General features: G+C 58.8%; 55 protein-coding genes, 1 tRNA gene and 1 other annotated feature (2 of these 57 only partly in view). Of the genes, 18 read left to right on the plus strand and 38 right to left on the minus strand.

The annotated features are described in order from the left end of the window. Positions 1-77 carry the end of a bifunctional 2',3'-cyclic-nucleotide 2'-phosphodiesterase/3'-nucleotidase gene (locus AC5SEO_RS14060; RefSeq protein WP_174068188.1) on the plus strand. It extends 1,912 nt beyond the left edge of the window, so 77 of the gene's 1,989 nt are visible here — the last part of the coding sequence; the start codon falls outside the window, past its left edge; it ends in the stop codon at positions 75-77. Positions 78-122: 45 nt separating this feature from the next. Here the strand turns inward: AC5SEO_RS14060 and AC5SEO_RS14065 are convergent, their stop codons facing one another. Both AC5SEO_RS14065 and AC5SEO_RS14070 read right to left on the minus strand, forming a co-directional pair. Further along, positions 123-674 (minus strand): DUF2087 domain-containing protein, encoded by a 552-nt coding sequence (locus AC5SEO_RS14065; protein WP_003512547.1) that lies wholly within the window; start codon positions 672-674, stop codon positions 123-125. 200 nt (positions 675-874) lie between these two features. Beyond that, positions 875-1,843 carry a LysR family transcriptional regulator gene (locus tag AC5SEO_RS14070; RefSeq protein WP_013635904.1) on the minus strand — a complete coding sequence of 323 codons (969 nt, stop codon included), beginning with the start codon at positions 1,841-1,843 and terminating at the stop codon, positions 875-877. A gap of 149 nt (positions 1,844-1,992) precedes the next feature. Between AC5SEO_RS14070 and AC5SEO_RS14075 the strand changes: the two genes are divergently transcribed. Beyond that, positions 1,993-2,610, plus strand: a complete 618-nt coding sequence (locus tag AC5SEO_RS14075; protein WP_013635903.1) for an FMN-dependent NADH-azoreductase — start codon at positions 1,993-1,995, stop codon at positions 2,608-2,610. Between the two features lie 42 nt (positions 2,611-2,652). Here AC5SEO_RS14075 and AC5SEO_RS14080 read toward each other — a convergent pair whose 3' ends face one another. From AC5SEO_RS14080 to ilvA, 3 genes are all read right to left on the minus strand, one after another. Next, complete coding sequence (locus AC5SEO_RS14080; protein ID WP_035251754.1) at positions 2,653-3,918, minus strand: GGDEF domain-containing protein; 1,266 nt, start codon at positions 3,916-3,918, stop codon at positions 2,653-2,655. 117 nt (positions 3,919-4,035) lie between these two features. Then, positions 4,036-4,344 (minus strand): HlyU family transcriptional regulator, encoded by a 309-nt coding sequence (locus AC5SEO_RS14085; RefSeq protein WP_174068186.1) that lies wholly within the window; start codon positions 4,342-4,344, stop codon positions 4,036-4,038. A gap of 76 nt (positions 4,345-4,420) precedes the next feature. Beyond that, positions 4,421-5,695 carry a threonine ammonia-lyase gene (ilvA, locus tag AC5SEO_RS14090; RefSeq protein ID WP_029658759.1) on the minus strand — a complete coding sequence of 425 codons (1,275 nt, stop codon included), beginning with the start codon at positions 5,693-5,695 and terminating at the stop codon, positions 4,421-4,423. Between the two features lie 79 nt (positions 5,696-5,774). On the opposite strand from ilvA, the gene AC5SEO_RS14095 reads away from it, so the two are divergent. Both AC5SEO_RS14095 and AC5SEO_RS14100 read left to right on the plus strand, forming a co-directional pair. Next, positions 5,775-7,232: a TrkH family potassium uptake protein gene (locus AC5SEO_RS14095; protein ID WP_003512541.1), complete on the plus strand. Its 1,458-nt coding sequence runs from the start codon at positions 5,775-5,777 to the stop codon at positions 7,230-7,232. 107 nt (positions 7,233-7,339) lie between these two features. Continuing rightward, on the plus strand, positions 7,340-7,594 hold the full coding sequence (locus AC5SEO_RS14100) for a heavy-metal-associated domain-containing protein (protein ID WP_003496638.1): 255 nt from the start codon (positions 7,340-7,342) through the stop codon (positions 7,592-7,594). A gap of 281 nt (positions 7,595-7,875) precedes the next feature. On the opposite strand, the gene AC5SEO_RS14105 is transcribed toward AC5SEO_RS14100, so the two are convergent. From AC5SEO_RS14105 to AC5SEO_RS14180, 16 genes are all read right to left on the minus strand, one after another. Beyond that, positions 7,876-9,369, minus strand: a complete 1,494-nt coding sequence (locus tag AC5SEO_RS14105; RefSeq protein WP_174068185.1) for an ABC transporter substrate-binding protein — start codon at positions 9,367-9,369, stop codon at positions 7,876-7,878. Positions 9,370-9,608: 239 nt separating this feature from the next. After that, positions 9,609-10,619 carry an ABC transporter ATP-binding protein gene (locus AC5SEO_RS14110; RefSeq protein ID WP_174068184.1) on the minus strand — a complete coding sequence of 337 codons (1,011 nt, stop codon included), beginning with the start codon at positions 10,617-10,619 and terminating at the stop codon, positions 9,609-9,611. A 12-nt stretch (positions 10,620-10,631) separates the two neighbouring features. Then, positions 10,632-11,696, minus strand: coding sequence for an ABC transporter ATP-binding protein (locus AC5SEO_RS14115; protein WP_113291468.1), 1,065 nt, complete (start codon positions 11,694-11,696; stop codon positions 10,632-10,634). Between the two features lie 141 nt (positions 11,697-11,837). Continuing rightward, positions 11,838-12,743, minus strand: coding sequence for an ABC transporter permease (locus tag AC5SEO_RS14120; RefSeq protein ID WP_174068183.1), 906 nt, complete (start codon positions 12,741-12,743; stop codon positions 11,838-11,840). Beyond that, a complete protein-coding gene (locus AC5SEO_RS14125) occupies positions 12,733-13,677 on the minus strand; it encodes an ABC transporter permease (protein WP_065661119.1) in 945 nt (314 codons plus the stop codon). Before AC5SEO_RS14125 ends, AC5SEO_RS14120 begins: the two co-directional genes overlap by 11 nt. A 72-nt stretch (positions 13,678-13,749) precedes the next feature. Next, complete coding sequence (cueR, locus tag AC5SEO_RS14130) at positions 13,750-14,238, minus strand: Cu(I)-responsive transcriptional regulator (RefSeq protein ID WP_013635893.1); 489 nt, start codon at positions 14,236-14,238, stop codon at positions 13,750-13,752. A gap of 11 nt (positions 14,239-14,249) precedes the next feature. After that, positions 14,250-15,272 (minus strand): 2Fe-2S iron-sulfur cluster-binding protein, encoded by a 1,023-nt coding sequence (locus tag AC5SEO_RS14135; protein WP_174068182.1) that lies wholly within the window; start codon positions 15,270-15,272, stop codon positions 14,250-14,252. Positions 15,273-15,284: 12 nt separating this feature from the next. Continuing rightward, the gene (locus AC5SEO_RS14140) at positions 15,285-17,789 is read right to left on the minus strand and encodes a heavy metal translocating P-type ATPase (RefSeq protein ID WP_174068344.1); all 2,505 of its coding nucleotides are present in this window, start codon (positions 17,787-17,789) and stop codon (positions 15,285-15,287) included. 247 nt (positions 17,790-18,036) lie between these two features. Then, a tRNA-Leu gene (locus AC5SEO_RS14145) sits at positions 18,037-18,122 on the minus strand. Between the two features lie 141 nt (positions 18,123-18,263). Next, positions 18,264-18,992, minus strand: coding sequence for a hypothetical protein (locus tag AC5SEO_RS14150; protein WP_013635890.1), 729 nt, complete (start codon positions 18,990-18,992; stop codon positions 18,264-18,266). A gap of 116 nt (positions 18,993-19,108) precedes the next feature. Further along, a complete protein-coding gene (locus AC5SEO_RS14155; RefSeq protein WP_003512531.1) occupies positions 19,109-19,642 on the minus strand; it encodes a MerR family transcriptional regulator in 534 nt (177 codons plus the stop codon). A 275-nt stretch (positions 19,643-19,917) separates the two neighbouring features. Beyond that, complete coding sequence (locus AC5SEO_RS14160) at positions 19,918-20,256, minus strand: integration host factor subunit alpha (protein WP_003512530.1); 339 nt, start codon at positions 20,254-20,256, stop codon at positions 19,918-19,920. A 243-nt stretch (positions 20,257-20,499) separates the two neighbouring features. After that, the gene (locus AC5SEO_RS14165) at positions 20,500-21,471 is read right to left on the minus strand and encodes a beta-ketoacyl-ACP synthase III (protein ID WP_003512529.1); all 972 of its coding nucleotides are present in this window, start codon (positions 21,469-21,471) and stop codon (positions 20,500-20,502) included. Positions 21,472-21,475: 4 nt separating this feature from the next. Beyond that, positions 21,476-22,537: a phosphate acyltransferase PlsX gene (plsX, locus tag AC5SEO_RS14170; RefSeq protein WP_174068181.1), complete on the minus strand. Its 1,062-nt coding sequence runs from the start codon at positions 22,535-22,537 to the stop codon at positions 21,476-21,478. 99 nt (positions 22,538-22,636) lie between these two features. Continuing rightward, the gene (locus AC5SEO_RS14175) at positions 22,637-23,200 is read right to left on the minus strand and encodes a YceD family protein (protein WP_025593091.1); all 564 of its coding nucleotides are present in this window, start codon (positions 23,198-23,200) and stop codon (positions 22,637-22,639) included. Between the two features lie 8 nt (positions 23,201-23,208). Beyond that, on the minus strand, positions 23,209-23,748 hold the full coding sequence (locus AC5SEO_RS14180) for a ubiquinol-cytochrome C chaperone family protein (protein ID WP_112154955.1): 540 nt from the start codon (positions 23,746-23,748) through the stop codon (positions 23,209-23,211). Between the two features lie 270 nt (positions 23,749-24,018). Here AC5SEO_RS14180 and AC5SEO_RS14185 point away from each other — a divergent pair, with 270 nt between their 5' ends. Continuing rightward, positions 24,019-24,549 (plus strand): outer membrane protein assembly factor BamE, encoded by a 531-nt coding sequence (locus AC5SEO_RS14185; protein WP_003512524.1) that lies wholly within the window; start codon positions 24,019-24,021, stop codon positions 24,547-24,549. A gap of 74 nt (positions 24,550-24,623) precedes the next feature. Here the strand turns inward: AC5SEO_RS14185 and AC5SEO_RS14190 are convergent, their stop codons facing one another. The 12 genes from AC5SEO_RS14190 to AC5SEO_RS14245 form a co-directional block, all read right to left on the minus strand. After that, a complete protein-coding gene (locus tag AC5SEO_RS14190; RefSeq protein ID WP_013635889.1) occupies positions 24,624-26,762 on the minus strand; it encodes a sodium-translocating pyrophosphatase in 2,139 nt (712 codons plus the stop codon). Between the two features lie 219 nt (positions 26,763-26,981). Further along, the gene (locus tag AC5SEO_RS14195; RefSeq protein WP_174068180.1) at positions 26,982-28,205 is read right to left on the minus strand and encodes an MFS transporter; all 1,224 of its coding nucleotides are present in this window, start codon (positions 28,203-28,205) and stop codon (positions 26,982-26,984) included. Between the two features lie 21 nt (positions 28,206-28,226). Next, positions 28,227-28,724, minus strand: a complete 498-nt coding sequence (gene nusB / locus AC5SEO_RS14200) for a transcription antitermination factor NusB (protein ID WP_013635887.1) — start codon at positions 28,722-28,724, stop codon at positions 28,227-28,229. A gap of 4 nt (positions 28,725-28,728) precedes the next feature. Then, a complete protein-coding gene (gene ribH / locus AC5SEO_RS14205) occupies positions 28,729-29,175 on the minus strand; it encodes a 6,7-dimethyl-8-ribityllumazine synthase (RefSeq protein WP_025593086.1) in 447 nt (148 codons plus the stop codon). Between the two features lie 164 nt (positions 29,176-29,339). Then, complete coding sequence (locus AC5SEO_RS14210; RefSeq protein WP_065658050.1) at positions 29,340-29,972, minus strand: LysE family translocator; 633 nt, start codon at positions 29,970-29,972, stop codon at positions 29,340-29,342. A gap of 262 nt (positions 29,973-30,234) precedes the next feature. Continuing rightward, positions 30,235-30,846 carry a riboflavin synthase gene (locus tag AC5SEO_RS14215; RefSeq protein ID WP_003512512.1) on the minus strand — a complete coding sequence of 204 codons (612 nt, stop codon included), beginning with the start codon at positions 30,844-30,846 and terminating at the stop codon, positions 30,235-30,237. Further along, positions 30,846-32,075: a bifunctional diaminohydroxyphosphoribosylaminopyrimidine deaminase/5-amino-6-(5-phosphoribosylamino)uracil reductase RibD gene (gene ribD, locus AC5SEO_RS14220; RefSeq protein ID WP_003512510.1), complete on the minus strand. Its 1,230-nt coding sequence runs from the start codon at positions 32,073-32,075 to the stop codon at positions 30,846-30,848. Before ribD ends, AC5SEO_RS14215 begins: the two co-directional genes overlap by 1 nt. A gap of 2 nt (positions 32,076-32,077) precedes the next feature. After that, positions 32,078-32,557 (minus strand): transcriptional regulator NrdR, encoded by a 480-nt coding sequence (gene nrdR / locus AC5SEO_RS14225; RefSeq protein WP_003512508.1) that lies wholly within the window; start codon positions 32,555-32,557, stop codon positions 32,078-32,080. A 12-nt stretch (positions 32,558-32,569) separates the two neighbouring features. Beyond that, on the minus strand, positions 32,570-33,859 hold the full coding sequence (gene glyA / locus AC5SEO_RS14230) for a serine hydroxymethyltransferase (RefSeq protein ID WP_174068179.1): 1,290 nt from the start codon (positions 33,857-33,859) through the stop codon (positions 32,570-32,572). 212 nt (positions 33,860-34,071) lie between these two features. Then, positions 34,072-35,403, minus strand: a complete 1,332-nt coding sequence (locus AC5SEO_RS14235) for a L,D-transpeptidase family protein (protein WP_003512501.1) — start codon at positions 35,401-35,403, stop codon at positions 34,072-34,074. A 375-nt stretch (positions 35,404-35,778) separates the two neighbouring features. Continuing rightward, positions 35,779-36,288, minus strand: a complete 510-nt coding sequence (gene ldtR / locus AC5SEO_RS14240) for a transcriptional regulator LdtR (protein ID WP_025593036.1) — start codon at positions 36,286-36,288, stop codon at positions 35,779-35,781. Between the two features lie 234 nt (positions 36,289-36,522). Continuing rightward, entirely contained in the window at positions 36,523-36,960 is a 438-nt protein-coding gene (locus AC5SEO_RS14245) for a DUF6163 family protein (RefSeq protein WP_003512497.1), read from the minus strand. 181 nt (positions 36,961-37,141) lie between these two features. On the opposite strand from AC5SEO_RS14245, the gene hemB reads away from it, so the two are divergent. The 4 genes from hemB to AC5SEO_RS14265 all read left to right on the plus strand — a co-directional run bounded on the left by hemB (position 37,142) and on the right by AC5SEO_RS14265 (position 39,970). After that, a complete protein-coding gene (gene hemB, locus AC5SEO_RS14250) occupies positions 37,142-38,155 on the plus strand; it encodes a porphobilinogen synthase (RefSeq protein ID WP_003512495.1) in 1,014 nt (337 codons plus the stop codon). Between the two features lie 115 nt (positions 38,156-38,270). Beyond that, positions 38,271-38,729: an RDD family protein gene (locus AC5SEO_RS14255; protein ID WP_003512493.1), complete on the plus strand. Its 459-nt coding sequence runs from the start codon at positions 38,271-38,273 to the stop codon at positions 38,727-38,729. Between the two features lie 176 nt (positions 38,730-38,905). Then, positions 38,906-39,667 (plus strand): arginyltransferase, encoded by a 762-nt coding sequence (locus tag AC5SEO_RS14260; RefSeq protein ID WP_025593035.1) that lies wholly within the window; start codon positions 38,906-38,908, stop codon positions 39,665-39,667. Between the two features lie 57 nt (positions 39,668-39,724). Further along, entirely contained in the window at positions 39,725-39,970 is a 246-nt protein-coding gene (locus AC5SEO_RS14265; protein ID WP_003512489.1) for an AbrB/MazE/SpoVT family DNA-binding domain-containing protein, read from the plus strand. A gap of 53 nt (positions 39,971-40,023) precedes the next feature. On the opposite strand, the gene parC is transcribed toward AC5SEO_RS14265, so the two are convergent. Next, entirely contained in the window at positions 40,024-42,276 is a 2,253-nt protein-coding gene (gene parC, locus AC5SEO_RS14270) for a DNA topoisomerase IV subunit A (RefSeq protein WP_013635880.1), read from the minus strand. A 230-nt stretch (positions 42,277-42,506) separates the two neighbouring features. Here parC and AC5SEO_RS14275 point away from each other — a divergent pair, with 230 nt between their 5' ends. After that, on the plus strand, positions 42,507-43,697 hold the full coding sequence (locus tag AC5SEO_RS14275; RefSeq protein ID WP_003512485.1) for an aq_1923 C-terminal domain: 1,191 nt from the start codon (positions 42,507-42,509) through the stop codon (positions 43,695-43,697). A gap of 43 nt (positions 43,698-43,740) precedes the next feature. On the opposite strand, the gene AC5SEO_RS14280 is transcribed toward AC5SEO_RS14275, so the two are convergent. The 3 genes from AC5SEO_RS14280 to aspS all read right to left on the minus strand — a co-directional run bounded on the left by AC5SEO_RS14280 (position 43,741) and on the right by aspS (position 48,927). Further along, a complete protein-coding gene (locus tag AC5SEO_RS14280) occupies positions 43,741-45,222 on the minus strand; it encodes a SulP family inorganic anion transporter (RefSeq protein ID WP_065688204.1) in 1,482 nt (493 codons plus the stop codon). 74 nt (positions 45,223-45,296) lie between these two features. Continuing rightward, positions 45,297-45,352, minus strand: a sequence feature (sul1 is cis-regulatory element that is thought to sense ions involved in sulfur or methionine metabolism; They are found in Alphaproteobacteria). A 76-nt stretch (positions 45,353-45,428) separates the two neighbouring features. Beyond that, positions 45,429-46,883 carry a cell envelope integrity protein CreD gene (gene creD / locus AC5SEO_RS14285; RefSeq protein WP_065688203.1) on the minus strand — a complete coding sequence of 485 codons (1,455 nt, stop codon included), beginning with the start codon at positions 46,881-46,883 and terminating at the stop codon, positions 45,429-45,431. A gap of 256 nt (positions 46,884-47,139) precedes the next feature. Next, on the minus strand, positions 47,140-48,927 hold the full coding sequence (gene aspS, locus AC5SEO_RS14290) for an aspartate--tRNA ligase (RefSeq protein ID WP_003512477.1): 1,788 nt from the start codon (positions 48,925-48,927) through the stop codon (positions 47,140-47,142). A gap of 180 nt (positions 48,928-49,107) precedes the next feature. On the opposite strand from aspS, the gene AC5SEO_RS14295 reads away from it, so the two are divergent. The 8 genes from AC5SEO_RS14295 (at position 49,108) to AC5SEO_RS14330 (ending at position 56,911) form a co-directional block, all read left to right on the plus strand. Then, positions 49,108-50,379: an MFS transporter gene (locus AC5SEO_RS14295; RefSeq protein ID WP_003512472.1), complete on the plus strand. Its 1,272-nt coding sequence runs from the start codon at positions 49,108-49,110 to the stop codon at positions 50,377-50,379. An 82-nt stretch (positions 50,380-50,461) separates the two neighbouring features. Then, positions 50,462-51,622, plus strand: a complete 1,161-nt coding sequence (gene rnd / locus AC5SEO_RS14300) for a ribonuclease D (protein WP_003512471.1) — start codon at positions 50,462-50,464, stop codon at positions 51,620-51,622. Positions 51,623-51,759: 137 nt separating this feature from the next. Further along, the gene (locus AC5SEO_RS14305; protein ID WP_065688202.1) at positions 51,760-52,374 is read left to right on the plus strand and encodes a hypothetical protein; all 615 of its coding nucleotides are present in this window, start codon (positions 51,760-51,762) and stop codon (positions 52,372-52,374) included. Between the two features lie 185 nt (positions 52,375-52,559). Beyond that, entirely contained in the window at positions 52,560-53,588 is a 1,029-nt protein-coding gene (locus AC5SEO_RS14310) for an adenylate/guanylate cyclase domain-containing protein (RefSeq protein WP_003512469.1), read from the plus strand. Positions 53,589-53,737: 149 nt separating this feature from the next. Continuing rightward, complete coding sequence (locus AC5SEO_RS14315) at positions 53,738-55,093, plus strand: esterase-like activity of phytase family protein (protein ID WP_174068178.1); 1,356 nt, start codon at positions 53,738-53,740, stop codon at positions 55,091-55,093. Positions 55,094-55,252: 159 nt separating this feature from the next. Further along, positions 55,253-55,600: a YunG family protein gene (locus AC5SEO_RS14320; RefSeq protein WP_065688200.1), complete on the plus strand. Its 348-nt coding sequence runs from the start codon at positions 55,253-55,255 to the stop codon at positions 55,598-55,600. Positions 55,601-55,776: 176 nt separating this feature from the next. Then, entirely contained in the window at positions 55,777-56,091 is a 315-nt protein-coding gene (locus AC5SEO_RS14325) for a hypothetical protein (protein WP_003512466.1), read from the plus strand. A 187-nt stretch (positions 56,092-56,278) separates the two neighbouring features. After that, on the plus strand, positions 56,279-56,911 hold the full coding sequence (locus AC5SEO_RS14330; RefSeq protein WP_174068177.1) for a DapH/DapD/GlmU-related protein: 633 nt from the start codon (positions 56,279-56,281) through the stop codon (positions 56,909-56,911). A 47-nt stretch (positions 56,912-56,958) separates the two neighbouring features. Here the strand turns inward: AC5SEO_RS14330 and ppx are convergent, their stop codons facing one another. Next, on the minus strand, positions 56,959-57,234 hold the 3' end of the coding sequence (gene ppx, locus AC5SEO_RS14335; protein ID WP_174068176.1) for an exopolyphosphatase. The gene runs 1,248 nt beyond the window's last position; the window shows 276 of its 1,524 coding nt (coding positions 1,249-1,524); the start codon falls outside the window, past its right edge; its stop codon occupies positions 56,959-56,961.

Here is a 57,234-nt window from a genome sequence, read left to right on the forward strand (position 1 = left end):
CTGACATCAAGGGCGCAAAAATCGAGGATGCCGGCGACGGCGCCGAAGGTTTCGCAAAGTTCCGCCTCGTTCTCTAGAGCTTGCAGCCCTCCCGGCGTTTCATCGGCCGGGAGGGCATTTACTCAATTGCGGTCACTCACGATACGCAACAGCAGTGGCAGTTCCGGCGGTGGCTTCTGCTCGATGCGTTGATAGTCGCTGCCATCGCGGTTACGGCGGATGAGCCGGAGACCCGCCATGTCACGCCGCAGCATCGCGGCATCTCCAAACAGATGCAGACCATCGAGAAAGCTGCTGAATTCGCGCTCTGAGAAACTGCGACCGGCTGGTATTCTTGCCCAAAGATACCAGAGGCACAGTTCCTGCTGGGAGCGGCGGGCCGGCCACTGCACCAATCTACCGGCAGCATCGAAAGTCCGCGCGGTCTTCAGCACCCTGCCCTCATTGACAGGCATTGTCTCCGGTCCTCTCTGCGGTGGCGGCGAGCCACTTGCTACGGGTGGCGTGCGCGCGGCGCGCAGATGCTGAAAGTTGCGAAACCCGGCAGCCCGGCTTAGGAGATTGAGCATCTCCACATGGCTTGGCTGGCGGTCCAGCCTGCCGATTTGTTCGCGTAGCGATTTGGCAAATGTGGAGAGGTCGGCGATATCAATGGAAAAGATCGAACGTGGCATGACTTACCCTCGAGTGCCATTCCGAAGAGGTGTCGCTGATCGCCGGCTTCCGACTAGGCACGGGATAAGTGCTGTCAATCTTTCAAAATGCAGGTTTAGCTTCCCTTGCGGGACGGCGATGCCTCGGTGAACTGCTGACCGTGTTTCCTGTATAAGGCAGGCCATTCACCTTCGTCAATTGGTCACTCAGTCAACCCATATCACTCGGCGGCGACAGAAATAGTCCGCTGTTTGCCTCCGGCAATTATCCTGTTGAAATCCTTCTGGTTCGGGCATGCCGACAGACGCTGCTGAAAGGCCGTGGCAAGCCACTGGCCAGCGGGACCGGCGGGTGAATCCACCCGGCGCAGCGCAAAGATCGGATATTCGCCCTGCTCATAAGCTTCGAGATCAAGTGCCTTCAGGCTGCCATTGGTCAGGTCGTTGCGCACGATCGATGCGGGCAGACCGCCCCAGCCGAGACCGCCCTTGATGAGCTGGTATTTCGTGGCGATGTCGCTGACCCGCCATGTCTTGTAGGACAGCACGTTGAAATCGCGCCCCTTGGTCAGCCCCGACGCATCGGTGACGACGAGCTGGACCTCCTCGCGGACATCGCCCAGAACCAGCGGCCTCTCGATCTGTGCCAGTGGATGATCGGCGGCGACGACCGGCAGCATGAAGGAATGGCCGACCTTTTCGACGACGAGTTCGTCATCCTGGCGCAACAGCGCCCCGCCGATGCCAATGCCAGCCTTGCGGGAGAGCACCATATCCATAACCATGCCCAACTCACCCACATTGAGGCTGAGGGTAACGGTGGGGAATTCCTTGCGAAAATCGCGAAGCACCGCAACGACGGCTTCCGCCGGCACCATGGTGCTGATGGCGACAGAAAGCTCGGCCTCCAGCCCCTGCTTCAAACCCTTAGCACGCGCACGCATTTCCTGCAGACCGGCCACGATGCGCCTTGCATCTTCCAGCATGGCGCGACCCTCGTCCGTCAATCGAGGCTGGCGTACGCCATTGCGCTCGAACAGGCTGACTTCAAGCTGCGCCTCGAGATTGGCGATGGTGTAGCTGACAACAGACTGGGCGCGATTGAGCGCCCGTGACGCGGCAGAGAAACTTCCGGTTTCGGCAACCGTCAAAAACACCTGCAATTGGTCGAGCGTCGGGTTCGCGTCCATGTTCCATCCATTTCATCGATAGGTCGCTTCCACATTATCACAGTTTTCTTGATGGCATCAATTGGTCATATAGGGGGCAAAGGAAGGGCATCGTGCTCTCCCGCCCTCCCAAGGCGCCCGTCAATTCATCGCTTATGCAAGGAAAGACCATGTCCAACATTCTGCTCATCACCTCCAGCCCGCGTGGCGACGAATCGGTTTCCAACAAGTTTTCCGGCGAACTCGCAAACAAGCTGAAGGCCAAGTCGGCTTCCAATACCCTTGTCCACCGCGATCTCGCTGCCGACCCCATTCCGCATCTCGACACCGTCAAGACCGCTGCGATCCGCAAGGCTCCCGACCAGCGCACGGCTGAAGAAGCGGTTGCAGCCGATTTTTCCGACAAGCTGGTTGCAGAGCTTATGGCCGCCGACACTGTCGTCATCGGCACCGGCCTCATCAACTTCAATATCTATTCCGGCCTGAAGTCGTGGATCGACAACGTCGCCCGCGCTGGCCAGACCTTCAAGTACACCGAAACCGGCCCGGTTGGTCTTGCCACCGGCAAGAAGGTCTACATCGTGCTGGCCGCCGCCGGCGTTTATTCCGAAGGCCCGGCTGTGTCGATGAACCACGCCGTTCCTTACCTCAAGACCGTTCTTGGCTTCATGGGCATGACGGATGTTGAAGTGATCTATGTCGAAGGTCTGGCATTTGGCCCGGAAGCCGTTGAAAAGGCCGTTGCGGCAGCCGAAGCAAAGGTTGCCGAACTGGCGCAGGCCGCCTGAGGCGCCAATTGACACGTGGTGATGCCGGCTCGATTGCCGGTATCAGCCGACCCACATTCCGTAACGGCCGTGCACCTGATCGCGGCCGTTATTTTTTGCCGCATAGAGCCGCGCATCGGCTTCCGATAGCAGCGCGCGGAAAAGCTGCCCGTCCTCGAAAGCCGTGGCGACGCCGATGCTGACAGTCAGCGGCGAACCGTCTGGCCGTTGCAGATCCTTCAATATCGCCGTCCGCAGACCTGCTGAAAAGGCAAGTGCCCCCTCATGGGTCATCGTAGGCAACAGGGCCACGAACTCCTCGCCGCCGAACCGGTAGAGATGGCCGTGCGGTTGCACGATGCGTTTCAGAACGGCGGCGAATTCCCGCAACATCTCATCGCCCTGCAAATGCCCAAAGGTATCGTTGACGGTCTTGAAGTGATCGATATCGACGATCAGCACGCTGACGGGACGTTTCTTTTCCAGACATTCCACGACGACGGACGGCGCATCGAGTTCCATGCGGGCGCGGTCAGACACACCGGTCAGCATGTCGCGGCCGGAACGGGACAAAAGCTCCTCGTAGCGTTCCCTGAAGGTGAGGTCGTTGAAGACATCGGCAACGCTGCGGCGCGTCAGGAAGCGGCCTTTCGCCGCCGTCAGCTTCAGATAAATGGCAAAGAGCAGAGCATAGATGGCAACGGCCACCATCTTCGCTTTCCAGCCATCGTAAAAGACATCGACCGGCGCGTTCAGCATATATCGCAACGCCGCGTAAAAGCCTGCCTGATCCAGGCTCAAAATCACCACGCCACAGATTGCAAAGCGCAGGACAATATGGCGCTGCAAATAGCGTCCCAGCTTTTCATAAAACAGAATGATGGCGATGGCGTCGATATAAAGCAGGCTGGTTCCCCAGACCATCAGCACGCCCATCTCATCCAGAAATCCGGTATCTACCGACTGTCCGGGGACAATTGCCACCGTCGGATGGAAGCGGATGATCTGCACCATGATGATGGTGAGTATATTGCCGAGAAACAGGCCGTAGATCGGCTGGCGGACGACTGCCGCATCCTCGCGCATATAGAGCATGAGGATCATCATCAGTTTGCCGGCAAAAAGGATCGAGGAGCCGGGTGATACCACGCCAAAGGGCAGCTCGACGTAAAAGACCGCCGCCAGGTAGGTTTCCAGGAAATGCATGACGCCAAGCGCGGTGAGAAAAACACCGATGCCGAGAATATGCCGGTAATGAAGGAATGCCGTCATTACCGAAAAATAGACGATGGCTTCCGCCACGAAGAGGGCCAGATTTGCCCATTGCATCGGCATACGCCCTATCGATCCACATCGCGCCGGTTCATCGGCGCGACTTCATGCCCTCTGAAGACGATAGGCCGAAGCAACCAACGGAATCTTAATGTCCAGCAGAAGAAACCGCCATCATTTTCCTGGGAAAAGCGATGCACCGTTCTGGTCGATGATCAGCTTTGCCTTGCGGATGGTGAACTCAACCGCATCGTCCATGCTGGTGAAGACATCGGCGCGCACGAATTCATGCACGAGCGTTTCCTCGCCGTCCTTTTTCTCGATGCGGCCCGCCAAACGGAACTGGCCGCCTTCCTTCAGCGGCGTCGCATAGATCAGATAGTCTCCATGCACATGCGGTTCCGACTGCGCTACCTTCTGCGGCGCATCCGCGGACTGGCCGGAGCCGAAGGCCGAAAGGATTTTGGAAAAAAACGATGCCATGGCTTTCACTCCCTTAATCTGTCTCGCATTTCGAAGGGCGGATATGCTCCGCCCTTCCCCGTCGCTCTTATCCCGATCAGATGATCAGGTTCGACAGGATCTCGTTTTCGGTAATATCCTCATAGCCGAGGCCCGCAGCCTCGAAACGCTCCAGAAGCCCTGCGAAGTTTTCCTGCGCGTTGGTTTCGATGCCGATCAGGATCGAACCGAAATTGCGGGCTGATTTCTTCAGATACTCGAAACGGGCGATATCGTCGTCCGGGCCAAGCAGATTGAGGAAATCGCGCAGCGCGCCGGGGCGCTGCGGCAGGCGCAGAATGAAGTATTTCTTCACGCCGGTGTAACGCATGGCGCGTTCCTTGACGTCAGGCAGGCGCTCGAAATCGAAGTTGCCGCCGGAGACGACGACGATAACCGTCTTGCCTTCCAGTTTCTCGCGGCCGAGCTTCTCCAGCGCGGCAATGGACAGCGCACCCGCTGGCTCCAGCACCACGCCTTCGAGGTTCAGCATCTCGATGATGGTCACGCAAATGGCGTTTTCGGGGATGAGCAAAACCTGCTCGGCCGGAAAATCCTTCAGCGCCTGAAAGTTGAGATCGCCGATGCGGGCAACGGCGGCGCCGTCGACGAAATTGTCGACCTTGGGGAGCGTTACCGCTTCGCCGCGCTCAAGGCTCCTTTTCAGGCTCGGAGCGCCTTCCGGCTCGCAGAACACGAAGTTGCCCTTTTCAACGGTGCCCGCCAGAAAGCCGGTAAGGCCTGCCGAAAGCCCGCCGCCGCCAACCGGCATGACAACCATATCCGGTTTGGTGCCTTCGGGAAGCTGGTCCATGATTTCGGCAGCAACCGTCGCCTGGCCTTCGATGATATCCTGATGGTCGAAGGGCGGCACCATGTAGGCGTCATTGTCTTCGACGTATTTGCGCGCGGCGGCGTAACATTGGTCGAAAATATCGCCCACCAGACGGATGCTGATGAATTCACCACCGAAGATACGGGTCTTGTCGATCTTCTGCTGCGGCGTGGTCACCGGCATGAAAACAACACCGTGAACGCCGAAATGGCGGCAGGCGAAAGCAAAGCCCTGCGCATGGTTGCCGGCCGAAGCACAGACGAAAACCTTGTCCTTGCCAGCCTTCGCAACAGCCTTGCGGAGAAAGTTGAATGCGCCTCTAATCTTGTAGGAACGAACCGGAGACAGATCCTCACGCTTCAGCCAAATCGACGCGCCATAACGACGGCTGAGATGTTCATTCAACTGCAACGGCGTTTCCGGGAATATCTCCCGCACTTCCCGCCGCGCTGCCTCCACAAGCTGCTTGTCCACGATTGTCAATCCATTGAAATTCATAATGGCACCCGCTATGCCATAGGAAGGCGTCAGAGACAAAGACTCATTTCACGCTGCCACGAACCCTGGGTTTCATTTCTTGAACAGCAATCTTCTGCGCTCGGTCATATATGTGGCGTCCATCTTCGGGCTCTATCTCGCGACGGCCATGTTCCTGCCCGCGCTGACGGACCTTTATTACGGCAATGACGACTGGACGGTGTTTGCGCTTTCAGGCTTCATGTGCGGCGGCTTTGCACTTGCATGTGCGCTGGCCACGCGCGCACCGATCGCGTCCTTCAACAAACGTTTCGGCTTCCTGCTCGTCAACGTGCTCTGGCTTGTATTTTCCATTGTCGGAGCGGTTCCGCTCTATCTGTCCGAGCTTGACCTGACGCCCGGTCAGGCCCTTTTCGAATCGGTATCGGCCATCACGACGACGGGATCGACCGCCATATCCGGCCTCGATAATGCGCCGCAGGGCATTCTTCTGTGGAGGTCGTTGCTCTGTTGGCTCGGCGGCATCGGTATTGTCGCGCTTGGCCTCTTCATCCTGCCGCTCTTGCGCGTCGGCGGCATGACCTTCTTCCGCATGGAATCATCCGACACCGGCAATGACCGGCCCTTCGCGCGGCTGGCAAGCTTCACCCGCGCTTTCGTGGCGATCTACATCATCATGACCATCGCCTGCACGGTGGCTTTCGATTTTGCCGGCATGTCGCATTTCGATGCCCTCAACCATGCCATGTCGACGGTTGCGACCGGCGGTTTTTCCACCCACGACGCCTCGTTTGCCTATTTCAACAACACGGCGCTGCTTTGGATTGCCACCATCTTCCTGATCTTCGGCAGCCTGCCCTTCTCGGTGATGATCCTGCTTGCGGTGCGCCGCAGGCTGGAGACGCTGCGCGACCCGCAGATAGCCGTCTTCCTTGGCTATCTCTGCGCGATTTCCATCGCAGTCGGCGTTTATCACCACCTTAGAAACGGCGTGCCGCTGGATACTGCGCTCAGCCATTCCTTCTTCAACATGACATCAATCCTCTCGACCGGTGGCTTTGCGAGCGACGACTACACCCTGTGGGGTCCGTTCGTTGTCGTCGTTGCATTTTTCGCAACCTTCATGGGCGGCTGCTCCGGCTCGACGGCGGGTGGTATCAAGGCCTATCGTTTTCTGATCATGTTCAATGTCGTTCGGGCGGGCCTCAAAAAGCTGATCTATCCGAACGCCGTTTATTCGGTCCGTTACGGCCAGCAGGTGGTCGATCCCGATACGATCCGGACGATCTTCCTTTTCGTCAGCTGTTTCATCGCGCTCTGGATCGCCGGCAGCCTTGCCATGAGCCTGATGGGTTACGATTTCCTGACTGCGACCTCGGGCGTTGCGACCGCACTTGCCAATGTCGGCCCCGGCATCGGCCCGATCATCGGGCCTGTCGGCAATTTCTCCACGATCAGTGATCCGGCGCTCTATCTCCTGTCTGTCCTGATGCTGCTTGGACGTCTGGAAATCCTTACCGTTCTCGTGCTGCTGATGCCGATTTTCTGGCGCAACTAAAATGCCGGTGCGCTTATTTTGGCTGCCTTAATAAAGCGCTTGACCTTCCCACGTTGGAATAGTCCAGGCTCCTGCTGTTACAAGTTCAAACCCAAGGAGAACCGCCTATGTGCACCGCCCACCAGCATCACCCCGAAACCGCTGCCGCACCTGTTGATGCCGACCTTTCTTTCCACGTTGAAGACATGACCTGCGGTCACTGCGCCGGTGTGATCAAGGGCGCAATCGAAAAGACCGTTCCCGGTGCCGCCGTTCATGCTGATCCGGCAAGCCGCACGGTTGTGGTTGGCGGCGTCTCCGACGCGGCACGTATTGCTGAAATCATCACCGCTGCAGGCTATACGCCAGAAGCGCGCGCCTGATTTGACGAGATGCCGGCGGCGGCCTTCATCCCTGCCGCCGGATCGACCTGCCTGCCCCCGCTTCACGCCGAGCTTGCGTGACAGCCGCTGGACGACATCAACGTCCGCCCCTTCTTACCTCCCCCAGGCTGCATATGCCCTCTCCCTTCCCAGGGATAACAGCGGAGGTTTTCCGGATTTCAAACCCGTATTCGTCAAACGCCGGCATCAATCGTCTCTTTGCACACGAAAAACCCGGCTCTTGCGAGCCGGGCTGAGCTTCATCGGCAATGTCGCACGCCTTACTCCGTTGCCAGATCCTTGGTCATGACGAAGTAGTTGATGGGATGGGGCTTGTAGTTTGCAAGCTTCTCCGAATAGGCGTCGAATACGGTCTCATGGATCAGGAAGACGGTGACGGCCTCCTCATACAGCTTCTTTGCCGCCTCGCCGTAAATTGCATACCGCTTGGCAGGTTCGGCCGTCGCATAGGCCGATTTGATCAGCTTGTCGGTGTCTTCGTTGCAATAATGCGAGATATTGTAGCTGCCGCCGCAGGTATAGTCGGCATTGAGGAAGCCGGCCGGTTCGGCAACATCGGTGGCATAACCGCGGGACAGGAGCGCCATGTCGAAATTACCGGACAGCAGATCTGGCTCGATTGCACTGTAATCGGCGACGCGAACATCAACCTTGATGCCGATTTCCTGCAACTGGGCCTGGATAATGGCCGCGACATCCTTCAGTTCCGTTTTTGCCGTATAGGCGAGGAGCGCGATCTTCAGACTGCCTGGCGCTACCCCTGCCTCTTTCAGCAGAGCCTTGGCTTTCTCGACGTTATAGGCGGGCTCGACTTCCTTCGCGGCCCATGGCTCTCCCGCTGCGAAAGGCAGGGTAGCACCCTTTACCGCGCCTTCATAAATGCTGTCGGCGATACCGGTGGTGTCGATGGCCGCCTGGATCGCCTGACGCACTTTCACATTATTGAAAGGCGCCTTCGCGTTGTTCAGCAGGAGTTCCGTAATGCGCGGCGAAGGAATTGGCGCGACCTTGACGCCGTCGGTGGATTCGATGGTCTTGACCGTCCATGGTGGCACGAGGCGCGAAATCTGCGCTTCGCCGGTTCGGACCTGGGTGGCGCGGGTGTCGGCATCGGGAACGAAGTTGACGCGGCCTCCGGAAAGCTTCGGCATGCCGCCCCAATAATCGTGGTTGGCGGAAAGAAGCATATACTGGCTGGGGTCAACCTCCGTGATCTTGAAAGGCCCGGTGCAGGTCCCGACCGGATCGACTTTCCCGTCCTTATAGGCGGCGGGGGCAAGGATTGACGTGGCAGGGCTCGCCATTTGCGCCGGCAGCATCACCGATGGTTCGATGGTGGTTATCTTCACGCTGTCGTCGCCGCTCGCTTCGACTGAAGCAATCAACTTCGGCGAGAAGGCGCGGGCTGGAACCGGCGCCTTCAGAAGATTGGTCAGCGCATTGACTGCGGTTGCGGCATTGAGCGGCTCGCCATTCTGGAACTTCACACCCTTGCGCAGCTTGAATTCCCAGACCTTAGGGTCCGTCTGCTTCCAGCTTTCGGCAAGACTGGCCTCCAGTTTCATGTCGTAGCCGACCCGCACGAAGCTTTCGAAACAACCCGCGCGTGAGCCGAGATAGGCGTCGTCCGACGCCATTTGCCAGCCGGTCTTGACGCCGAAATTGTCGTCATAGGTAATCGTATCGGCCTTGGCCGTTTGAACTGAAAACGAAACCACAATGGCGCTTGTCGCCAAAAGTACGTGCTTTATCATTGAATATTCCCCTTTTATTTTTGATGACAACGCTCAAAATTCAGTCGTCTCACGAGATTTAAGATCTTCATAAAATAGATCTCGAAAGACATAAGAATATCCTTCGGACGCTCCACGAGCATCCGCTTGAATATAATTCATTTTATGTTTTTATACTCGGAATTTAATTCCGATATTAATTCACAAACGCACAATTCATCTGTTTTTACAGAACCAGAAGACTGTAACTGCGCTGCTCCTCAGCCCCATTCGCGCCAGTGATGGCAACGAGCGAAATGCTCCCCGGCGACGTCTTCCAGAACCGGTTCCTGTTCGCTGCAAATCTGCGTCGCATATTTGCAGCGGGTGTGAAACTTGCAGCCACTTGGAGGATTGAGCGGGCTTGGCAGATCACCATCCAGAAGCATTTCCGGTGCATATAGTCCGGTTTCATCAAGCATCGACGAGGCAATAAGAGCCTTCGTATAGGGATGCTTAGGCGCCCGGAAAAGCTCATCCCGGTCGGCGATTTCAACGATCCGCCCGAGATACATCACCGCGATACGGTCGCAGAGATAACGCACCACGCGCAGGTCATGGGAAATCATCAGCACCGTCAAACCATGACGACGCTTCATGTCCATCAGCAGGTTCAGGATCTGCGTGCGCATGGAGGCGTCGAGCGCCGATGTCGGTTCGTCGCACACAAGGAAACTTGGATTGAGAAGAAGCGCGCGTCCTATGACCACGCGTTGCAACTGCCCGCCGGAGCACTGGCTCGGATAACGGTCATAATAGGAGGCATCGAGGCCGACCTCCTCCAGCATCTTGAACACGCGCGCGATGCGTTCTTCGCGCGTACCGATGCCGTGCTGGGCAAGCGGCGCTTCCATGCTTTGCCCTATGCGCATGCGCGGGTCGAGCGCGGAATAGGGATCCTGGAACACCAGTTGCACGACACGGCGCATGCGCCGCAGCGTCTCGCCCTGCATGTGCAGAATATCGTGGTCTCCGATGCTGACCTCGCCTTTCGTCGCGTTGGTCAACCGCGTTATCAGCCCGGCGACAGTGCTTTTGCCGCAGCCGGATTCGCCAACGAGACCAAGAACCTCGCCCTCGCCGATCGTGAGGGAAACATCGTCCACGGATTTGACCACGCGATTGCCGAAACCCGATATCGGATAATATTTGCACAGGTTGTTTGCGACCACATAGGGCTTGATCTTGCCATCCTCCTGAGGCTGGTTCGGTGTTTTGACTGTCGATAGCATCGCAACCCTCCTTCAGCAGACTGTGTGACTGGCATGGCTGCCGGCATGGTCGTCGTCGACCGCCCAGCACCGCGCCTTGCGACCTTCCGGCAAGGCATTCAGATCCGGCTCCGTTGCCATGCAACGGCCGCCCATGCCGGCCGACTGGGCAAGCGCGCAGCGGGGATGGAAACGGCAACCGCAGGACATGTCATGGGCCTGCGAGCTGGAGCCGGGGATCGTCAGCAGCTGCCCCTCGCTGTCGGTCGTCAGAAGCGAGCAGCTGATGAGCGCCTTGGTATAGGGATGTTGCGGCGCCTTGAGGATTGCCTGCGTCGGCCCTTCCTCGACAATGCGACCAGCATACATCACCGCAATCCGGTCCGCGAAAGCGGCAACGACCGAGAGGTCATGGGTGATGAGCAGCGTGGCGAGCCGCCGCTTCCGACGCTCATCGTCGAGCAGGCGCAATATTTGTGCCTGGACGGTGACATCGAGTGCCGTCGTCGGTTCATCGGCGATCAGCAGTTGCGGATTGCCGGAGAGTGCCGCAGCAATCATGACGCGCTGCGCCATGCCGCCGGAGAGTTCATGTGCGAAGCATTGCGCCCGCGCCGACGGATCGGGAATTCCAACATCCGAGAGCATGCCGACAACCCGGCCCAGTGCCGCATGCCGACTCATCTTGCGGTGGACCCACAGTGGCTCGGCGACCTGCGTCCTCACCCGGCTGGTCGGATCGAGCATTGCCTGCGGTTGCTGAAAAAGCATTCCGATATCGGCGCCGCGCAACGCATCAAGCTCGGAGGGCGAGAGAGCGAGAATGTCGCGCCCGGCAAAAGAAATGCGGCCGGAGTTGATTTCCGCGCCGTGCGGCAACAGCCGCATCAGCGACAGAGCCGTCATGCTCTTGCCGGATCCGGATTCGCCGACCAGTGCAACGACCTCTCCGGCATCGACGGAGAGCGTCAGACCGGAGATAACAAACTTGCGGCCCTTTCCAGACGGCACCGAAACGTGCAAATCCTCGATTTCCAGAAGCGGTGTCCGCTCCGGGGCGATGGCCGTATTGGCATGCGTGTGTCCTTCGATATTCATAAGAGTTCCCCTTATTATTATTGCATCGGAGGCATGGGCGTATTTTCAAGCGGCTTCAGACGATAATACCCTCCTTAGGGCTATCGTGCCCTGTGTATGTTTGATCTGCGCGGGCGCCGGTCATTGCTCTAACCGCAGGCGTCAATGGCCGTTCGGTTTCCTGGTATCCATGTTCAGGCCGTGGCCGATCCATGTCACGCTCAACGCCGACAGGAAAATCGCCAGACCCGGTGCGATCACGAGAATGGGCATACGTTCCGCATAGGCCTGCGCATCGGCCAACATCAGCGCCCAGTCTGCGGCAGGCGGCTGCACGCCGAGGCCGAGAAACGACAGTCCGCCCACCGTGATCAGCTTGTGGCCGAAGCGCAGGAAGGCAACGGCTGCGATCGGCCAGATCGTGTTGGGAATGACATGCCGGAAAATAATGAAGCGGCGTGTGCATCCAAGCACCTCGGCGGCGCGCATATATTCTCGGGAATTGATCGAAAGCGTCAGCCCGCGTGCCAGTCGTGCAAAAGGTGTCCAGCCGACGATCGTCAGCGACGCGATCAACGTTCCATATCCCGGGCCGAAGATGGCGACGAGGAAAATGGCGATCACCACGTCAGGGATGGCGATGAGCAGATCCACCACCCGCATCAGGACTTCATCGAGAACGCCGCGGCTGCGACCGCTGATGATGCCGATGAATGTTCCGATGGCGACCGACAGAATGACGGTGATGGCGGCAATCGTGACCGTGAAGCGTCCGCCGATCAGCAGCCGGCTCACGACATCACGCCCGAGATGGTCAGTGCCCAGCCAGTAGGCAGCGCTTGGCGCATTCAACCGCAGGCGAAGGCTTTGCTGCGCGGGATTATAGGGCGAAATCCACGGCGCGATGACGAGCAGCAGGATGATGACGAGAAAAATCGCCGAACCCGCGTAGAACGTCCAGTGCCGCCGGCGGATGAAATCCGTGAACCGGAAAAGTGTCGACGGGCGCTTGGGCAAGGTCATTGGCATGGCGGCTACCGGCGCGCTCGGGAAGTGACTAATGGTCATGTTGACCTCGCATTGCTGGATTGATCAGGACATAGAGGCCATCGGCCAGGGTATTGATCATGATGGAAAGGGCGACGATGCAGATGAAACCGCCCTGCAGCATGGGGATGTCCCGATTGACCACGGCGTCGTAAAGAAGCCGGCCCATTCCGGGGATGGCGAATATCACCTCCACGACCACCGATCCGCCAAGCAGGCCCGCAAGCCACAGGGCAAAGAAGGTGACGATCGGAAGCGAACCGTTGCGAATGCCGTGGCGCATGACCGTGCCATGCATGCCGAGACCGCGGCTGCGGGCCGCCGTGATGTAAGGCGCGCGCAGAACCTCAGCCATGGCGGCGCGCGTCACCTGCGTGAAATAGGCCAGTGGGCGCAGCGTCAACGTCAAAGCGGGAAGCACCAGCGAGCGCCAGCTATCCCAGCCCGCAGACGGCAACCAGCCGAGATAAAGCGCAAAGACGAGCGCCGACATCGGCGCAAACCAGTATTCCGGCGTGGCAACGAAGGTCTGGATCATCAGCGTTGCGAAATTGTCCAGCCGGCCACCCGGACGCATCGCCGCCAACGTGCCGAGCGGCAAGGCGACGGCGACCGCAATCGCCAGCGCCGTCAGTGCCAATGTCACGGACACGCCGAGAGAGCGCAAAAGCTCACCCGCCACGGGCTGGCTGCTGGTGAAGGAAAAGCCCAGATCACCGCGCAGCGCGCCCGACAGCCATGCGAAATATTGGACGTAGAGCGGCCGGTCGAGCCCGAGGCTTAACCGAAGGGCCTCGACTGCATGCGGATCGAGCGCCGTATCGCGCATGCGCGAAAACAGAATGGTGCGGGCAGGATCGCCACCGGCCATGTAGGGCAAAAGAAACGCGATGACGGAGACGATCATCAGCATAAGGCACAGAATAAGGAAGCGTTGTATTATCTGTATCCACATTGCCTGTTCTCCTTCGCCGCAAATGGCCATTGCACTGCAATTGATGATCGGTCCCCGCCGGGGAAATGCGGTTTATTTCATGAGGCGCGGCAAATCCGTCACCACACCGGACGTGCCCTTCAGCATGCCGGAACGCTTGGGAAGGATCGCCACCGGCGTAAAATCGGGGTCTTCAGACTGGGCAAGATCCTGAATGATCGGGCAATCCGGTTCACCATTGTCAGGGCAATAGGTCGCGATATTTCGCAGCGTGTCGGCCATCTCCCGAAGAGCATGCATCTTTGCCTCGAGATCTACGACATGTTCCATGACGATGCGCTTGACGTCGCAGGATGCACCGCCGGGATCGCGCCACAGGGTCATGAGCTGCCTGATCTTTTCGATCGAGAAACCGAGGTCGCGGCCGCGGCGGATGAAACGCAGCGTCTCCAGATCGTTGGTCGTATAGACCCGATAACCGGATTCCGTGCGGTTTGCGGATTTGATCAGCCCGATCGTCTCGTAGTGGCGGATCATCTTTGCGGAAACACCGGATGCGGTGGCGGCTGTACCAATGTTCATCGATCCTGCTCCTATCTTTCCGGGGTGAAAAACACGTCTGCATGAATGTCGGCGGTGCGGATGCCCCTTGCCAGGAGCTGCGGCACCGTTGCCTCGATCATCGCCGGCGGTCCGGCCAGATAGGCTTTCCAGCCATCGAGATCGTCGAAGTCGTTCGCCACGGCGGAACCGACATAACCGCGCCGCATCTGCGCATGTTCTTCATTCGAGAGAACCGGAACAAAGCTCAGATTGCTGTGGCTTACGGCAAGTTCTTCGAAACGGTCGACCATATAGAGGTCACGCTCGGCGCGGGCGCCGAAATAGACATGGATCGGGCGTTCCCGGCCCGTGGTCCGATCAGTGGCAAGCGCTGCCTCTACCACCGCCTTCACCGGCGCCAGCCCCGAACCGCCGGCAATGCCGAGGATCGGTCCGCAATGCTTTTCCCGCAAATACGAAGCCCCGAAGGGACCGACCAGCACGACAGGGTCACCCGCCTTGGCGTTCGCGAAAATATGGCCACTCGTGACGCCGCCGGGGACATGCCGGATATGGAATTCGATCAGGTCCTCATCGATGCGGCTGGCAATGGAATAGTCACGCGGCGAACAGTCCGGATAAAGCAGGCGCACATATTGGCCGGCCTTGAAGGTAAACAGTTCGCGATCGTCGAGCCTGATGCGAATGAGCTTGATATCATGCGTCGCATCCACCGCTTCCGCGATGACGCCATCAAAGCGGCCGGCCGGAATATCGGCAAACTCATCCTCGCCGTCGAGCCAGCCGATTGTCACGTCGCTCAACGGCACGGCGCGGCACGCGAGTGTCAGTCCTTCCGCCTTTTCCTCTTCTGTCAACGAAAAAGGCGTATGCTTGAGAAGGTCGATCTCGCCTGAGACGAGGTGCGATTTGCACGCCCCGCACCGGCCCATGCGACAGCCGTGCGGATAGGAAATTCCGGCGGCAAGGGCGGCCTGAAGGACGGTCTCGCCCTGCGCTGCCACAATGCTGCGTCCGATACGTGGCAAATAGACTGTGTTTCCAGGCGTCATCACATCCGCCCCCTATTCTGCCGCTGCGAGTTGCATGCCGGACGATCTGTCCAGCAGCGGCGGGCGGAAGCTTTTGAGACGCAGCGCGTTGGTCAAGACAAACACGCTGGAAAGCGCCATGGCTCCGGCAGCAAGAACAGGCGACAGCAGAACACCGTTGGCAGGATACAATATTCCGGCCGCCACGGGAACGAGTGCGGCATTATAGGCAAAGGCCCAGAACAGGTTCTGGCGGATGTTGCGGATCGTCGCCTTGGACAACGCAATGGCATTCGCGACACCGCGCAAATCGCCAGACATCAATACCACATCGGCGCTTTCTATGGCGACATCCGTACCCGTGCCGATTGCCAGACCGACATCGGCCGCCGCAAGGGCCGGCGCATCGTTGATGCCATCACCGACGAAGGCCACCCGCCGGCCATCGGCCGCAAGTCTTTTAACGGCCTCGACCTTGCCGTCAGGCAGCACTTCCGCCACCACTTCGTCGATACCAAGACGGCGGGCAATGGCTTCGGCCGTGCGGCGGTTATCGCCTGTTATCATCGTGACCTTGAGACCAAGAGCATGCAGCGCTGCTATCGCCTCCGGCGTCGTCGGCTTGATCGGATCGGCAACCGCGATGATGGCGGCCAGCCGGCCATCGACAGCGGCATAAAGCGGCGACTGCCCTTCCCTGCCCAGCCGGTCGGCATCGTCGGCGAACTTCGCAATGTCGTAACCGAGCTTCACCATGAAGCGGTCGGCGCCCGCCTCGACCTTGCGGCCGTCAACCGTTGCCGCAACGCCGAAACCGGGGGTCGCCTCAAAGCCGGCCGCGTCGGCAAGCGTCAGGCCACCATGTTTTGCCGCCTCGACGATCGCTTCGGCTATGGGATGTTCGGAACGGCTTTCAAGCGAGGCGACAAGGCGCAACACCTCATCCTGATCGAAGCCTTCGGTCGTGGTGAAATGCACCAGTGTCGGCTTGCCGAGCGTCAGCGTGCCGGTCTTGTCGACGGCGATGACATCGGCATCACGCAAAGTCTGGAGAGCATCGCCGCGCCGGAACAGCACGCCCATTTCGGCTGCACGGCCGGTTCCGACCATGATCGAGGTCGGGGTGGCAAGGCCCATGGCGCAGGGGCAAGCGATGATGAGGACAGCGACGGCGTTAACCAGCGCAAAGGTCAAGGCCGGGTCCGGCCCGAGAATGAACCAGACGATGAAGGTGGCGAGTGCAGCGAGCATGACTGCAGGCACGAACCAGTTGGTCACCTTGTCCACCAGCGCCTGTATCGGCAGCTTGTCGGCCTGCGCTTCCTCGACCATGCGGATGATCTGCGCGATCAGCGTGTCGGCACCGACCTTCGTGGCGCGGAACGTGAAGGAGCCGTTTCTGTTGACCGTACCGCCCACGACTTCGGACCCAGCCGTCTTGGTCACCGGCACCGGTTCGCCTGTAATCATCGATTCGTCGACATAGGAAGAACCATCAAGCACCAGACCATCGACTGGCACTTTCTCGCCGGGACGGACGACGATGACATCGCCGGTCGCAACATCCTGCAGCGGCACATCGATGATTTCACCATTGCGCATCACACGGGCCGACTTGGCCTGCAGGCCGACGAGCCGCTTTATCGCCTCGCTGGTGCGGCCCTTGGCGCGCGCCTCGAGGAAACGGCCGAGCAGGATAAGCGTGACGATCACCGCTGCGGCCTCATAATAGACATTGGCCGTGCCTCTCGGCAGGATTTCGGGCACGAAGGTGGCGACGACCGAGAACCCCCAGGCGGCGGCGGTGCCCAGCACCACCAGCGAATTCATATCCGGCGCCAGCCGCAGAAGTGCGGGGATGCCTTTTTTGAAGAACCGCAGGCCCGGCCCGAAGAGGACAAGCGTGGTCAGCGCGAATTGCAGATACCAGCTTTCCCGCATGCCGACGGTTTCCATCACGAAATCATGGATGGCGGGCACCAGATGCGAGCCCATCTCCAGAATGAAGACCGGCAGCGTCAGGGCAACAGCGGTGGCCAGGCTGATTTTCAAACCGCGCAATTCGGCTTCGCGCCGGTCCGGCTCGTCACCCTTGGCCTTGTCAGCGACGATCTCGTTTGCCTTGTAACCGGCTTGGCTGATTGCTTCGGCCAGCCTGGCGGCAGAGACGGCATTGCCGGCGACGCGGACGGTGGCGCGCTCTGTTGCGAGATTGACACTCGCGTCGGAGACACCGGAAACGGCCTTCAGCGCCTTTTCGACACGGCCGACGCAGGACGCGCAAGTCATGCCTTCGATATCGAGTTCGATGGTTTTCTCGTCGACGCTATAGCCTGCATTTCGCACGGCATCGACAACGGCCGAAACGTTGGGCGCTCCTGAAAAAGCAATATCGGCGCGCTCCGTCGCAAGATTGACCGAAGCCTTGACGACCCCCGGCACCTTGGCAATAGCCTTCTCGACACGACCGACGCAGGAGGCACATGTCATTCCCTCGATGGCTATCGAATGGTTCGCCTGTATCTGGATTTGTGACATGCGCATGACCTCTTTTTCTCTTTACAAAAAAAAGATAGGGCTTCCCATCGTGGCAAGGTCAATAGGCTCTTTTGGATGATTTTCACGGAGAAATGCCGCGAGCGTGAACAAGCCCATTTTTTAGGCTGACTCATGCATCATGATGCAATCGATTGCCCGGATATCGACTATCCCGGCGCAGAATCCATCCGGAATGCCCGCATGTCGCAGGAAAACGGCGGAGAAATCTTTTAATTGGAGATGGAAATGGTGCGGACGGCGGGACTTGAACCCGCAAGACCAATGGTCGGCAGATTTTAAGTCTGCTGCGTCTACCGATTTCGCCACGTCCGCATTGTCGCACCGCGTGCCAACAGGCCCCGGCGCTACAAAATTGCCTTGTCATTCCTGAGGCGCAGGATCGAACGAGACCCTGACCCCAAGCACCGACAGCGCCACATCTACACAGGCCGCACCGTTTCGGTCAACCGGGCCTTAGCCACACCAGGACTGATTTTTTGCCGAGACCGGATGAGCCAGGCCTTCCCGCACGAGTTGATCGGCAAAGGATACGCCCGAACGTGAAATCCGTTTGCGTTCCATGGCTTGCCCGCCGGCTGTTGCCGACGACGCCACATCGAATGCGCCGGCATTCAGCATATCCCGCAACCGCACCTTGGCAATGAAACCGCGCTGACGCTCTTCCATGCATCGCGCCCGGTCGATCTGCGGGACCTCGATGCCGGCGAGCTGCATTTTCACGCCCTTCATCCAGAAGGTATTGCCATCGGCCACGCAATTGGTGAGACCTGAGCGACCACAAAAGGCAAAGGCGCCGCTTTTTTCTCCCAGCGAGACTTTTTCGACCGAAGGGCGTGTTTCCGGCAGGATAGCGGCAACCTGGCTCTGCTGTGCCGCAGGCGGCATGGCAATCGAGCGTGGCGGCACCGGACCATTGATCGGTGAAACCGGCGATGCGGGGCGGATGGCCGCCACCTTCTCCGGTGCGGCCGTCTCGCGTTTGGCGGCTACGGCGATCTTGGGGGAATTTGTCGTCGTGGATGTTGCCTTCGCGACATGCCGCTGCGGCATAAGACTGTCGCGATGTTCGTAAGCCTGAATGCCACCAGCCACGACGCCCAGCATTAGCACCCAGGGCCAAACGCTGCCGCCGGCCGATTTCTTCGCCGTACGGCGTCGCGTTGTCGGTTTTCGATTGCTCACGATCAGACTCCTTTTTACGGAGCCGCATTATCGGTCAAGAGAGTTTCTGAAAGGTTGGCATTCCAGAGCGCCTTCGCTTTTCCTGAAAATGCTCGAACAGAGTTGTGGATAAGCGATCAGCGAACCTGATCAAGCAGCCGCTTGCATTCGAGAAGATCGAACAGCGCCTCCTGCAACAGCGCTTGGTCATCCTTGCCGATGCCAGATTTGCCGACCGATATCTCGGTATCGCTGTTACCGCCGCCGAAGCCGAAAAATCGGCCGCTCGGCTTGGCTTTCGGGCGGCCGACGACCTCGTCCCCGTCCGGATCCAGCACGCGCGGTTCGGCAACTTCCTTTTCGCCGCTCGCTGCCATGATGGCTTCCATGGTCGCAAGATCGCCCGACGCGATTGCCGCCACAAAACGGTTTCCGTTGGTTTTCAGAAGTTTCTGCACACCTTTGATGGTGTAGCCGTGGTCATAAAGAAGATGACGAATGCCCTTGAGGAGATCGATATCATCAGGCCGGTAATAACGGCGGCCCCCACCCCGTTTCATCGGCTTGATCTGCGGAAAGCGCGTTTCCCAGAAACGCAGCACGTGCTGCGGCAGGTTCAGCTCATCCGCCACTTCACTGATCGTCCGAAACGCGTCGGGGCTTTTGTCCAAACTTCCACTCCCATCCGGACCTTGAGCGCCATGCACCCAGCCGGACACTGAACAAGAACGCTTTTCACCAGCCGATACCGTGCATCATGTCTTGCGAAAAATCGAACCCGATCCTCGCACCGATGCCCGTGGCGGCAAGATACCATTTATCTAAAATTGATTATGATGTGAGTCGACCAGATTTCAACGGCTTGCACGTCGAAATTCAAGCATGTTCACAAGAAGAATGGGGATAAAGGCTTGCCATGCGGCAAAAAACCCGTGTTACAGCCGGCTTACGCCCCGGCTTTCTGACCCTTTTGCTTGGTCTTGCGAGCCGTATGCGCCTTCAGGATTCGCTGTTTCAGCACGTTTGACGCCTTGAAGGTCATGACGCGGCGTGGCGAAATCGGAACTTCCTCACCCGTTTTCGGGTTGCGGCCGATACGCTCGTTCTTTTCCCTGATCTGAAATGTCGCGAAGGACGAGAGCTTGACGACCTCGCCGCGCGTGATCGCATTACAAATCTCGTCGATGATCGTTTCGACCAGTTCGGCGGATTCGGTGCGGGACAGCCCGACTTTACGAAACACAGATTCTGCAAGATCTGCGCGTGTCACTGTCTTCCCGGCCATTTTTCCCCACAAACCGTGTCTGAATTTTTCTCTAGGAGCCGCCGAGATTATTTCCCTTGTGGCGACCGGTCAAGGGATTGTTCCAGATTCATTTGAGGCTTTCGGCAATCAGTGCAATGGCTTAGAGCGACTGACGCGGTTTTGCCGCACGCGGGGGTCGCTTCAGCGCGTTTGAACGGGGTACTGCCGCAAAAATCACAACCGATTTTGTGCCAGCGCCCCGGTAAACGCTAAAATTTGCCGTTACCAGCGCAGCAGCACTGCGCCCCAGGTGAAACCGCCGCCCATGGCTTCCAGCATGACCAGATCGCCTTTCTTGATGCGTCCGTCACTGGCCGCAACGGCAAGCGCCAGCGGAATGGATGCGGCCGACGTATTGCCGTGCTTGTCGACGGTGATGACGACTTTTTCCGGATCGATGTTGAGCTTTTTTGCCGATCCGTCGATGATGCGCTTGTTGGCCTGATGCGGAACGAGCCAGTCGAGATCATCAGCCGTCGTGCCTGTCGCCTCGAAAGCCTGTTCGATGACGTCGGTGATCATGCCGACAGCGTGCTTGAACACTTCCCGGCCTTCCATGCGCAGATGGCCGACCGTGCCGGTCGTGGAAGGTCCACCATCGACGTAAAGCTTGTCCTTGTGCGAACCGTCGGAGCGCAGCTGCGAGGTGAGGATGCCACGATCGCTGGAAGTACCTTCGCCTTCGCCTGCCTCGATTACGAGCGCGCCTGCACCATCACCGAACAGAACGCAGGTGGTGCGGTCCTTCCAGTCGAGAATGCGCGAGAATGTTTCGGCGCCGATCACCAGCACGCGCTTGGCCATGCCGCCGCGAATGTAAAGATCGGCGGTGGCCACGGCATAGACGAAGCCGGAGCAGACGGCCTGCATGTCGAAGGCGAAACCGTGGGTCATGCCGAGACGGTTCTGGATGTTTACCGCCGTTGCCGGAAATGTATTGTCCGGTGTCGAGGTTGCCAGAATGATGAGGTCGATGTCATCGGGCGTCAGGCCGGCATTGTCGAGTGCCGCACGCGCCGCAGCCTCGCCGAGCGAAGCGGTGGTCTCGCCTTCTCCCGCTATGTAGCGCTGACGAATGCCCGTGCGCTGCACGATCCATTCATCGGAAGTCTCTACGACCCCTTCGATTTCACTATTGGTCATGACACGCTTCGGAAGCGCTGCCCCGAAACCACGTACGATAGAGCGGATCATTCCCTTATTCCTCGTCAGCCACGAGAGCTTCGGGCGCCGGGGGCGGAAGCCGTCTTGCGTGGTAAATCTTCAGATCGTTTTCAATTTTTGCCGTAAGACCGTTATGGACCATGTCGTAGCCGACATCGACCGCGGAGGCAAAACCGATGGCGTCCGTGCCGCCATGGCTTTTGATGACAATGCCGTTCAGGCCGAGAAACACGCCACCGTTGACCTTGCGCGGATCCATTTTTTTTCGCAGCACATCGAAAGCGCTTTTCGCGAGAATATAACCGATCTTGGCAAAGAAGCTGCGGGAGATCGCCTCACGCAGAAGCGTGGTGATCTGGCGCGCCGTGCCTTCGGCGGCTTTGAGCGCAATGTTGCCGGTGAAACCTTCGGTCACCACCACATCCACCGTGCCCTTGCCAATGTCGTCACCCTCGACGAAACCGCGGTAATCGATGGTGCCTAGATCGGCCTCGCGGATCAGCCGTCCGGCTTCACGGACCTCTTCCTGACCCTTCACCTCCTCGACACCGACATTCAGCAAACCGACGGTCGGACGGTCGATATCGAAAAGCGCACGCGCCATGGCGCCGCCCATCAGGGCAAAATCGAGCAATTGCTGGGAATCGGCGCCAATCGTGGCGCCAACATCGAGCACGATGCTTTCGCCTTTCAGCGTCGGCCATATGCCGGCGATGGCCGGGCGTTCCACCCGCGCCATGGTGCGCAAACAGAATTTGGCCATGGCCATCAGCGCGCCGGTATTGCCGGCGGATACGACGACGTCCGCTTCACCGAGCTTCACGGCCTCGATGGCGCGCCACATGCTGGAGACATAGCGGCCACGACGAAGCGCCTGACTTGGTTTTTCGTCCATGGCGACCGAAATTTCACAATCGTGAAAGACCGATTTTTCCCGAAGTGCGGGATATTGTGCCAGAATGGGGTCGCACTTGCTTTTCTGCCCGTAGAGCAGAAAAGTCACATCGTTGTGCCGTTCAAGCGCCTTGGCGGCACCGGGTATGGCAACATCAGGGCCGAAATCGCCACCCATGACGTCAATCGCTATTCTGATCACTCGTCCCTTATCCTTTTTGCCGCCACTCAAGCGGATTTTGCGCGAAAATACCTGTTCCGGCCTGTGTTACAATAAAATTATTTCAGCCCGGCGGCGCATTCAGTCTTTTTTCCAGTCTTTCAGCACGGCGAAAGGCGACGGACGCTTTTCTTCTTCAGGCTCATTTTCGGTCGTATCGGTAAATTCGATATCCGATTTGCGCGGATAGGGATCGATCGCAAGGGCCGCGAATTCCGCAACAGTCGCGCCAACATCAATGCTGTCGCCGGTGAACTGGTCGGGAATGTCAGGGCCATTGGGGTCGAGTACGATCTCCCCTTCCTCATTGGTGACCATCCGCGCCAGCTTCGACCCTTCCGGCACGAAAATATGCTCGACGCTCTCGTCGATCTTGCTGGAGACCGGCTCCAGCGTCACGACGCAGGCCTGGGTCACGGCCGCATGCACCTCGCCCTTGATCTTCACGCCATCCCTCTTCCAGCGGGTAACCTGCAGTTCCGCCTTCAGATATTCGACGGAAACCACATCCCAGAATTTCGCCAGCGCCTTCAGTTCCTCGGCATTGGCTTCAAGACCAATCCTCACCGGATTGGCGGAAATATGGCCTACCTTTACGGGGTAGGAAAAAGGCAGATCGTCATTTGCGGCGTGTCGCGCGTTCATCGTAAACCTCATAGTCCAGGCAAAGGCAGCTTCAGGCTTCCGGTTGCTATCGTTTCTTCGGAGCCTGCGGAAAGGTTGGAAGACGCCTCCATCATCCAGCCCGCAAGCCCGTCCAGTTCCGGTGCCTTCTCATCTGTCTGGGGGTATATATTGCGCCGGAGCGCTGCGGCAAGGGCAACAGGGTCGGATGCATCCAGCGCCGCCGCATAGGATTCGAGCCGCCCGTAGAACATGCCGGCAAATTTCTTCATGCGCTTCGGCACGCCCTGGTCGCCAATGCCGAGCTCACGGATGGAATGGTCGATATCCTGAAAAAAGGCGTCGACGATCTCCTGCGCGATTTCCTGCCCGCTCACACCGGAGGATTTGGTGCGGCGGAAATAGAGAATCATGACGATCGACAGCATCTCGAAGCGGCCCATCACCGTGTCTGGAACGCCGAGATCAAGATAAAAAGCGGGCGTGCGGGCCGCAGCCGTCAAGATCGCATATTGCCGGTCTACTATGGCGCGGTTGTTGTTTTTCTGTCTGAACAGCCCGAATATCATCGTTTTTTTCCGAACGGGGCTGGTGAATTCGCTCACCCGCCTATCGCACTTGTTGCATGATCGCCAAAGCTGGTTTACCGAAGCATCCACGAATTGCAATGCTGTCGCGGTCACGTTCGTCTTTCGGCTGAAACAGTCTAAGAGACCGGAAGAGTTTCCAAAGGCCGTGAAAGCGTTGAATTTGGGGGGTGATCGGGATTTTCCGTCCCCGGATTGACACAATCATGTGCACAGACACTGTGCACCACGCAATGCCGGAAGGTGCCATTCATGATCGCAGTCGGGGAAAAGCAGTTGAGCAAGCAGAAATCCGCAAGTCACGGCAAAATTCTGGGCAAGACCGCCATCGCAATCGTCGTCGCGTCCACCCTGCTCTCCGCCTGCACCAGCACCACCGATGTGTTCCACAACGGCTACGTCATGGACGAGCAGTCGCTTCAGCTGATCCCGGAAGGTTCCAGCCGCGAGCAGGTTCTGCTTACCATGGGCACGCCCTCCACCACGGCGACGTTCGGCAACGAGGTTTTCTATTACATCTCGCAGAAGCGTGTGCGCCGCGCCGCTTTCATGAAGCCGACGTTGGTCGAACAGAACATTCTCGCGATCTATTTCAACAAGGACGGCGTAATCGAGCGTAAGGCCAATTACGCGCTGCAGGACGGCAAGGTCTTCGACACGATTTCGCGTACCACCCCGACAGGCGGCAAGGATCTCACCTTCCTGCAGCAGCTGCTGTCCGGCGGCACCTCGGGCGCCAACATCGCCAAGAGCATTCTTGGCCAGGGCGGCAACACCCCCTGATCGTTGAAGAACGGCAAAATCAAAGGCCCGGGGATCGCTCCCCGGGCCTTTTTCTTTGTCGATGCTGCAAGTCCTTAGTGGGCGAGAACCGCCAATAGCAGCAGCGCCACGATATTGGTGATCTTGATAGCCGGGTTGACGGCCGGACCGGCGGTATCCTTGTAGGGATCGCCCACCGTATCGCCCGTAACCGACGCCTTGTGGGCGTCCGAACCCTTGACGTGGCGCACGCCGTCCTTGTCGATGAAGCCATCCTCGAAGCTTTTCTTGGCGTTATCCCACGCACCACCACCGGAGGTCATGGAAATCGCCACGAACAGGCCGTTGATAATGACGCCAAGCAGCGATGCACCGAGTGCGGCAAAGGCAGAGGCCTTGGAACCTGAGATAAGCAGCACGCCGAAATAAACGACGAGTGGCGCCAGAACCGGCAGCAGCGACGGAATGATCATCTCCTTGATCGCCGCCTTGGTCAAAAGATCGACCGCCTTGCCGTAGTCCGGTTTTTCCGTTCCTGCCATGATGCCAGGCTTTTCGCGGAACTGGCGGCGAACTTCCTCAACGATCGAGCTTGCCGCCTTGCCCACCGCCGTCATGGCGATGCCGCCAAAGAGATACGGAATGAGGCCGCCGAACAGCAGACCGGCAACGACGTAAGGATTGGCGAGGCTGAAGGATATTTCGCCGATATCTTTGAAGTAAGGATAGGTATCGCCATTGGCAGCGAAATAGGACAGGTCGTTGGAATAGGCGGCAAACAGCACCAGCGCGCCGAGACCGGCAGAACCGATGGCATAGCCCTTCGTGACGGCCTTGGTGGTGTTGCCGACGGCATCCAGCGCGTCGGTCGCCTTACGTACATCCGGGTCGAGACCGGCCATTTCGGCAATGCCGCCGGCATTGTCAGTCACCGGACCGAAGGCATCGAGCGCCACGATCATGCCCGCCAGACCAAGCATGGCGGTGACCGCGATGCCCGTGCCGAACAGGCCACCGAGCTGGTAGGTGCCGATGATGCCGCCAACGATGACAAGCGCCGGCAGTGCCGTCGATTCCAGCGAGACTGCAAGACCCTGGATGACGTTGGTGCCGTGGCCCGTGACCGATGCCTGCGCGATGGAATTGACCGGGCGTTTGTTGGTGCCGGTATAATATTCGGTGATGACGACGATCAGCGCCGTCACCACAAGGCCGACCAGCCCGCACAGGAAGAGGTTTGTGCCGGTAATCTCCATTCCGGCCACCGTGCCGATGGTACCCCAGCCCACGGTCGCGTAAGTTGCCACGGCAAGACCCGCAATCGAGAAGACGCCGGTGGCAATCAGCCCTTTATAGAGAGCGCCCATGATGGAGTTGTTGGTGCCGAGCTTGACGAAGAAGGTGCCGGCAATCGAGGTCAGGATGCAGGCGCCGCAAATGGCCAGCGGATAGACCATCGCGCTTTCCAGTATCGGCGTTCCGGCAAAGAAGATCGCCGCAAGCACCATGGTTGCCACCACCGAGACGGCATAGGTCTCGAAAAGGTCGGCCGCCATGCCGGCGCAATCGCCGACATTGTCGCCGACATTATCTGCGATGGTTGCCGGGTTGCGGGGGTCGTCCTCGGGAATGCCTGCTTCGACCTTGCCGACGAGATCGCCGCCGACATCTGCACCCTTGGTGAAGATGCCACCGCCGAGACGGGCGAAGATGGAGATAAGCGAAGCGCCGAAACCGAGCGACACCAGCGCGTCAATCACCTCACGCGATCCGGGCGCATGGCCGAGCACCGAGGTGAGGATGAAATAATAGATGGAAACGCCAAGCAGCGCGAGGCCAGCCACCAGCATGCCGGTGATGGCGCCTGATTTGAACGCGATGTCGAGACCGGCGGCAAGGCTGTGGGATGCGGCTTGTGCGGTGCGCAGATTGGCACGGACGGAGACATGCATGCCGATGAAACCGGCAGCACCCGAAAGCACGGCGCCGATGATGAACCCGATGGCCGCGAGAGCCGACAGCAGATACCAGGCGAGAACGGCGACGATCAATCCGACGATGGCGATGGTGAGATATTGACGGGTGAGATAAGCCTGCGCACCTTCACGGATAAAACCTGCTATTTCACGCATACGCTCGTTGCCCTGATCGGCAGCGAGAACGCTCCTGGTCGTCCATGCCGCGTAAACCACGGACAGGACCCCACATAAAATCACTATGGGTATTACGGTCATGCGCACTTACCTCCCAAAAGGCCGGGTCTCACTCCCTCCCCGGCGTGGCGAACCATGTGCAAGGACAGGGGCGATCAAATGCGCGGCCTGTCCTGTCGTGGCCATTCTTCCCCTCCCAAGGAAAAATGACCTGCGCGGCAAGATTGCGTTGGCGAAAGGCGTGGCGTCAAGCCCACAAATTTGCCTGAAACATGAAAGGGGTAGAGATCGAAGGCGATCTTACGCGGCGTTTCTGCGTGGGGTCAGCAACAGCGACGCCACCAGCACGAGGCATAGGCCCGCAACCGGCCAGATAACGAGGTTCATGACCGACCAGCCCCAGGCCGTAAACACCTTGCCGGAAGAGAAGGACGACAGCGCTACCGTGCCGAACAGCACGATATCGTGAAAGCCCTGTACCTTGTCTGCCTCATGCGGGCGGTAGCTGGAGGTGATGATGGCGGTAGCGCCGATGAAGCCGAAGTTCCAACCGAGACCGAGGAGAATAAGCGCCGCCCAGAAATTCCACAATTCGACGCCCATATGGGCGACGATGGCGCAGGCGATCAGCACGACGAGACCGGCTGCAACGATTTTTTCCGCACCGAATCGCGCAATCAACATACCGGTGAAGAAACTTGGGCCGAACATGGCGAGAACGTGCCACTGGATGCCGAGCGTCGCAAGTTCGGTGGGAAACCCGCAGCCGACCACCATGGCGAGCGGCGCGCCGGTCATCATGAAGGTCATCAACGCATAGGAACCGATGCCGCAGACCATGCCGGTGACAAACCGGTGCGTGCGCACGATTTCCGACAAAGGCCGTGCCGCCTGCGCGTGGATAGAGGTGGCCTTCGGGTCCGGCAATTTCAGGAATGCCAGAATGGCAATCGCGATGATGCCGAGCGGCACCAGCGCGATGAAAGCACCGGCGAAGGTGACCGGTGCGAAGACATCCTTGCCGAAAATGGCAAGCTGCGGCCCGATGATCGCCGAGACGATGCCACCCGCCAATATCCAGGAAATGGCTTTCGGCTTGTAGAAAGAGGGGGATGCGTCGGCAGCAGCGAAGCGGATTTTCTGCGTGAAGCCGCCGGAAATGCCAATAAGCAGCAGGCCGATCGCAAACAGCCAGAAGTCGGAGCGGAAGAGTGCCACGGCAGCAATGCCGCCGCCGATGGAGCACATCAGCGCGCCGACCATGAAACCCGCCTTGCGGCCGAGAAAACGCGATGCTGCGGCAACGCAGATGGCGCCCAGCGCCACGCCGATGTTGAAACCGGTAAGCGGCGCCGTTGCCAGCGACTTGTCAGCCCCGAGCAACTGGTAACCGGCAAGCGCGCCAACCGAGAAGCTCATAGGTGCTGCCGAGCCCATGATCGCCTGTGCGGCGGTCAGGAGGAAGACGTTGCGCTTCGCCTCGTCCAGTTGAACTTCAAGTCCGGGGACGGAAACGGCGCTCATATCTTCCTCACCTAACGTATTTTAGCGTTTTGCCTCGCCGCGTACCTGCTTGGCAATGCGGTCCAGAACCGCGTTCACCAGCTTCGGCTCGTCATGCTCGAAGAAAGCACGGGCGATTTCGACATATTCCGTGACGATGACGGCGACCGGAACGTCCTTGCGCTCCAGAATCTCGAAAGCGCCGGCACGCAGGATAGCGCGAACGGTGGCATCAAGACGCGACAGCGGCCAGTCTTCCAGAAGTGCGGAGCGCACCAGTGGGTCGATCTTCGTCTGATCGCGGACGACGCCGGACACGATGGAACGGAACCAGGAAGGATCGGCCTTCAGATAGGTATCGCCATCGACTTCCTGACCGAGACGATGTGCCTCGTATTCCGCCACGACTTCCATCACGCCGGTGCCGCCGACATCCATCTGATAAAGTGCCTGCACGGCCGCGAGGCGCGCAGCGCCACGCTGGTTGGCGGGCTTTACCGAAGGCTGGCGCGGTTCGCCGCCATTTTCAACATCCGACATGCGTTCAGCCACCCAGTTTTTTCTTGAGCTCGATCATCGTCAGCGCCGCGCGGGCCGCAAAACCGCCCTTATCCTTGTCAGAACGGCGAACACGTGCCCATGCCTGATCGTCGTTTTCGACGGTGAGGATGCCGTTGCCGATGGCCAGCGATTCGCTGACGGCGAGATCCATCAGGGCGCGGGAGGATTCGTTGGAAACAATGTCGAAGTGGTAGGTCTCGCCACGAATGACCATGCCGAGCGCTACGAAACCATCATATTCCGTGCCTTCGTTGTCGCCGCCATCCAGCGCCATGGCAATGGCAGCGGGGATTTCGAGCGCGCCGGGAACGGTGATGACGTCATAGGTTGCGCCAGCCTCATCCAGCGCGAACTTCGCGCCTTCGAGAAGAGCGTCTGCCATATCGTCGTAAAAGCGTGCTTCCACGATAAGAAGATGGGGTTTGGACATGGGATTTTCCTGAAAAGGTTCGGGCCGGATCATACCTGCTTTTGCGGCGGTCAAACCACGGCTGGCCGTTTTTGGCAAGTAATTTCATGTGTCACCCGCGCAAGAGGCCCCGTTTACCAGACAATTGCGCAGGTTTTCGCCTTATCCGGCGCGGCTTACGAAAATCAGGTTTTCTGGAAAGCCAGATGCACGCCAAGCCCCATCAGCACCGTTCCCGCAGTGCGACGGGCAAGCACCTGCACCCTGCTGGAGCGCTTGAGCCGCCCGACCATCGCGCCCGCCAGAAGCACGCCAACCAGATCGGCGGAGGAAAAAATGAAATTGACGGCAATACCGAGGATCAGCAATTGCAGCCAGATCGGAAAGGCCGCCGCCGGATCAACGAATTGCGGCAGAAACGCCAGAAAGAACAGCGCCGTCTTCGGATTGAGCACGTCGACGATGATGCTGTCGATGAAGGCACGCCTTGCCGATTTCGGTTCGATGGTCAGATTGACGGCCTCACCTTCAAGCTTGCTGCGCAGCATCGAGAAGCCGAGCCAGATGAGATACAGCGCGCCACACAGCTTCACGGCCAGATAAAGCCACGGCACCGCCTGGAACAGCACCGAAAGCCCCGCCGCAGAGGCGACGATATGGAAATAGCAGCCGACATGGATGCCAAGTACCGCCATCAGCCCGGCAAACCGGCCGCGCGCCATGGTCTGCGCCGCCGCATAAAGCATGGCCGGGCCGGGAATATAGGCAAACAGGGCGGTGGTGATGAAAAAGGCTGTCAGCAGTTCGAAAGACGGCATGTCGTAATCCCCCTACCCCGTTTGGGCCTAAAGAAGTCTTTATAGTGTTTGCGCGTCAATCGAAAGCGGAGTGCGGGACAACAACTGATCTGTCGCGATGGCGGAGGGCTGTAAAGTCTATCCGGCATTCTGGCCTTGAGAGGTAATCCAGTCAACGCGCGTCTGCGCGACGGCAAGAGTCTTTTCAGCCCAAGGATTTGGGCTGGCTGGATACCGGCTCAAGGCCGGGAGTGTATTTCAGCACAATAGATGCCGAACGGTGTTACGCCGAGGGAAACTCCGCAAGCCTTGCGGCATATCGCGCCATGGTGTCGACTTCGAAATTGACGAAATCACCCGGTTGGCGCTCACCCCATGTGGTGACTGTGAGCGTATGGCGGATCAGGAGCACGTCGAAATCCGTTCCGTCGACCGCATTGACGGTCAGAGAAGTGCCATCGAGTGCAATGGAACCCTTGGGCGCCACGAATTTCGCCAGATGGTCGGGCGCGCGCAGGCGGATACGGACCGCCTCACCTTCCGGCTCGACAGACAGAATCTCCGCCTTGCCATCGACATGGCCGGAAACGATATGACCGCCAAGCTCGTCGCCAATCTTCAGAGCGCGCTCCAGATTGACGTGCGTGCCCTTCTGCCAGCCCGCAATCGTCGTCAGGCGCAATGCCTCTTCCCAGGCCTCGACCTCGTACCAGCGCTCGTTGCTGCCATCTTCGGGCAGTTTGGTCACCGTCAGGCAGACGCCGCCATGGGAGATCGATGCGCCCATATCGATGGTCTTGGGATCGTAATTGGTCGCCACCCGCAGACGAATGCCTTCCGCCAGAGCTTCAAGCTCGGACACGGTTCCAACATCGGTGACAATTCCGGTAAACATCAAAGCGGCCTTTCATAATCGAAGCAGCGATCCGGCCCGTAGGCGGTTTCGCTGACCAAAACATAATCGCCCGGAATATCGGCACGGCTGAGCGGCGTTTCAATCCCGCCTTCACCAACCACGACCGGGCTTTCAAACAGCATGATACGGTCCACGAGATCGGCTTCAAGGAACGATTTTGCGGCAAAAGCGCCGCCTTCGACCAGAAGTTCCGACATGCCGCGTTCAGCGAGAATGTGAAGGAGGTTCTCGAGGGTTGGTGCTTCAAGGATTTCGACGCCTGCGTCGATCAGTTGTTGGCGGCGGTCGTGGCTACCCCCCTCTGCCCTGCCGGGCACCTCAAGGGAGGAGACAGATGGGGCACTGTCTTGCCATACATCGACTTTTAGAGACCGGGGGTCAAAATTTGAGCGAGCGGGCGGTTGCTTGCCGATCTCCCCCCTTGAAGGCAAGATACCCGGCAGTGCAGAGGGGGATAACGCCGCGACGATTACCGGCACCTCGCGTGCACTCCCCACCAGCTTAGACGTCAACGGTAGTTCAAACTTGCGATCAAGCACGATTCGGACCGGAGAACGATCTTCGAGACCTGCAATTCGAACGGTCAGTTCCGGATCGTCCGCTATCGCGGTACGGATGCCCACGAGGATGCAATCGCAGCGCGCTCTCAGTTCATGCACGGCGTGCCTGGCCTGCGGACCGGTGATCGCTACCTGCCCCTCCCCTTGTCTGCCGATCATGCCATCGGCAGAAATGGCAAGCTTCAGAATCACATGCGGGCGTTTTTTCAGCTGGCGTGTGAGGTAACCCGCAAGCGCTCTCTTGCCTTGTTCGCGCAGCAGGCCTGTTTCCACGACAATGCCCGCCTCCCGCAGGATGGAGTAACCGCGACCGGAAACACGCTCGTCCGGGTCGTCAACCGCCACAACGACACGGGCGACGCCGTATTCGACCAGCGCATTGGCGCAGGGCGGCGTCTTGCCCCAGTGCGAGCAGGGTTCGAGGGTGACATAGGCTGTTGCGCCGCGCGCTGCTTCTCCGGCGATTTCCAGCGCCTGGCGTTCAGCATGGGGGCGGCCGCCAATGGCGGTCACCGCTTCGGCGATGATTTTTCCGTCCTTTACGAGAACGCAACCGACGGAGGGATTGGTCTGGGTTTGACCCTGATGGCGCAGGGAAACCTCGATTGCCCGGGCCATGAATTTTTCGTCATCGGCGCGGCTCGTCACGTCTATGCTCCGGCGTCTGTATCTCGGGCGATCTTGGCGTTGATTTCGGCAATCACGTTCTCGAAATCCTCGGCATGGCTGAAATCGCGATAGACCGAGGCGTAACGCACGAACGCCACGTCATCGAGGCTCTTCAGCGCTTCAAGCACCTGGAGGCCGATTTCTTCCGAGGGGATTTCCGTCTCGCCGGAACTTTCCAGACGGCGGGCGATGCCGGATACGGCCCGCTCGATCCGGTCCCGGTCAACCGGGCGTTTGCGTAACGCGATCTCGAAGGATCGCACCAGCTTTTCCCGGTCGAAGGGCAGCTTGCGGCCGCTTTTCTTGATGACCATCAGCTCGCGCAGTTGCACGCGCTCATAGGTCGTGAAGCGGCCGCCGCAATCGGGGCAGATGCGCCGCCGGCGGATGGAGGTGTTATCCTCCGCCGGACGCGAGTCCTTGACCTGTGTGTCTTCGGAACCGCAAAATGGGCAGCGCATCTCTTTACGTCCTTACATGTACGGATACATCGGGAAACGGTCAGTCAGGCCGACGACCTTTTCGCGCACCGCAGCTTCAACAGGAGCGTTGCCCTCATCCGAGTTGGCGACCTTCAGACCATCCAGCACCTCGACGATCAGCTTGCCGATTTCGCGGAATTCCGCTTCCTTGAAACCGCGCGTCGTGCCGGCCGGCGTGCCGAGACGCACACCCGAGGTGACGAAAGGCTTTTCCGGATCGAAAGGAATGCCGTTCTTGTTGCAGGTGACGTAGGCGCGACCGAGAGCTGCTTCAGCACGCTTGCCGGTGGCGTTCTTCTTGCGAAGGTCAACCAGCATCAGGTGGTTGTCGGTGCCGCCGGAGACGACATCAAGACCACCTTCGATCAGCGTTTCGGCAAGCGCCTTGGCGTTCTTGACGACCTGTGCGGCGTAATCCTTGAATTCCGGCTGCAAAGCTTCACCGAAGGCAACTGCCTTTGCGGCGATGACGTGCATCAGCGGGCCGCCCTGCAGGCCGGGGAAAACGGCGGAGTTGAACTTCTTGGCCAGATCCTCGTCATTGGTGAGGATCATGCCGCCACGCGGGCCGCGCAACGACTTGTGCGTTGTCGTGGTGGCAACGTGGCAATGCGGGAACGGCGACGGATGCTGGCCACCGGCGACGAGACCAGCGATGTGGGCCATATCGACCATCAGATAGGCGCCGACTTCATCGGCGATCTCGCGGAAGCGCTTCCAGTCCCAGATACGGGAATAGGCGGTGCCGCCGGCAAGGATGAGCTTCGGCCGGGTTTCCTTGGCCTTGCGCTCCACCTCGTCCATGTCGAGCAGGTTGTCGCCTTCGCGCACGCCGTAAGACACGACGTTGAACCACTTGCCGGACATGTTGACCGGCGAACCGTGCGTCAGATGGCCTCCGGAGTTCAGGTCGAGACCCATGAAGGTGTCGCCCGGCTGGAGCAGCGCGAGGAACACGGCCTGGTTCATCTGCGAACCGGAATTTGGCTGGACGTTGGCGAAGTTGACGCCGAACAGCTTCTTGGCGCGCTCGATGGCAAGCTCTTCAGCAATGTCTACGAACTGGCAGCCGCCGTAATAACGCTTGCCCGGATAACCTTCGGCATATTTGTTGGTCATGATCGAACCCTGCGCTTCAAGCACAGCGCGGGAAACGATGTTTTCCGAGGCGATCAGTTCGATCTCGTGGCGCTGGCGACCCAGTTCCTTCTCGATCGCGCCGAAAATATCCGGATCGACTTCGGCAAGCGGACGGGAGAAGAAAGCATCTGTGTTCGACATGGTGAAGGCTCCTGAAACAGTAATGCGATGGCGTCTTAGCGCCCTGCCCGAACAAGAGCAATACGGGCAGCGAGATTTGCCCGTCAAACTGCGACGTTGCGACAAAAAACGGCAGCTGTTTTTTCAAAACCAGCAGCGAAAATGAAAAAAAAGCCGCACCCGACGGGGTGCGGCCTTTCACTTAAATATAAAAACCTGATGGCAGCGCCGGATCAGTTGCGCGGCAACAGGTCGTCGTCGACAGGTCCAGCCGGCTGTTCGATGCCGGTGGTGGTGTTGAGCGCCAGTTCGGCGTTGCCGTCCTTTTCATAGATGTCGTCGCGGAACTGCACCACGCCGTCCTTCGCCGACCATGCGGTGATGTAGACGAAATAGACAGGCACTTCCTGCGCCAGCTTGATCGGTGTGTTGACGCGGGTGGCGATGACGCGTTCCATTTCCTGACGCGACCAGCCGGGCGTGTCGCGCAGCAGCCAGCTTGTGAGGTCGCGCACGTTCTGTACGCGCACGCAGCCGGACGATTCGAACCGCATCAGCTTGTTGAACAGGCCCTGCTGCGGCGTGTCGTGCATATATTCGTTGTTCGGATTGTGGAAGTTGATCTTCGTCGAGGACATGGCGTTGATCTTGCCGGGGTCCTGGCGGAACATCAGGTTCGGTGCCTTTGGCGCAAACCAGTCGACCGCCGTCGGCGAAACTTCCTGTCCCTTGCCGTCGATGAGGCGGATGTTGTTCCGCTCCAGATAGGTCGGGTCCTTCTGCATCAGCGGCACGATGTCCTTTTCGACGATCGAGCGCGGCGCTGTCCAGTAAGGGTTGAGGATGACTTCGTAAATCTTGGAATTGATGACGTGCGTCGGGCGGCTGGCGCGACCGACGACGGCGGTGTTGCGCAGGACGACGCGCTCATTCTCAACCGCTTCGATGGCAGCGGCCGGAATGTTCACCATCAGGTGACGCTGGCCGAGATCGCCGGACATGGACTGAATGCGCACGAGGTTGGTCTGCAACTGGGCCAGACGGATCTGGGCTGAAACATTGAGCGCCTTGGTCGTATATTCGCCGCTGACACCATCGGCGGGAAGGCCGTGGCGGGCTTGGAAGCGCTTCAACGCACCATCGACGTAAGAGTCGAAGGCGCTGGAAATGCCAGCTTCGCGCGGCAGGTCGCCGGAAACCATCAGTCGCTGGCGAAGCGCCTGAACGGAAGGATCGGAAACGCCGATCTGGAGACGCTGCTGGGTGACGGGCACGTCCGGCCAGCCGCCATTCTGCACGATCTGCTGATATTGCATGATCGCCTGCTGCATGTAGACAGGCGCTTCCCGTCCGAGAACCGGGTTGTTGGAAACGACGCCAACGGCGGAACGCGACGAATTCGCGTCGAACTGGTCATCCCAGTTGCCGCGGCGCGACGAGCCCATGAGATCGTTGAGCGCATTCTGCGCCAGGGCCGGCGCGGCAAGCGCGGCAACACCAACGGAAACAGCCGAGCGCAGAAGCGCACGGCGCGATACGGATTCGGAAACGGATTTTTTTGTCATTCTACCTACCAGCCACTCTCTTCGGCATTCTCAACAATGCCTAAATCAATATGATTAACAAACACGTACAACGTGTCTGCCGGCCGGTAATGCTCAATACCCATGGTCTGGGCGCTATTGTCTGGCAGAACAGTCGGGACTTGCCACGACAGCAGGAGAAACCGCCGGCTCCTTCACCTTTGCGGGTCCCATATCAATATGGCCAATTCGTGTCACGGGCCTTTTCTCACGAAGCTGTGTATGCCTGCAAAACAGGGCGAAAACGCACCTAGTAGACCGGGCTTGACACGCCCAGGTGAACGGCGCCTCGAACACGAATCCGCAAGCCGGAGGCAAACCGATGCCCCCGACTCTAACAGTGAAACCGCCGCGGAATTAGAGGCGATAAGCGATCGAGTCGTTCCAAAAGCGATCGAGGCGCTGCAGCAGCTTGTTCATTTCGGAGAACTCGCCGGTGCCGATGCCGCCGACCTTTTCGATCGAGCCGACGTGGCGCTCGTAGAGGTGAGCAACCGTTTCGGCGATTTCCTGGCCTTTTTCAGTCAGGCTGATGCGGACCGAGCGGCGGTCGACACGCGAGCGCTGGTGGTTGATGAGACCGAGGTCTACGAGCTTCTTGACGTTGTAGGAGACGTTCGATCCGAGGTAATAACCACGCGAACGAAGCTCGCCGGCCGTCAGTTCGGAATTGCCGATGTTGAACAGCAGGAGCGCCTGAACGGCGTTGACATCATCGCGACCCTGACGATCGAACTCGTCCTTGATGACATCGAGGAGGCGGCGGTGGAGACGTTCCACCAGGTGCAGCGACTCCATGTAGAGCGAACGGATGGTATCTTCATGTGCGTCGGCAACAACGGCCTGCGGCTTTGCTTTGCTATTGATCATGACTGCCTCACTGTTTTGTTTGGCGGTGTGTTTGTTTGTCTCCCGCCTTGAGTGAGAACCTAATCAATGCGCATAAAATTCTACTTAAAAGCTACGATTAACAAATGCTTACCTGCATTTTCCCAAGTGGGTCAAACTTGTGGCGAAGCGGGACTGGCTTATCACCATGCATTACAAATCAAAGACTTAGCAATAAAATTCGACCGAAAACCAGGCTGAATTGCTTTATTCTTATGGTAAATCAATTCTTGCGCGCTCTTCATTCTGGCGCTGATCGAGCCAAAAAGCGACCAGGAATAGTATATAAATGGTTGCCACGAGACCGTGCATGACGGGTACAAGCGTGTTGGCGCCGAAGATATATGGCCACACCTTATACATGGCGATCTGGGTGCCGGCACCCAAGACCCACATGACTGCCCCCCAGGAGGCGCCGAGCCAGAGACCGAGCGCCGCGACCGGGAAAATCACCGCAAGCGCACTACCCGCCACTCGCCATGGCAGGTTAAGCATATCGAACCGCCCATGCCCGCCGAGAGAATATCCCGTCAGCATCGCCCAATATTGCAGGCCGAACCAGAAACAGGAAACCGCGACCAGCCTCATGAAGACCAGAAAGAGGATTTCCGTCAGCGGACGTTTCGGCAGAGGTTGAGAATCAGGTTCCATGGCCGGAAGATACGGTTTCGACGGGCGGGCGACCAGCCCATATTGAATTCGGCGGCTTGCCTTGTCAAAGCACCCTCGCCCACCGGGGAAGTCCAGGGGGAAACATTGTCGCATTCGCATGGCGCTTGCTTCGTGTTATGCAGCTTTCCTGACTTGGGTGGGATACGAAGGACATTCTTACATGCAGGACAAAACGCATCTGGTCGACGCGATCACCGGCCATCGCCGCATGCGCCGCAATCGCAAGGCCGACTGGACTCGCCGTCTGGTTCAGGAAAGCCGCCTGACCGTCGATGATCTCATCTGGCCGGTCTTCATTGTACCGGGCAGCAATATCCTCGATCCCATACCGGCGATGCCCGGCGTAAACCGCATGAGCGTCGACAAGCTGGTCGAAGCGGCGAAGGAAGCCGCCGATCTCGGCATTCCGGCGATTGCGACCTTCCCGAATATCGAGATGGACTTGCGCGACGAGACCGGCTCGAATGCGCTCGAGGCCAACAACCTCATCAATCAGGCGACCATCGCGGTCAAAAAAGCGGTTCCGAATATCGGCATGATCACCGATGTTGCGCTCGATCCCTTCACCAGCCATGGGCATGACGGCATTCTGCGCGGCGATGAAATCGTCAATGACGAGACCGTGGATCAGGTCGTTCGTGCTGCAATCCTTCAGGCCGATGCCGGTTCGGACATTATTTCTCCGTCCGAGATGATGGATGGCCGCATCGGCGCCATCCGCCGCGGCCTGGATGCGGCCGGGCACCAGAACGTCGGCATCATGGCCTATGCCACGAAATTCTCCTCCGGCTATTACGGTCCGTATCGCGAGGCCATTTCGACGGCCGGACTGCTGAAAGGGGACAAGAACAGCTATTACATCAGCCCCGCCAACGGCATGGAGGCAATCCGCGACGCAGCGCTCGACGTGGAAGAAGGTGCTGACATGCTGATGGTCAAACCGGGCTTGCCCTATCTCGACATCTGTTGGCGGCTGAAAGAGAATTTCGGGCTGCCCACATTCGCCTATCAGGTGTCCGGTGAATATACCCAGATCAAGGCAGCGGCCATGCATGGCTGGATCGACGGGGAGCGCGTGATGATGGAAACGCTTCTCTGTTTCAAGCGTGCAGGCTGCGATGGCATTCTGAGCTATTTCGCAGTGGAAGCCGCGCGCAAACTCGCGAAGGGCTGACAGCCGACGCTTATTGTATTCGGTCGTTTTCTTCCCATATTGTTTGCTGACACGGAATGCTGCCTGACGAAAAGCGCGTTTCGAGCTGTCATGTCTTCTCAGGAGAAAACGACCGATGAACCTCGACCAGAACCCTACCTATGTCGCACCGGACGACTGGCGCGCCTATAGCGGCGTACTGAGCCGACGCATCTTCGCTTTTCTGATCGATTACGCGATCGTTCTCCTGCTGTGCATTCCAGCCGCCGTGATCGTCTTCTTTCTCGGCGTGATTACGCTGGGTCTCGGCTTCTTCCTCTATCCGGCCTTGTTCGTCATCGTCGCGGTCCTTTATTTCGGCGTAACGCTCAGCGGCCCGTCGCAGGCCTCACCCGGCATGCGGGCGATGGGCATCGCGATGGCGCGCATGGACGGACGGCGAATCGATTTCCTTCTGGCCACCGTGCACATTGCGCTTTTCTGGATCATCAACTCGGTTTTGACGCCGCTTATCCTGCTTGCAGGCCTGTTTACGGAGCGCTCGCGCCTCGTTCATGACTTCCTGCTCGGCACCGTCATGGTCAGAACCTACTGATATAAGGGAAAGCCACGAAAACGTGGCTTCCATATCAGGCAAATACCGCATGGTGCAGTTGACGTTTTCCGTCATTTTGCCATTCTGTGACATTATGCATGTCGCTTGAAGCGTCGCCGCACCCCGTGAAATCGCGGCGCGCTTTCACAACAGACGCAGGAGGCGATCACGGTTCGATGAACACGCAGGCGACGCCCTCTCCCCAATTCTATCTTACGGCACCGGCCACCTGCCCCTACTTGCCGAACCAGATGGAGCGGAAGGTTTTCACGCATCTGGTCGGCCCGCGTGCGTCGGAAATGAACGACCTTCTGACCCAGGGCGGCTTCAGGCGTTCACAGAACATCGCCTATCGTCCGGCGTGCGAAACCTGTCGAGCTTGCGTTTCCGTGCGCATCCTTGCCGAACAGTTCCAGCCGACGAAATCGATGCGGCGCGTTCTCTCCATCAACAAGGATGTCGTCGCTACCGTTCATGCCGCTGAGCCATCCACCGAACAGTTCTCACTGTTTCGCCGCTATCTCGACCATCGGCACCAGTCAGGCGGCATGTCCGACATGTCGGCGCTCGACTATGCGATCATGATCGAAGACACGCACGTCAACACCCGCATCATCGAATACCGTGTGCGAGAGCCCGGCTCCGGCATCGATTCCAGCAAACGAGGTGAACTTCTCGCCGTAGCGCTGAGCGATGTGATGAGCGACGGGCTGTCGATGGTCTATTCCTTCTTCAACCCCGATCTAGAAAAGCGCTCGCTCGGCACTTTCATGATCATGGATCACATCACCCGCACACGCGCGCTCGGCCTGCCGCACGTCTATCTTGGCTACTGGGTCGATGGTTCTGAAAAGATGGGCTACAAGACGCGCTACCACCCGCAGGAGCATCTGACACCGCGCGGGTGGGAGGTTTATAAGCCTACGGTAGAAGAATAGTTCGCCAAACAGTCAAAACCGTATGCTAAACTCCATTTAAACTTTGGAGTACTTCAAATGAAAGCAACGATTTGCGAGATTGGCGAAGCCGCTGGTATTGTTATACCAAAGGATATGCTTGAACGGCTTGGATGGAAGACAGGCGACGTTCTTGATCTAAGTGTATACGGCAACATGCTTGAATTGCGTGCTGCCGGTGGTCTTGATGAAGAACTGACGGATGATTTTAATCGGCAGCTCGAACACGCGCGGATTGCGATGCGCAAATACCACGTTGCGCTAAGAACGCTCGCCAAGTCCTGAAACAGCGACCATCAAAGACGTCCCGAGTAATCGCTCGGGACGTCTTTCAGCTGTTACCCGCCAAATTTCCCGCTACGCGGAAAGCCCTTCGGTACGGTGCGGCCAACGGTGGCGCGGTCTGCCAGCCATTCGCGCAATTCCTCACCGACCTTGGTGAAGAGGCGCCCGGCCGTGTCGGACCAGCTCAAGCCGTCTGCGAGCGCGAAACATTTCACATCAACCACGCCGCCGTCCTTGTAGCGTTGCAGGCGCACGCCCTTGCCGCGTGACATTTCCGGCACCTGCGACAGCGGGAAGGCCAGAAGCTTGCGGTTTTCGCCAACGACGGCGACATGGTCGCCAGTAACAGGTACGGCGAGCTTGGCTTCGTCAGGCATGGCGACATTCATGATCTGCTTGCCCTTGCGGGTATTTGCGACCATTTCGCTTTCGGCCACGATGAAGCCGTTGCCGCCAGTCGAGACGAGCAGAAGCTTGCGCGACGGATCGTGAACGAAGGCCGTCAGGATGTCCTGATCGTTCTCCATATCGACCATGATGCGGATCGGCTCGCCATGGCCGCGACCGCCCGGCAGCTTGTCTGCGCCGAGCGTGTAGGCCTTGCCGCCGGTGGTCAACAGCAGCAACTTGTCGGTCGTCTGCGCCGGGAAGGCGAGCTTCGGGCCATCGCCCTCCTTGAAGGTGAGAGCCGACGTATCGGACATATGCCCCTTCAGCGCCCTGATCCACCCCTTCTGCGAGATGACGATGGTGACCGGTTCCTTTTCGATCATCGCCTGCTGGATGGCCTCGATGTCGGCATCCGGCGCATCCGCAAACTGCGTGCGGCGACGGCCGATCTCGGTTGCCTTGGCATATTTCTTTTTGACCTCGCCGATTTCCCAGGCGACGGTCTGCCATTGCTTTTCATCGGAGGCGAGCAGACCCTCGATTTCAGCCTTCTCGCTGCTGAGTTCGTCGAACTCCTTGCGGATTTCGAATTCCTCAAGCTTGCGCAGATTGCGCAGACGCATGTTAAGGATGGCTTCGGCCTGATTATCGGTGAGCGACCACTTGGCCATCATCACCTGTTTCGGTTCGTCCTCCTCGCGGATGATACGGATCACCTCATCGAGATTGAGATAGGCGACCAGCAGGCCGCCCAGAATCTCGAGCCTGCGATCGATGGCCGCAAGACGATGGCGGGAACGGCGGACCAGCACGTCCTTGCGGTGTGCCAGCCATTCGCTCAGCACCTCGTTCAGCGCCATGACCTTCGGCACCCTGCCAAGCGACAGTACGTTCATGTTGAGCGGCAGGCGGCTTTCAAGGTCGGACAGACGGAACAGCGATTCCATCAGCAGCGTCGCGTCGACGGTGCGGTTTTTCGGAACCAGCACGATACGTACGTCTTCGGCCGATTCGTCGCGGACATCCTCAAGCAGCGGCAGTTTGCGGGCGAGCAGCAGCTCGGCGATCTTTTCGATCAGCCGCGATTTCTGCACCTGGAACGGGATTTCGGTGATGACGATCTGATAGCCGCCACGTCCGAGGTCTTCCGTTTCCCATTTGGCGCGCACGCGGAAACCACCGCGCCCGGTCTTATAGGCTTCGAGAATATTCTCGCGGCTTTCGATGATCACGCCGCCGGTCGGCAGGTCGGGGCCGGGAATGAATTCCACCAGCTTTTCAACCGTCGCATCCGGATGCTTGATGAGATGCAGAGCTGCGTCGCACAGTTCATGGGCGTTGTGCGGCGGGATGGACGTCGCCATGCCGACGGCGATGCCGGAGGCACCGTTGGCAAGCAGATTGGGGAACGCGCCCGGCAGGACGACCGGCTCCTCGTCTTCCTCATTATAGGTAGCGCGGAAGTCAACCGCGTCCTCGCCGATGCCTTCGAGCAGCAGCGCTGCCACATCGGTCATGCGTGCTTCGGTATAACGATAGGCGGCGGCGCCGTCGCCATCGATATTGCCGAAATTGCCCTGCCCGTCCACGATCGGATAACGCTGCGAGAAATCCTGCGCGAGACGGACCAGCGCATCGTAGACCGACTGGTCGCCATGCGGATGGAACTTACCGATAACGTCACCGACGATACGGGCGCATTTCTTGAAAGCCGAGTTGGGGCGGATGCCCATTTCGCTCATGGCGTGGATGATGCGGCGGTGAACCGGCTTCAGTCCATCGCGTACATCCGGCAGCGCACGATGCATGATCGTGGACAAGGCGTAAGCGAGGTAGCGCTCTTCAAGCGCCGCCTTCAAATCGACCGGATGAATGTTATCGTCTCCGCCTGACGGAGGTACAAGATTTTTTCCCATGGTGCTTGACTAGCGGAAATGCCGATTCCCGGCAAGGAATTCGGGGGTCTCGGCTGTGGACGAAACGACGCCTTTTGTGAGGATTTTTATTAACTGCGTTGCGAATGCCGCAATGCCGCCGTCATACGAATCGATCTAAATCCTGTAGACCTTTGAATAATCGCGAATATAAATGTCACCATTCACATTTAGAACACGGTGCACATCCGCACATTGAGGGAAGAAACACTATGAGACTGAAATCCACCCGGCAGATTCTTTTCGCAAGTGCCGCGCTTCTCGCGCTTTCCGCACCGGCATTCGCACTGGATGGCAACGACGTTCTGAAAAAGATCAATGCCGCCTACGCCGCGCAGGGCGGTGAAATTGCCGCCGGATCCGTCGCCGTCAACGGCGACACGGTGACGCTGAACGGCGTGACCTTCAATGCGGCTGCCGATCCGGCCAAAAAAATTCCGGTCGGCAACGTCACCCTTGAAGGCGTCGAGGAAAACAACGGCGGCTACAAGATCAAGAACGCGCGCTTCGACAATGTCGATTACAAGCAGGAAAACGTGGAGATCAAGGCTAACGACATCTACATGTCAGGTCTCACCATCCCTGCCGATGCGACGACGGGCACGATTGACGCGCTGATGTTCTACGACGAGGCGCATAGCGGTCCGATTTCCGTCTCCATCGACGGCAAGCAGGCTTTCTCGCTCGAGGAAAGCAGCGCAACGATGTCAGTCAGCGACGACAAGGCCTCGATCGGCTTCGATCTCGACGCATCCGGCTTCAAAGCCGATCTCAGTGAAGTCAACGATCCGGCCACGAAGGACGCAATTGAAAAGCTCAATCTGCAGGCCCTTTCCGGCAACATGACCATGAGCGGAAGCTGGGAAGTCGCCTCCGGCACCGTAGACGTCGAGGAATATGCCATCGACCTCGACAAGGTCGGCCGTCTCAACATGTCGTTCGGTTTCTCCGGTTACACACTCGCCTTCATCAAATCGATGCAGGAGACGGTGAAGGCGCAGGCTGCAAATCCGAACAAGGAACAGGCGGAACAGGCAGCGGGCCTTGCCATGCTCGGCCTGATGCAGCAGCTTTCCTTCGTTAATGCCGAAATCAGCTTCGAAGATGCCAGCATCACCAAGCGCGCCATCGACTACGCTGCAAGCCAGCAGGGTATGACCAGCGATCAGCTTTCCCAGACCATCAAGGGCATGGCGCCGATCATGATGGCTTCGCTCAACGTTCCGGAATTGCAGAACATGGTGTCGGCTGCGATCAACGCCTATATCGATAATCCGAAGAGCTTCTCTATCTCGGCCGAACCGGAAAAGCCGGTTCCCTTCCCGATGATCATGGGCGCCGCCATGGGCGCGCCGAACACCCTGCCGACAATGCTCGGCGTCACGGTGACGGCAAACGAATAGCACAACAAAAAGCCCCGGTTCCGCCGGGGCTTTTTACTTCTGGTCAGTGGATTGAGGCTGTCGCTCCATCCTGCTTGTCGTGCAGGGCGAAACGGTCGATCATATGGGCGCTCGCTTCGTTGACGCCGATTACCTCGACCGTCTTGCCGGTCTTGCGGAATTTCAGCACGACCTTGTCCAGCGCACCGACAGCCGAGATATCCCACAGATGCGCCTGTGTGACGTCGATGGTGACCGTTTCCACGTCTTCGGCAAAATCGAAGGCGGCGATGAAGCTTTCCGTCGAGGCGAAGAAAATCTGCCCGTCGACGCGGTAGATGCGGTGCCGACCATCCGCGACAAGCTCTGGACGAACGTGGAAGAGTTTTGAAACCTTCCCCGCGAAAAACACGCCGGAGAGAAGCACGCCTGCGAGCACGCCTTTTGCGAGATCATGGGTCGCCAGCACGGTCCCGACCGTTACCAGCATGACGATGCTGGAAGACGGTGGATTGCGGCTGAGATCGAGAATCGAACGCCACGAGAAGGTGCCGATCGAAACCATGATCATGACAGCCACAAGAGCGGCCATTGGAATGATGCGGACAAGATCATCCAGCACCAGAATGAGGAACAGCAGGAAGGCGCCCGCCACAAAAGTGGACAGCCTGCCCCTGCCGCCGGATCTGACGTTGATGACCGACTGGCCGATCATGGCGCAGCCGCCCATCCCGCCGATCAGCGCGGAGGCGATGTTGCCTGTCCCCTGCCCGATGCATTCCCGGCTCTTGTTGCTGCCGGTATCTGTCATGTCGTCAACGATCTGTGCCGTCAGCAGGGATTCCAGGAGACCGACGGCAGCCAGCGCTGCGGAATAGGGAAAGATGATCTGCAGCGTTTCGAAAGTCAGCGGCACCTGTGGCAGGGCGAAGACCGGCAGCGTCGAGGGCAGCTCGCCGAGATTGCCGACGGTGCGGATATCCATGCCGAAAAACACCGCCACGCAGGTCAAAACGACGATGGCGACCAACGGCGACGGGATGATTTTCGTGACCAGCGGGAAGAGATAGATGATCGCAAGACCAGCCGCGATCATGACGTAGGTTGCGACAGGCACGCCTATCAGCTCGGGCAATTGCGCCATGAAGATCAGGATCGCCAGCGCATTGACGAAGCCGGTCATGACCGAGCGCGAGACGAAGCGCATCACCCGCCCGAGCCTTGCAAAGCCCGCAGCGATCTGCAGCACACCCATGAGGATGGTCGCCGCAAAGAGATATTGCAGGCCGTGTTCCTTCACCAGCGTCACCATCAGGACGGCTGTGGCGGCGGTTGCCGCGGAAATCATGCCCGGACGGCCACCGGTGAAGGCGCAGACGCAGGCAATGGCGAAAGAAGCAAACAACCCCACCTTCGGATCGACGCCGGCGATGACGGAAAAGCCGATTGCTTCGGGAATGAGCGCGAGTGCGACGACGATGCCGGAAAGCACATCGCCGCGAATATTGGAAAACCACTCACGTCTGTAAGTCTGAAATCTGTTCATTTGATTTTTTCGCAAAGTATCACGCACCGGCCGGAAACGTGTCCGGTAGATTGAAAAAGAATGTCGGTGCTTTGCGTTGTCTGGCGGATCGGCGGCCAGAAGAGCCACCCGGAATTTCACCGGGTCCGTGGTGAATGCTCCACCTATAGACGGCAAAAAAGCGGGCAGCAAGTTGTCTACCCGCCTTTCGATGCTGGCGATGCGCCTTACGAGGCTTCGCTGCGACCAATATTGGTGTTGTGCTGGGTTGGGCCGGTTCCCGACCAGTCGACCCTGCGGGTTGCGAACATGGTGGCAGCAATGGCGATGAAAGATATCAACGCGCCGGCCAGCAGCGCATATTCATCCTCATTCAGAACCAGATACATGACCCCATAAGCCACCGCCAGAACCGTAAACAGGGCTATCCCGTTCTGACGGCTATCGGTTGCGCTTCCGAGATAGGAGGAGATCAGGAGCGCTGTCAGAAGCGACGCCGCAGCATAGGCGATGGTGAAGCCCGTATGTTCCGCAAGTGCGAGCAGCAGCACGTAGAAAACGATCAGCGCCAGCCCCGTCAGCACGTACTGGATCCAGTGCACGCTGCTGCCGCCCCTCAGTTCGACGATGAAGACGGCCAGGAACACCAGAGAGATGAAGCCTATCGAATATTTGAGTGTCCGGGCGATGATCTGGTAGAATTTCACGGGCTCGACGAGGTTGATCCTCATCAGGCTGTCGGTCAGCGGCAGGCGCGAACTCTCGACCACGCGGTCTATGCCCCTTGCGAGATAGGGGATTGTCCAGTTGGCCGTGAAATCCGAGGCTGTGACGGTCTTTTCCTCCGGCAGGAACAGGCCTTCAAAGCCGGGATGCGGCCAGTTGGCCTTGGCCGCCAAACTGGTGGTCTGGCCGGCGGGCGCGACGGCAAAGCTGCCGGAACCATTCAGGGAGAAGGATATATCGAAATCGAAGCCTTTCTCGACAAGGCCTCTTTCGATCGATCTGTGCACGCCGGCATCGGACCTGATGGACATGTCCTGCGCACCCGTGCGGGGCGCTATGACAGAGATATCACGCATGCCGGGATCGAACGGCAATACGGAACCGCCATCGATCCTGACACCGGCGCTCGAGCGAATGCCGGTCATATCCTGTATGCTGAGAACGAGAATGGCGCTGTCGAGGCGGGGCGTGCCGGAGAAGCGGGCGAGATCCTGAAGGATGCCGGCACCGAACCGGCCTTTGAGGACAAGGTCGCCATTATAGACCGGCAGGCTGTAGATCGACAGCCGCTTCTCCTCGGTCTTCAGATCGGCCGTGACATCAAGCGTTTCCGGCATGACCAGCGCCCATTCGGTCGTGCGATCGACGATGCTCTGGCCGTTCACCTCGCGGCGTCTTTCCACGTCGAAAGGCACGGCGAGATAAGGGCCGTTCACCACCTGATCGCCACCCCAGCCGCTGGCGATACGGCCCGAAACATCCTCGGCCCGCGAGGCGCGCTCTTCCGTCAGCGCCCAGACGAGAAGCAGCGGTACGAGCAGAACCATCGATATGAAACCGATCATCAGAAACTTGGCGCCCGGTGAGCGCAGGCTGACGGCGAAGCCGTTGCGAGGCGGGGCTGGCGGCATCTGCCCACCGGCCGGGGCGAGGTCTTTTTCCGATTCATGTGCCATTCTGAAATCCTTATAAATATGATCGCGCCGCAACCCCAAGCGAAGTTCGGCTGGCGCTGTCCCAAGTTTAAAATCCCCGATAGTCTTTGCGTCCCCAAAATGAGCGCAAAACTATACTGGAATCGGATTCCGGCTGATTACGTTCGGAATTCCGTTAAACTCGCGGTAAAATTGTGACTTTCCCACGTTCGTTGCAGAAACAGAAAGGGCCGGCGTCGCCGCCAGCCCTTTTGTTCAAAACCCGTGGCGGTTGAGATCAGTCCTTCTTGGACGGAACCACGCGCAGCGCCAGCTCGCGAAGCTGGGTCGGCGTTGCCGGGGACGGCGCGTTCATCAGCAGGTCCTGCGCCTGCTGGTTCATCGGGAACAGCGTGATTTCGCGCAGGTTCTTCGCACCAACCAGAAGCATGACCACACGGTCGATACCGAAGGCGCAACCGCCGTGCGGAGGCGCACCGTACTGGAAGGCGCGGTAGAGACCGCCGAAGCGCTCTTCCACGTCGCTCTGCGACAGGCCGACCTTTTCAAAAGCCTTGACCATCAGCTCGGGCGACTGGTTACGGATAGAGCCGGAGGCGATTTCGAAGCCGTTGCAGACCGCGTCATACTGGAAAGCCTTGATGGAGAGCGGATCCTGTCCTTCCAGCGCTTCCATGCCACCCTGCGGCATGGAGAAGGGGTTGTGGGCGAAATCGATCTTCTTTTCTTCGTCGTTATATTCGAAGAAGGGGAAATCGACGATCCAGCACATTTCGAAACGGTCGCGGTCAATCAGGTTCAGCTCGTCGGCGGCACGGGTGCGCGCCTCGCCGGCAAACTTGTAGAACTTGGCGGGATCGCCCGCGACGAAGAAGCAGGCGTCGCCCGCCTCAAGGCCGAGCTGCTGGCGCAGCGCCTCGGTGCGTTCCTCGCCGATGTTCTTGGCAAGCGGACCGGAGCCGGCAACCTTGCCTTCTTCTTCCTTCCAGAAGATGTAGCCGAGGCCCGGCTGGCCCTGGCTCTGCGCCCAGGCGTTCATGCGATCGCAGAATGCACGCGACCCACCGGTCTTGGCCGGGATAGCCCAAACCTGCACCTTGGGGTTGGAGGCGATCATGTTGGCGAAAACCTTGAAGCCCGAGCCATCGAAATGTTCGGTCACGGCTTCCATGACAATCGGGTTGCGCAGGTCCGGCTTGTCGGAGCCGTATTTACGGATCGATTCGTCATAGGGAATGCGCGGCCATTCTTTCGTCACCGGCTTGCCTTCGGCAAACTGTTCGAAAACGGCCGTCATCATCGGCTCCATCGTGGTCCAGACGTCTTCCTGGGTCACGAAGCTCATTTCGACGTCGAGCTGGTAGAATTCGCCCGGCAGACGGTCTGCACGCGGGTCTTCATCGCGGAAGCATGGAGCGATCTGGAAGTAGCGGTCGAAACCGGCCACCATCAGAAGCTGCTTGTACTGCTGAGGGGCCTGCGGCAGCGCGAAGAACTGGCCTTCGTGGATGCGCGAGGGAACGAGGAAGTCGCGCGCGCCTTCCGGCGAGGATGCGGTGAGGATCGGCGTCGTATATTCGGCAAAGCCCAGATCGCCCATACCCTTGCGCATGGAGGAGATGATCTGCGTGCGCTTGACGATGTTCTTGTGCAGGGTTTCGCGGCGCAGGTCGAGGAAGCGATACTTCAGGCGAACATCTTCGGGATATTCAGGCTCACCGAAGACGGGCAGCGGCAGTTCCTTGGCAACGCCCAGAACCTCGATCTCCTGCGCATAAAGCTCGATCTCGCCAGTGGCCATGCCCTTGTTGATGGTGTCTTCGGACCGCGCCTTGACGAGACCGTCAATGCGGATCACCCATTCACCGCGCACCGTCTCGGCAACCTTGAAGGCCGGGCTATCGGGGTCGGCCACGACCTGGGTAATGCCGTAGTGGTCGCGAAGGTCGATAAAGAGAACGCCGCCATGATCTCGCACGCGATGAACCCAACCGGAAAGGCGAACGGTTTCGCCGACGTCGGACTTGCGGAGAGCGGCACAGGTGTGGCTGCGGTAACGATGCATTTTAATATCCTGGAGCGTGTCGTGGGCCAGATGGGCGGCACTGTCGAAATTTGCCGGAAAAGCGCATGACCAGCCCGATTTGTCAAGGCAAAGCACAACAATGTCGCGTTCAGCCTGTCCTTTCGCGCACCTTCGCTTTAGATAGTGCTTATTCAGCCCGCCAAACCGAGTCGGCCCGCAATGAGCCAGATCAGACCTCTTATCCCGCTTCTCGTCACCGCCGGCATTCTGATTGGCGGCAACGGTCTGCAGGGAACCTATATCGCGCTGCGGGGCCTGTCCGAAGGGTTTTCGGCCAGCACCATCGGCCTCATCAGCGCCGCCTACAGCATCGGATTCGCGCTCGGCTGCATTTCGGTGACGCGCCTTCTGCGCAAGATTGGCCATATCCGCACCTTCGCCACTATGGCGGCGGTCGCATCGGCCGCCTCGATCGCCATGCCGCTTGTCCTTCATCCCTTGTTCTGGATGTTGATGCGCTTCGTCATCGGTATTGCGGTCGCCTGTCTTTTCGCCGCGATCGAAAGCTGGATCAATGCGCAGGTGACGAATTCCAACCGTGCGCGCACGCTGTCCATCTATCGTTTCGTCGATCTCGGTTCCGTAACGCTCGCCCAATATATCATCCCCGTCGCCGGCATTGACGGGCCTGTGGTGTTTTCGCTGATCGCCATGGCGCTCACGCTGTCGCTGGTGCCGATCTCGATTGCCGACAAATCCAACCCCGCGCCGCCGAAACAGATCCCGTTCAATCTTTTCGCGGTGTGGCGCATCTCACCGCTTGCCGTCGTCGGCTGCGTGGCTGTCGGCCTCAGCATGGCGGCTTTTCGCAACATCGGGCCAATCTATGCCGAACAGATCGGCCTTTCCGTCACCGCCATCGCCACCTTCATGAGTGCGGGCATCATCGGCGGCGTGGTCTTGCAATATCCGCTCGGCGTCTATTCCGACCGTTACGACCGCCGCATCATCATTCTCGCTACCACGGCCTGCTCCGTGATTGTCGGTCTGTTTCTCGCCCTGTTCGCCGGCTCGGACGAATGGAGCAACATCATCGGCGTCTTCGTGTTCGGCGCCTTTGCCCTGCCGCTCTATTCACTGAGTTCCGCCCATGGCAACGACCATGCCAAAGAGGGCGAACATGCGATGGTGTCTGCCGGGCTGCTGTTCTTCTGGTCGGTGGGTGCAACCGTCGGGCCGCTGCTCGCCTCCGTCCTGATCGACCAGTTCGGTCCCAAAGCGCTGTTCAGCTACACGGCCGCGATCCAGATCGTTTTCATCGCCTACACCATATACCGGCTACGGGTGCGCGAGGGAGTACCCGTTGAGGAGCGGAACTGGCGGTTCCGCCCGCTTTTGCGCACCTCGGCCTATTTTCAGAAGCTGGCCGCCCCTGCACCACCCAAAAACGACGGGCCGACGCCAAAACCACCTGAGAAAAACGATCCTTGAGCCTTCAAAAGCGGGCTTTGTATTGACATGCGCCCGGCAAAGGGAAAGTAAGACGGATAATTTTCACGAGTGGCCATTTGCAATGATTGAAACGACTGCCGCCCTCGCCGAAGCCTGCACGGAACTGGCGAAATCGGAATTCATTACCATCGACACCGAGTTTCTGCGTGAGACGACCTTCTGGCCCGAGCTTTGTCTCGTGCAGATGGCGAGCCCTACCCTTGAGGTACTGGTCGACCCGCTCGCCAAGGGTCTCGACCTTACGCCGCTGTTCGAACTCATGGCCAATCCCGATGTCGTGAAGGTTTTCCATGCGGCGCGTCAGGATATCGAAATCATCTATCATCTTGGCGGGCTTATTCCGCACCCGATCTTCGATACGCAGGTCGCGGCCATGGTCTGCGGTTTCGGCGATTCGATCTCTTACGACCAGCTGGTCCAGAGGATCAAGAATGTGCAGATCGACAAATCCTCACGCTTCACGGACTGGAGCCGCCGCCCGCTGACGGAAAAGCAGCTGGATTATGCGCTGGCCGACGTCACCCATCTGCGTGATGTCTATCTAGCGCTCAAAGCGCAGCTGGAGCGTGAAGGCCGCTCGCTTTGGCTGACCGAAGAGATGGACATTCTGGAATCGCGCGAAACCTATGACATGCATCCCGACGATGCCTGGCTGCGGTTGAAATCGCGCCTGCGCAAGCCGACTGAACTCGCCATCCTCAAATTTGTAGCAGCATGGCGTGAACGTGAGGCGCGGTCGCGCAACGTGCCGCGCTCACGCGTGCTGAAAGACGATGCGATCTTCGAAATCGCACAGCAGCAGCCGAAGGACACCGAGGCGCTGTCGCGGCTTCGCACCATCCCGAAGGGCTGGGAGCGCTCCTCCTCCGGTACGGCCATCATCGAGACCGTGAATGCGGCGCTGGCACTTCCGAAAGAGGAAATGCCGAAGGCGCCACGTCACAGCCACGCACCGGAAGGCTCCGGCGCTGCCGTGGAGCTGTTGAAAGTTCTCCTGAAGCTGACGGCAGACAAGCACGGCGTCGCAGCAAAGGTCATCGCCAACAGCGAAGATCTGGACAAGATCGCTTCCGAGGGCGAGGCTGCCACCGTGGCAGCGCTGACCGGCTGGCGGCGCGAACTGTTTGGCGATGTGGCGCTGAAGCTCATCAATGGCGAAGTAGCATTGCGTTTCGCCGGCAAGAAGGTCGAGGCGGTTGATGTGGCGGTGAGCGAGGCCTGATCGCCCGCGCCTCGCACAGTTTTGCGCGTTGTGCGGACGCGAAAGCGCTTCTGCTTTTACCGGACCTGCGCCAACCCAAATTTTGCCCGCATCGCGGTCCATCTCTTTGCAGATGGTCTCGCTTTGAGGGTATTTCCATGAAACCTGCCCGTGCTCTGCTGTTGGCCGCATCTATCGCGGCCGCAGGCATTTTCCCTACTTTTTCATCCACGTCAGCGCGCGCCGATGACGGCAAGGTCGATCTTCAGGGCGAATGGACGACCGATTGCCTTAAGATCGGCAAGAACGATCGTCACGGCATCGTCACGCGCATCACCATACGCGGTGGCCGCATGCATGCTGTCTCACAGATTTACGCCCGCAGCAGCTGCCAGCAGCCCACGGTGCAGGTGCGTTACGAAGGCACGCTGGATGGTGGCCTGAAGGACAACGACAGCATGCTCTTTGCCCATACCGTCACCTCAATCGCCATGACGCCCAACGACCCCGCGGTTGTCGAGCATTATAATGGTGACCCGAAGGGTATCGGCTGCGGGTTGACTGGCTGGAAAGAGAATATTCCCTTCGATGTCGATGGTCGGACCTGCGCGGCCATCACCTTTGCCAGCAAGGGAGAAACCCTGTTCGACCGGGCATGGATAGACGGCAACCGGCTGCGTTTTGCCGCCTTCCCCGTCACATGGTCGAACCGCTCGCCGGACGACCGTCCGCAATCGCCGCTTGAAACGGTCTATTACAGAACATCCTATTAAGTAGTAGAGCCGGGTGCACAGCCCTTTTGCGGCAACGGGGCAACAGCCTTTCCAATCCTTCATGTGACCTTACCGAATGGTCACTTTTTGCAGCGCATTTTCCACATTAATGTCGCATATGACCTGAACAGAAGCTTCGCCTGACGGGGGCACGACGCTTCCCTTCCCCGAGATCAAGAACCGACATGAGAAAATTGCTGCCCATTCTGGATTACGTGGTGCTCTTCGTTGCCGTGGCCGGCAGCGGGGTGGCCTACGCGTTTCTGGAATATGGCGGCGGCGCGCTCATTGGCGCCACCTATGCGCTGTTCGCCTGTGCGCCAATCCTCGCCTTCGAGCGTGGTTACGTGCTGCCCGGTCTGTCGCGGCAGGTAAGCGCATTGCCGACACCGGCCTATATTGCCGTCGGCCTCATCATCTACGCCGTCCTCGTCTTCTGTGGCTTCGGGCTTGGCGGTACCATTCTGTGGGTTAGCGGCATATTTCCCGGCACCTGGAAACGGGCGGTGCATGCCGAGGTGCAGACACTGATCTTCACCCTCATCGTCTGCGGCATCATCGTTTTCATCATGCGCGTGCGCGAACTGCTGGGCCGTGACATCTTCATCGATCTCATCCTTGGGCGCTATCGCCGTCCAGTCAGCGAAGACCGCGTCTTCATCTTCATCGACCTCGTCGGCTCCACTTCGTTTGCCGAAACCCATGGCGACCTGAAGGCGCAGGAGTTTCTGGGCGAAATCTTCGCGAGCTACGCAGCCCCCGTCAGAAGACATGGCGGCGTCATTGACGACTACATCGGCGACGCGGCCATCATCACCTGGCCCTATCACATGGCGATAAGGCGGGCAGCCTGCGTGCGCTGTGTTTTCGATATCCAGGCGACCATCGAGGACAAGCGCGACATGTGGCTCGCCCGTTTCGGCGAAGTGCCGCGCCTTCGCTTTGCGATTCATGGCGGGCCGGTCATAACAGCCGAAATCGGCGTCGATCACCACAAGATCACCTATTTTGGCGACACGGTGAACACCACTTCGCGGCTCGAATCACTGAGCAAGATGCTCGGCCATCCCGTGCTGATTTCGGCCGATCTCGCCCATCAGCTGGTGCTACCCAAAGGTGTTCGCAGCGAATATCTCGGCGAACATGCTGTCAAGGGACGCGGGCAGACGCTCGGCGTGTGTACGCTCAGCCAATATCAGGCCCCAGCCGCCTGAAAAAACCCCTGAAAACAAACGGGTAGCTTCGTTTCCGAGGCCGCCCGTCATCAAAATTCATCAAAGCTTCAAACTGCAATCACCTGCCTGTCATGTGGCACCCCTATCGCCTCAGTCCTGTCTTCAACAGGCATTGAGGGGTCTCCACCATGAAGCATATTCTTTTCGCACCTTTCGCCGTTCTTGCGCTCGCAACCGCATCCCATGCAGAGCAGGAGTTTTCGGCAAAGCTGGTCTCGCACGCCATTCTGCCCGCCAACACCATCATCGCAGCACCTGCCGATGCGCCGGAATACCTCAAGACATCCGCCAAGTTCACGACGGCCGACCGCAAGCGCGCCGAGGGTCTCGGCACCGTGCCCGGCAAGGATGGCGTTCGCCCGACCGGCCTCTCCATGCCGTTCAACGGCCAGGCCATGCAGGGCTTTTCCGGCATCAAGGCCATGGCGGACGGCAGCTTCTGGAGCCTTTCCGATAATGGTTTCGGCTCGAAGCTCAACTCCAGCGACGCCATGCTGATGCTCCACCACATCAAATTCGACTGGGATGCCGGCAAGGTCAACGCGCTGGAGACGGTGTTCCTTTCCGACCCGGACAAGAAAGCTCCCTTCCCCATCGTCATGGAAGGTTCGACCAAACGTTACCTGACGGGCGCCGACTTCGACGTCGAATCCATTCAGCCCGTTGCCGACGGCTTCTGGGTGGGCGAAGAGTTCGGTCCCTACATCCTGAAATTCACCCGCGACGGCAAGCTGACCGACGTCATCGCCACCAAGGCCGGCGATATCGAGGTGAAGTCCCCGGATCATCCGACCCTGGCACTGCCCGGCAACCCCACGCAGAAAATGCCCGCTTTCAACCTGAAACGATCAGGTGGTTATGAAGGCATGGCGCTCTCCAAGGACGGCTCGAAGCTTTACGGCCTTCTCGAAGGCCCGCTCTACACCGCCGAAGGTCAGGTCGAAAAGACCGAAGACGGCTCAACCGCCCTTCGCATCATCGAGCTCGATACCGCCAAGAAGGAATGGACAGGCCGCACCTGGCTCTACCCGCTGGCGCAAGGTGGCGAAGCCATCGGCGATTTCAACATGCTGGACGAGAGCACCGCGCTGGTCATCGAGCGTGACAATGGCGCCGGCACCGCCGACAAGGCCTGCGCTGACCCGAAGAAGCCGGATGTAAACTGCTTTGCCGTACCTTCCAAGGTCAAGCGCATCTACAAGATCGAATTCAACGACGCCAATGCCGGCAAGGCAGCGCGCAAGATCGGCTATATCGATCTGCTGAAGATCTCCGATCCTGATAACAGGAAGCGTCAGGGCGGCGGCAACGGTTTCTACGACATGCCGTTCGTGACCATCGAGAATGTCGACCGTGTCGACGCCACCCATATCATCGTCGGCAACGACAACAACCTGCCCTTCTCGGCCGGTCGTGCGCTGGACAAGGCTGACGACAACGAGTTCGTCCTGCTGGAAGTCAAGGACCTTCTCGACGCGAAGTAAGGAAAAGGGTGCCGGAATTCGTTCCGGCACCGTCAGCGCATCGGCGCAATCTCAACTGAACGGAGCGTTCCTGCGGCCTGCAAAAGGAAGCGAGGCGCTCCGTTACTGTACCGACCCAACCTGACCCGGAACCCGGTTCCGAAACAGGAAAGACCCGTCATGCAGGACAATGCCGAACGACTGTATTACGCCCTGAGGAAAAGCTGGTCGCTGGAAACCAGCAGCCTGTGGTCGAGAGAAAACCCAGCCAGGGGGCAAGGCGGCGTTACAGCTCTTGTGGTGCAGGATATTTTCGGTGGCGACCTCGCCAAAACCGTCGTTAGCGGCGCCGACCATTTCTACAATATCGTCAACGGCATCCGCTGGGATTTCACCTTCACCCAGTTCGATATTCCGGTCGGTTACGAGGACAGGCCCGCCACCCGCACGGAGGCGATGGCAAGGGCCACGCCCCTGCAATATGCCTATCTCAGCGCCTGTATCAGGAAGGCGCTGGGGCACGGTTGAATAATAACGGCTTGTAGCGAGGCGACCGGTTTGTCTCGGCGACAAACCGATTTCGGTCTGTCGTGTTTTTCGTTTGCGGTTTCAAATCCACAACTTCAGCTTCTCCTCTCAAAGCAGACACAATCCATGGCATAGTACCGCAGGTAAACGAGGTGTGCCGAGAGGAGAGTTGTGCGATGAGTGAGAGCTGCCCGGTCCTGACGCCCGCCGAACGGCAGGTTCAGGATATATTGCAACGGACAGAATCGGCGATGGTGTCCACTATTTTCGCAGCGCTTGAGCGTGCAAGCAAACAGGCTGCTGACGAACTCCAGTCAATCGGGTCTGAAATACAGCCACCGCCTCATGACTATTTTGCCGCTGTCGCACACCAGCAGCTTTTCCTGCTGCTATGCGGAGCCGACCTGGAAACATTCGAGGGCGGAGATCCCGAAGTCGCGCGTCACATCATTCAGAATGCCCAAAACATATCCGATCATTACTGGAAGTAAAAAAGCTGCGACCGCGGATGGTTCCGGCGGCTGACGGCGCTGTGTGAAGCCTGATTTCGTTCCAAGCAAAGCGCGTACACGATCTGCATTTCAAAAGGATATCTGGCCTAATCGGCTTGCCTTCGCAATTTCATGTCATATGCCCTTCATAGTCCCCGGTTACGCAGGCCGAAATCCGGAGACAGGCATGCACTCAACCGCACAACTCAATCGCCCCAAGCTCGCAGAGACAGTTATCCATTCGACGGCAAGCATAAGGGACTCGAACATAGGTAGCTGCTGCGAAATTTTGGCCGATACCTCTCTGCACAACGTCGAACTCGGGAATTACTCTTACCTCGGACCCCGTTGTATTGTCGGTGATGCGACAATCGGGAAATTCTGCGCTATTGCCGCGGACGTCAGGATTGGCGCACCGAACCATCCAATGGACCGACCGTCCATGCACCGTTTCAGCTACTGCCCGGAATATTACGCTACAGAGGCGGTGCGCGACGACGCTTTTTTCGATCGCCGCAAGGATGATCGCGCCGTCATCGGTCACGATGTCTGGATCGGTCACGGGGTCATCGTGCTGCCGGGCGTGAAGGTTGGAGACGGCGCCGTGCTCGCAGCAGGCGCGGTCGTCACCAAGGACGTGCCGCCCTACACCATCGTCGGCGGTGTTCCCGCGAAGATCATTCGCGAGCGGTTTTCGCAAACCGTGGCGGGGAAGCTTGCCAAAATCGCCTGGTGGGACTGGCCCTTCGAGACGATCATGGCGCGGCTAGCCTACTTTCAATCAAGCGATATCGACGCCTTTTGTCAGCGCTGGTCCTAGTATAGCTCCACAACTGTCTGCGGTGCCAAATGGCCGGCGTCTGCCCGTTACTCGAACACAAACGCCAACCGCTTGCCCGTCAGTTTCGCCAGTTGCTGCAGGCGTCCGTCCAGACGCTCGCCGGCAAAATCGCAATAGGCGTGTGGTACGACGAATTCCAGATCCAGATCCGGAGTGGTGGATTTGCGGAATTTCAGGTGATCAACGACACCGGGCATGGAGGCTGAGAAGAGGTAAACGACGCGCAGCAGGCCGCCGAGCAACTTGCCGAGTTCCAGCAGGCGGTCACCCGCCATGGCGGCGAGCGGCTGTGTGGTGCCGTT

The sequence above is a fragment of the Agrobacterium sp. K11 genome, assembly GCF_059429395.1.

Coding starts and splice junctions, on each gene's coding strand:
- AC5SEO_RS14265 (WP_003512489.1), top strand. CDS start 39,725: ATGAAAGCAACGATTTGCGAGATTGGCGAAGCCGCTGGTATTGTTATA.
- AC5SEO_RS14305 (WP_065688202.1), top strand. CDS start 51,760: ATGAAACCTGCCCGTGCTCTGCTGTTGGCCGCATCTATCGCGGCCGCA.
- ilvA (WP_029658759.1), bottom strand. CDS start 5,695: ATGAATTTCAATGGATTGACAATCGTGGACAAGCAGCTTGTGGAGGCA.
- AC5SEO_RS14325 (WP_003512466.1), top strand. CDS start 55,777: ATGAGTGAGAGCTGCCCGGTCCTGACGCCCGCCGAACGGCAGGTTCAG.
- aspS (WP_003512477.1), bottom strand. CDS start 48,927: ATGCATCGTTACCGCAGCCACACCTGTGCCGCTCTCCGCAAGTCCGAC.
- AC5SEO_RS14310 (WP_003512469.1), top strand. CDS start 52,560: ATGAGAAAATTGCTGCCCATTCTGGATTACGTGGTGCTCTTCGTTGCC.
- AC5SEO_RS14315 (WP_174068178.1), top strand. CDS start 53,738: ATGAAGCATATTCTTTTCGCACCTTTCGCCGTTCTTGCGCTCGCAACC.
- cueR (WP_013635893.1), bottom strand. CDS start 14,238: ATGAACATTGGTACAGCCGCCACCGCATCCGGTGTTTCCGCAAAGATG.
- AC5SEO_RS14140 (WP_174068344.1), bottom strand. CDS start 17,789: ATGTCACAAATCCAGATACAGGCGAACCATTCGATAGCCATCGAGGGA.
- AC5SEO_RS14175 (WP_025593091.1), bottom strand. CDS start 23,200: ATGAACGCGCGACACGCCGCAAATGACGATCTGCCTTTTTCCTACCCC.
- nrdR (WP_003512508.1), bottom strand. CDS start 32,557: ATGCGCTGCCCATTTTGCGGTTCCGAAGACACACAGGTCAAGGACTCG.
- AC5SEO_RS14160 (WP_003512530.1), bottom strand. CDS start 20,256: ATGGCCGGGAAGACAGTGACACGCGCAGATCTTGCAGAATCTGTGTTT.
- AC5SEO_RS14320 (WP_065688200.1), top strand. CDS start 55,253: ATGCAGGACAATGCCGAACGACTGTATTACGCCCTGAGGAAAAGCTGG.
- AC5SEO_RS14295 (WP_003512472.1), top strand. CDS start 49,108: ATGAGCCAGATCAGACCTCTTATCCCGCTTCTCGTCACCGCCGGCATT.
- AC5SEO_RS14255 (WP_003512493.1), top strand. CDS start 38,271: ATGAACCTCGACCAGAACCCTACCTATGTCGCACCGGACGACTGGCGC.
- AC5SEO_RS14075 (WP_013635903.1), top strand. CDS start 1,993: ATGTCCAACATTCTGCTCATCACCTCCAGCCCGCGTGGCGACGAATCG.
- hemB (WP_003512495.1), top strand. CDS start 37,142: ATGCAGGACAAAACGCATCTGGTCGACGCGATCACCGGCCATCGCCGC.
- AC5SEO_RS14280 (WP_065688204.1), bottom strand. CDS start 45,222: ATGAACAGATTTCAGACTTACAGACGTGAGTGGTTTTCCAATATTCGC.
- AC5SEO_RS14100 (WP_003496638.1), top strand. CDS start 7,340: ATGTGCACCGCCCACCAGCATCACCCCGAAACCGCTGCCGCACCTGTT.
- AC5SEO_RS14260 (WP_025593035.1), top strand. CDS start 38,906: ATGAACACGCAGGCGACGCCCTCTCCCCAATTCTATCTTACGGCACCG.
- AC5SEO_RS14070 (WP_013635904.1), bottom strand. CDS start 1,843: ATGGACGCGAACCCGACGCTCGACCAATTGCAGGTGTTTTTGACGGTT.
- AC5SEO_RS14065 (WP_003512547.1), bottom strand. CDS start 674: ATGCCACGTTCGATCTTTTCCATTGATATCGCCGACCTCTCCACATTT.
- AC5SEO_RS14165 (WP_003512529.1), bottom strand. CDS start 21,471: ATGATCCGCTCTATCGTACGTGGTTTCGGGGCAGCGCTTCCGAAGCGT.
- AC5SEO_RS14330 (WP_174068177.1), top strand. CDS start 56,279: ATGCACTCAACCGCACAACTCAATCGCCCCAAGCTCGCAGAGACAGTT.
- AC5SEO_RS14195 (WP_174068180.1), bottom strand. CDS start 28,205: ATGAGCGCCGTTTCCGTCCCCGGACTTGAAGTTCAACTGGACGAGGCG.
- ribH (WP_025593086.1), bottom strand. CDS start 29,175: ATGTCCAAACCCCATCTTCTTATCGTGGAAGCACGCTTTTACGACGAT.
- AC5SEO_RS14110 (WP_174068184.1), bottom strand. CDS start 10,619: ATGCTATCGACAGTCAAAACACCGAACCAGCCTCAGGAGGATGGCAAG.
- AC5SEO_RS14185 (WP_003512524.1), top strand. CDS start 24,019: ATGATCGCAGTCGGGGAAAAGCAGTTGAGCAAGCAGAAATCCGCAAGT.
- AC5SEO_RS14115 (WP_113291468.1), bottom strand. CDS start 11,696: ATGAATATCGAAGGACACACGCATGCCAATACGGCCATCGCCCCGGAG.
- AC5SEO_RS14105 (WP_174068185.1), bottom strand. CDS start 9,369: ATGATAAAGCACGTACTTTTGGCGACAAGCGCCATTGTGGTTTCGTTT.
- AC5SEO_RS14215 (WP_003512512.1), bottom strand. CDS start 30,846: ATGTTTACCGGAATTGTCACCGATGTTGGAACCGTGTCCGAGCTTGAA.
- AC5SEO_RS14080 (WP_035251754.1), bottom strand. CDS start 3,918: ATGCAATGGGCAAATCTGGCCCTCTTCGTGGCGGAAGCCATCGTCTAT.
- parC (WP_013635880.1), bottom strand. CDS start 42,276: ATGGGAAAAAATCTTGTACCTCCGTCAGGCGGAGACGATAACATTCAT.
- AC5SEO_RS14245 (WP_003512497.1), bottom strand. CDS start 36,960: ATGGAACCTGATTCTCAACCTCTGCCGAAACGTCCGCTGACGGAAATC.
- glyA (WP_174068179.1), bottom strand. CDS start 33,859: ATGTCGAACACAGATGCTTTCTTCTCCCGTCCGCTTGCCGAAGTCGAT.
- AC5SEO_RS14180 (WP_112154955.1), bottom strand. CDS start 23,748: ATGATATTCGGGCTGTTCAGACAGAAAAACAACAACCGCGCCATAGTA.
- AC5SEO_RS14135 (WP_174068182.1), bottom strand. CDS start 15,272: ATGACGCCTGGAAACACAGTCTATTTGCCACGTATCGGACGCAGCATT.
- AC5SEO_RS14275 (WP_003512485.1), top strand. CDS start 42,507: ATGAGACTGAAATCCACCCGGCAGATTCTTTTCGCAAGTGCCGCGCTT.
- creD (WP_065688203.1), bottom strand. CDS start 46,883: ATGGCACATGAATCGGAAAAAGACCTCGCCCCGGCCGGTGGGCAGATG.
- AC5SEO_RS14125 (WP_065661119.1), bottom strand. CDS start 13,677: ATGTGGATACAGATAATACAACGCTTCCTTATTCTGTGCCTTATGCTG.
- AC5SEO_RS14190 (WP_013635889.1), bottom strand. CDS start 26,762: ATGACCGTAATACCCATAGTGATTTTATGTGGGGTCCTGTCCGTGGTT.
- AC5SEO_RS14235 (WP_003512501.1), bottom strand. CDS start 35,403: ATGACAAAAAAATCCGTTTCCGAATCCGTATCGCGCCGTGCGCTTCTG.
- nusB (WP_013635887.1), bottom strand. CDS start 28,724: ATGTCGGATGTTGAAAATGGCGGCGAACCGCGCCAGCCTTCGGTAAAG.
- AC5SEO_RS14210 (WP_065658050.1), bottom strand. CDS start 29,972: ATGCCGTCTTTCGAACTGCTGACAGCCTTTTTCATCACCACCGCCCTG.
- AC5SEO_RS14085 (WP_174068186.1), bottom strand. CDS start 4,344: ATGGCATCGTTTTTTTCCAAAATCCTTTCGGCCTTCGGCTCCGGCCAG.
- AC5SEO_RS14120 (WP_174068183.1), bottom strand. CDS start 12,743: ATGACCATTAGTCACTTCCCGAGCGCGCCGGTAGCCGCCATGCCAATG.
- rnd (WP_003512471.1), top strand. CDS start 50,462: ATGATTGAAACGACTGCCGCCCTCGCCGAAGCCTGCACGGAACTGGCG.